Genomic DNA, 57671 nt, shown 5'->3' on the forward strand with positions numbered 1-57671 from the left:
CGGTCTCGGCCAGCTCGGCGAGGTCGCCGCACGCGGCGAGCTCCAGCATGTGCGCCTCGCCCTTCAGCGTGTGCAGGAGCCGGCGCAGGACCGGCAGGTTGCCGCTCTGGCCCTGCTCGTAGCCGAGCCAGAGGTCCGTCGCCTGGGCCACGCGGTCCGGCATGGCCCGGTGGAACGTGGCGACGAGGTCAGCCCGGCTCCTCATCCGCGTCCGCCTCTGCGATGGCCGGCTTCTCGCGCTTCGCACCGGCCGCCTTGACCCGGAAGGCCCTCGCCGTCGCCTTGAGCGCGTGCGACAGCTGGAGCAGCGACTCGGCCGAGCGCGTCGCGTCCGCGCTGCTCGTCAGCGTGTCGTTCACCGCGCCGACGATATCGACGATCGCGGTCTTCACCTGCGCCGTCCCCTCGCGCTGGTGGTCCACGGCGTCCGAGATCTTCGCGGCGGCCGCGGCCGTGTCGCGGGCCAGCTTGATGCCGTCCTCGGTCGCGAGCACGGACGCGTGGGAGGCCGCGTGCATGTCCGCCACGAGCTTGCGGATGTCGCGCACCGAGTCCATCACGTGCTCGGACAGGCGGCGCATCTCGGCGGCCACGAGCGAGAACCCGCGCCCCACCTCGCCGGCCTTCGTGCCCTCGAGCGCGGCGTTCAGCGCGAGCAGGTCCGACTTGTCGGCGATGCTCTGGATCAGCGACAGGATCTCGCCGATGCGGTCCGAGTGGGAGCTGACGAGGCGCGTCTGCTCCGCGGTGTGCTGGACGCTGACGAGGCTCCGCTGCGCCATCTCGTGCACGGTCGTCGCGTCCTTCGCGATGTGATCCGCGCTGCCGGTCAGGGCCTCCACGGTCCTCCGGATCTCCTCGAGCGCCGCGTTCTGCTGGTTGGCGGTCGTCTCCTGCTCGCGCACCGACGAGAACATCCCGGCGGCGGCCGAGGCGACCTCCGACGAGGTGTTGCCGATGCGCGTGGCGAGCTCCTGGAGGCTCGCCACCATGGCCCGGAACGCGGCGAACAGCTCCCCGTCGCCGGTGATCTTGCAGGTGAAATCGCCGCCCGCGACCCGCGCAGCCGTCTCCTGGAGCTCGCGCAGCTGGGTGTTCATCCGCTCGAACGCGCTGGCCATGTCGCCGAGCTCGTCGTCGGAGATCCTGAGCGACAGCCGCGCCGAGACGTCGCCGCGGGCGATGCGGTCCGCCGCCTCCTTGATGTGCGCCATCGAGCGCGTCATGCGCGCCGAGATGACCCACGCCAGGCCCAGGCCGAGCAGCATGATCCCCGCCGACTGGAGGGCGATGGTCCGGCGCGAGTCGGCGCGGCGCTGGGCGATCCGGTCGCTGCGCAGCCCCACGGCGAGCGTCCCGAGCTGGCGATCGCCGTTCCGCGAGCGGATCGGGGCCTCGCTGACGACGACGCTGGCGTCGCCCTCGCCCTGCGCGCCCTGCGCGCTCGCGGGCGCCTGCACCGTGCCGATCGCGGCGATGCGCTCTCCCTTGGCGTCGTAGACGGACACCCAGCTCACCAGGGGATCCGTCATCGCGGCCCGCAGGGTGTCCGGGAAGGTCTCCGGCGGCTGCTCGAGGTCCATGGCCACGCCGATGGGCTCCTTCAGCATCGTGGCGAGGATCCCGGCGCGCTCGCGCAGCTCGGCCTCGCTCGCCCGCGCCGTGCGGTCGGGGATCAGCCACAGATCGAGCGCCGACAGCACGATGGCCACCGACGCGACGAGGGCGGCGATCTTCCAGCGGATGGAGCGAAAGTTGAACATGGTGGCTGAGGGAGGATCGGTGAGGGACGCTGGAGGAGAGATCGTGCGTGGTGAACCGTGAGTCGTGAACCGTGAGAGAGACGCGCCGTGTCGGGCGGCCGACGTCGCGAGGGCGTCAGTCGACGATGCGGGCGAGCCGGAGGAACTGCGGGTCGAAGCGGAGGCCGATGGCGTTGGCGTGCTTCACGTTCAGCAGGAGCTCGGGCTTGGCGCCGGCCAGCCCCACGGCCACGGCGCAGCCGCGCTTCGTGTCGTCGCCGTCGCCGCATACGACGATGCGGACCACGGCGCCCTCGCGGGACGGGACGTCCGGGATGGCCGCGGCCAGCCCGCGCGCCACATAGACCACCTCGGCGCCGCCGGCGCGCAGCGCCTCCTGCAGCTGGGCCCTTCCGCTGTACGTCACGCGCAGGACGCTCGCCGGCCGGCTGGCCACGGTCGTCTTCGCGGCCAGCTTCGAGAGCACGGCCGCCATCGCGTTCGCGTCCTCCGCGCTCTCGCCCGACTCCCCGCCGACGACGGCGAGCACGGCCGGGCCCTTCCGGCTCGCGAACCCGCGCTCGTAGCCGATCGAGCGCAGGAGGATGGCGCCTCGCAGCTCGTACGGGACGGACGCGGCGGAGCGGCCCTCGGCGCTCGCGGTGGTGACGAGCAGGAGGGCCATCAGCATTCGAATCGAAGAGCTCGGAGACACCATGTTTCTCGGGTCAGCCTTGAACGACCTCGGACGGGTCCTCGATGGGCGCCGCATCAGGCGCCGGCGTCGGGGAGGCGGCGGGCGTCGATCACCCAGTGCAGCGCGCCGTCGATCTCGGCGAGCCCGACGACGTGGGGCATGGCCAGGAGCTCCGCGAGGAGCTCCGGCAGCGGCCACACGTGCTCCCGGTCGACCTCCACGAGCCTGGGGAACGCGCAGGCGATCGCCTGGGCGCCGCCGCCGGTCGACAGGCGCACGCTCCGCGTCGCCGGCTCGGGCGCCGCGCGCGCCGCGCGATGCGGGCCAGCGTTCCCCGGGTCGGCGCTGCCCCAGAGACAGGCGCCGCGCTCTGGCGCGGGGCCGCCCTCGGCGAGGAGCACCTGCTGCGCTGGAAACGCGCATCGCAGCCCGGCGTGCAGCATGGCGACCACGGCCCCCACGTCAGCGCTCCTTGCCGGCGAGCCGCCGGACGAGGGCCGGCAGGCGATCGAGGTGGCTCTTCGAGAGGACCGCGTCCGCCTGGACCTCCATTTGCAGCTGCTCGAGCTCCTTCTCGGAGTGCCCGGACATCAGGATGACGCTGAGGTGCCCGAGCCGCTGGTTCTTCCGGAACAGGGTGAGCAGCCGGTCCCCGCGGATGGTGGGCATGAAGACGTCGAGGACGACGATGCGCGCCTGGTGCCGCACGATGGCCTGCGTCGCCCCGATGGGGGAGGGGAGCGCGATCACCTGGAAGCCGGCCGCGCCCAGCACGCGGCACACCTCTTCTCGGGCGATCTCGCTGTCGTCGATGACGAGCACGGGCGGGTTCGCCGGCACGCTCGACGGCGAGGACGCGCTCACCGAGGTCCCCGCCTCATCGACCGGATCGCTCGGCAGCCTGGGCTTCGTCGGGGGCGACCGGGAGCTCGGCTCGCTCATCGACTCGACCCGGCGGCCGGATCGCCGCGCGGCGCGACGGACGGCTGCGGCGCGCCCTCGGAAGCGTCGAGCAGATGGACCACGTCCAGAAAGGTTACTACCCCCTCGCTCGTGTCGACCACAGCTTTCGGCACGAGCTCGCCGAACACCTTGACCGCGGCCACACACCGCGTCTTGCCCGCGGGCAACCCCAGGTAGCCGCGCTGTGTGCGGCAGACGACGATGCGGAGCGGCGCGGCCGCCGGCTTGGCGAGCGGGGCCGATACGATCACGATGATCCTCCCCCGGTCCTGGAGGATGCCCATCACCCGCGGATCGGTGCGCGGCAGCGGCAGGGGCGTGCGCCACGCGATCACCTCTTCGACCTGCTGCGCCCTCAGGGCGAAGGTCACCGCGCCGAGCTCGAAGAGCAGGAGGTCGAGGACGGCCCTCTCGCGCGGCCCTTTGTCCGGGGCGTCGTCGCGCAGGTCGAGCAGCTCGTGAACCTGATTGAGCGCTTCGGACAAGGTGTTCTCCGGTTCATCACGAGGGCGAGGCGGCGTCAGTGAGCGACCTCGACAGAGGCGCCGACGTGGGGGCGGCCGGCGGCGAGGATCAACCGGCGCGCGTCGTAGGTCGGAGGAGGAACATTGTTGAAGGTGAGGTTCTTGCCGAACACCGAGACCCAGACGTGCTCCAGCGGCGAGAAGGAGACCGCCGCGTCGAGGTTGAACGCCGAGCGCGCGTACAGCCTGTCTCTCGGCGGCAGGTCGTCCGTGTCGCGGGCGGGCGCGTCCCGGGTGCCGTGGCTGTTCATGCCAGTCCGGAAGGTCGCCGCGAGGCCCGCCGTGAACCGGCTGGCGCTGTAGCTCAGGTGAGCTTTGACGAGGTGGATGGGGTAGTTGGCCCAGGCCTCGGCGTCCCAGCTGGTCAGGATGTGGATGGGGCTCTGCGCGCCGAACGGCCTCGTCACGCTGTACCACACGTCCCCCGCGAACCCGCCGCCGAGCTCTCCGAGCACGCCGAGCTCGCCGCCGAGGGCGTGGACGTCGGTGGTGCTGTTCGCGAAGCTGCCCCACCAGCCTCCGCTGGAGGGGTGTCTCGGGTTATTGACCACGTGCTCCTTGAAGTCGTCCGGCCGCACGAGGTCCCACGACACCCAGCCCAGGGTGTCCCTGTAGCGCTCGTAGAAGACGGCGACGTCGAGGACGAGGCGCTCGTCGAGCAGGCCCACGAGGTAGTCGAGCTCCACGAGGTGGGAGGACTCCGGCTTCAGCGCGGGCAGCGGCGCCATCGGCTCGTCCTCGAAGGCGGCGTTGAACTGCTCGAGCCAGTTGAAGTAGGCGGCGTCCGGGAAGCGGAACCCCTTCTGGTAAGACAGCTTGACGTTCTGCGTGTCGCTGATCGCATAGGCGGCCGCGACCCGGTAGGAGGGGCTGACCACCGGCGCGACCTCGCGGGAGCCGTTCCTCAGGACCAGCTCGCCGAAGCGCGCGTGATCGAAGCGCAGGCCTGCGGAGACCGTGAGATCGCGGAAGGTGGCGGTGCTCTCGGCGAAGGCGGCGAGCTCGGTCCACGAGAAGCGCTCCGGCGACTCGTAGGCGGCGCCGTGGATCCGCCCCCATCGGGACCTGTGACCGTCGAAGCGCTTGTGGCTCGCCGAGGCGCCGAGGGCGAGCTGGGTGTTCCGGATCGCCGTGGTCTTGTAGACGAGCTTGACGTCGCTGTGCTCCTCGCCGAGGCCCCCGGTCGACACGACCCCTTCGCCGGAGCCCGGTCCGGAGACCTTCTCCACCTCGTGGATGACCCAGTCGGCCGGGACGAGGGTGGTCTCGAAGGTCGAGAAGGTCGGGATCAGCTCGACCCTGTGCTCCTCGGACAGGCGGACGTGGAGCTCCGGCGTGACAGCGAGGCTCCGCTGCCGCACATGGCCGGTGTTGCTGTCGGCCCACTGGGCGATGATCTGGTCGACGGTCCTCGTCCGGTTCGGGACGTTGCTCATGATCGATGTCTGCGCGTAGTCGAGCCGCAGATCGACGCTGACGAGGCTGCGCTCGGAGCCGTAGCGGAAGCGGCCGAAGCCCTTGTAGCTCGGCTCTCCGAGGGCGTTGACGCGCGTGTGGTGCAGGAAGGGAGACGTCGTGACGCCGGCGTAGGCGCCGCCGTAGACCTCCGCCGTGTCCGGCCGGGGGGCCGCGGGCTTCTCCCCCTCGTTGCCGGCGGTTCCGAAGTAGAGGAAGTAATCGGCGTTGTGCTTCTCGCTGAGCAGGCCGCCATAGCTGGCCTCCAGGGTGCGCGTGTCGCCGGAGGCATAGGACGCCTTGCCCCAGAGCCCCGGGCGGGTGATCCCCGTGGGCCTGAGGACGTTGACGAAGCCGCTGATCGCGCCGGAGCCGTGGACGATGGCGCCGGGGCCGAGGATCACCTCCACCTTCTCGATGTCCCCGGTGAGCGGCACGGCCAGCGTGCTCCCGATGGCGCCGAAATGGGCGCGCATGTTCGTGTTCACGCCGTCGTGCATCACGAGCGTCTTGGCGTTGTTGTCGATGAGCACCCCGCGCACGCCGATGAGGCGCGAGGTGCGCTCGTGCTCGCCGATCACGACGCCGGGCTGGTGGGCCTGCAGGAGGTCGTCGAGCGAGCGGACGCCATAGAGCTTCAGCGTGCGCGCGTCGTAGAGGCGCGCCTGCCCTGTCGACGACTTGCTCTCGGTCTCGAAGAAGCCGGCCGAGGAGACCTTCACGCTGAGCAGCTCCTCGAGATCGAGTGAGAGGAACCGCCCCTCACCGCCGGCATCGCCTCCGGCCGGCGCCCCGCGCGCGGGCTCCTGCGCCCGCGAGGCGCCGGTCACCCCCATCGGAGCGAGGAGCGAGCAGAGGAGCAGAGCCGACCTTCGCATAGAATCCCCCCATCGTTCGAACACCGGGCAAGAGCGCGCAGGGAGGGTCTCGGGCGAGCCTGCGTGCCGGTCGCCTGATGTCCTCTGAAGGTCGCCTGGACCGCCGGCGACCTGCTGCGCGCGGCGGTGCGTGGGTGTAGGGAGCGCGCGCTGCCCGGTATTTCCCCCACGACGGTTACCGTGGTTTGCGCGCTGTCTTGCTATGTTGTGCGAACGTCCAGGATGCTACACGAACGCGCGGATCCGTCAACGGCGTGTCAGCGCCCGGCGACCCAGTAATGAAAGGCGTGGAATCCGGAGCCACGCCGCAGGGTTATCGCGATCGGGGTCGGCCCGGAGAGGCGCGCGGCGGGGAGGGGGAGCGCGCGCTCGACCCAGGCTCCGGCCGGCACATCGACGGTCCCGGCCTCCTCGCCTGCCACGGAGACCGCGAGCTCGGCGCCGTCGTCCGAGGCGACCCGGAGCACGAGGCGCGCCTCGGTGGGGGGCGCGGCGAGGTGGGCGACGAAGCGGTCGGCGGTCCGGTGGTACCGGCCGCCGTCGGCGATCTCGGCGCGGGTGGGGTCGAGCTCTCCGGGCGCGTCGCTCTCGGGGGCGGCGAGCGAGAGCGCCACGTTGCGCTGGTCGGCGAGCGGCTCGAGCTCGTAGGCATGCGCCGACTCGGACTCGAGGTCCGAGACGTCGAGCTCGTCGAGGATCTTCTCGCCGGGCACGGACCGCACCGGCAGCGCCCCGGAGCCGAGGAGGTCCCAGCGCGCCTCGTAGGCGACCATCGTGGTGCCGCCGAGGATGGACTGATCCTCGACGGTGGCGTCGATGAGCTCGCGGCCGAGCACCGGCGCGCAGGCCATCCAGTGCGGGTAGACGATGAAGTGCGTCGGCCGGCGCTCCGGGGGCAGCGTCTCGTAGTGCTCGAACCTGGAGCCGGCGCCCGCCACCCAGTAGCGCGCCTCGCCCTCGGTCGTCAGGCCGACGACGTCGAAGGTGCTGCGGCCGCCGAGGTAGGCGAGCGCGCCGGTGTCGTTGACGCCGATCCTGGCGTCCGAGGGCAGGTGGAGCGCGGCCCAGCGGCCGAGCCAGACCTGCTGCCGATCGATGGCGCGCGCCGAGTTGGCGAGGTCGTCGATGGCCCACGGGAGCCGCGCGGCCAGGGCGCCGGCAAACGCGCCGGCGACGAGGGGCGTGACGTGGTGGAGCGAGGGCCGGAGGCGCTGGGCGGCGTCGCCGAGCTCGCGCGCGAGGCACGCGGCCATGACGATCCACGCCGGGGCGAAGGGCCAGACGTAGCGCACGCGATTCCAGAGGAAGCTCAGGTACGTGCAGGGCAGCAGCGCGCCGAGCGCGAGGACGGCCACGACCGCGGCGTGGACGGGCCGGCCCCGCCGGTGCGCCGCCACGGCGAGCGCGACGGCGCCGAGGGCGATGACGACGGCGGAGCCCTCGGGGAGGAAGACGGTGGTCCACCGGCCGCCGTCGATCACGTCGGTCACGAGCAGCCGGACGTTCTTGAGGACGGCGGCCCGGAGCGTCGGTCCGTCGTAGTTGGGGTTGCCGAGCAGCCACTTGACGGTGGTCGTCGACGAGGTCGAGTGGCCCGCGAACAGCTGGTTCAAGGCGGGGACGACGAGCGGGCCGAGGAGCGGCGCGAGGACGAGGAGGCGCCCGTCGAGGAGGCGGAGGGCGCGGCGGCCATGGGAGGGCGGCGGGAGGGGGGCGGCGGGAGGGGCGGGAGGGGGGCGGCGCGCCGCCGCGACGGCGAGCGCGAGCGCGGCGATCAGGGAGGCGAGGGCGCCTTCGGGGCGGAGCAGGGGCGCCGCGAAGCCGGCGAGCGCGAGGGCGCGGGCGGCGGAGCCGGGAGGCGGCACGGCGGGGCCGGAGGGCGGCGCGGGCTGTGCGCCGTCCGCGGCGGGCTCCGGCGGATCCGGCTCGCAGAGGGCGGCGGCCAGGCGGGCGGTGCGGGTGAGGATCCAGGCGAAGGCGACCGTCTCCATGCCGCTCCAGGCGAACCAGGCGAACGCCGCGAACCCGGCGCACATCGCGCCGGCGCCGGCGGCCGCCGCGGGGCCGGCCAGGGGGCGCGCGAGGCGCGCGGTCTCGACGGCGAGGGCGGCGTGGAACACGAGCCCGAGCGCCCAGATCGCATAGACGAGCGAGAGATCCCGCAGGCCGAGCGCGTGGAAGGGGGCGAGCAGCACGGGCCAGAGCAGGCTCGTGGCGCCGGTCGAGTACCCGTCGCCGGCGACGAAGCTGAAGAAGCCGCCCTCGGCGAGCCGCCGGGCGTACTGCATGTGGATGAACGCATCGTCGAGCGGCAGGGCCGGGCGCCCCGCCTGCTCGAGGACCGCCCGGATGCACACCGCGCCGAGCGCGCCGCTCGCCGCGAGCGCGGGCGCGTAGGGGAGGGCGCGCGCGGCGAGGGCGCGCAGCGGGGAGGGGGCTTGGGGCGCCGCCATGGGGCCCGACGAATACCACCGCGCCCCGCCCGGAGGGCCTCGATTTCCCGCGCGTGCGCGGCCGTCATTTGGTAGAGCGCCGGGGCTCCATGGTCTTCCAGCCGCGCCCGAACCACCCCTACGCCGACGCGCCCCGCTTCCCCGACGGGGACGACGTTTCCATCGACGAGCTGCTCCCGGGCACCGGCCCCGTCGAGATCGAGATCGGCCCCGGCCGCGGCGGCTTCCTGTTCGAGCGCGCGGCGGCGAGCCCCGAGGCGCGGCTGCTCGGGCTGGAGATCCGCCTGAAGTGGTCGGCGATCGTCGACGAGCGCCTGAGGAAGGTCGGGCTGGGCGGCCGCGTGCGGGCGCTGAACGCCGACGCGCGCGAGGCGCTCGCGCGGCTCCGGCCTGACGCGTCGATCGCGCGCTTTTACCTGCACTTTCCGGATCCGTGGTGGAAGAAGCGCCACGAGAAGCGCCTCGTGATGGGCCCGGCGTTGCTCGACAGCATCGCGCGCCTGCTGGTGGACGGCGGCGAGCTCTTCGTGCAGACCGACGTCGAGGAGCGCGCCGCGCTCTACGCCGAGCAGATCGGCGCGCACCCGGCGTTCGAGCCGGCGGGCGACGCGCCCGGCTCGCCGCACCTCGGCGAGAACCCGTACGGCGCGAGGAGCCCGCGCGAGCACCACGCCATCGCCGATGGGCTGCCGGTGGGCCGGCTGCTCTACCGGCGGCGGCCGCGCGAAGCTGGGGCCGGGGCGCCGCCGGGCGGCGGATAGGCCCTCTCGGACACCGTACTCTCCTGAGAATTTTTACTGGAGGGGACCGCTCGCATCCCGGTCTCTCTCGCCTGCTGGATACTGCGGTGGTGGGCCGTCCGTCACCCCATCGTGTGCGGCCATCTCTTTTTCGAAAGAAGCCTCCTGTCGCACTGGCGATCTCGATCTCCTCAAGCCGGAGCCCGCGGAGATCCTCAAGCTACACGGCGGGAGCATGCGAGGCAGGGTCGGAGACGACGCGCGCGGGGGGGAGGGAGAGCCCCGCGCGCGGTACCGACCACGCGAGGATGGGGTCTACAGAACGGATACGTGCGTCCCGTGTCGTCACCGGGGCCGACCTCGGTGCCGCCGCCTCCGCCCACGATGAACGCCTGGGTGCTCCGCCGCGCCTCGCCGACGCTCGTGGCCATCTACGTCTTCCTCCGGCCGCCCCTGGCCGCCGAGCCAGCAGCCGGCCGGCAGCGGCTCCATCAAGACATGAGCCTCCGAGCCCACAAGTCGCGCGCGACTCGCGCCCTCGTCGCAAGGCCCGAGCAGGCCGAGATTGCGGGCGATCGCGCCCGAGAGGTAAGGCGCTTGACAGCCGAAACCGGGTACGTGACGATGCGGTCGAGGTCAGCGACGACGCGTTAACGCACTCACGCCGGGGGGAACGGCAGCGCTCCCACGCAGGCGCTCAGGGGAGGTGAAGGGATGGGGACCGAGCAGCCGTCGCCCGGGCTCGTGCTCGTTGCCGACGACGTACTCGTGAACCTCGAGGTGCTCTCACGCACGCTTGAGTCGGCAGGGATCGAGGTCAGCATTGCGACCGACGGCCCCATGGTGCTCGAACGCCTGGAATACGAGACGCCCGACCTCATCCTGCTCGACGTCACCATGCCGGGCATGACGGGCTTCGACGTCTGCGAGCGGCTGAAATCGAGCCCGGCGACCGCCGATATCCCCGTCATCTTCACCACCGCGCACGTCGCGATGTCGGACAAGCTGCGCGGGTTTCGCCTCGGCGCGGTCGACTACGTGACCAAGCCGTTCGAGCGCGACGAGCTCCTCGCGCGCGTGAAGACGCAGCTGGCGCTCCGGCGCGCCCTGACGTCGCTGGCCAGGAAGAACGCCGAGCTCGAGAACGAGATCGAGGTGCGCGCCGCCGCACAGACGGAGTTCGTCCGCCTGGCCGACGAGCTCGAGCGGCGGGTGGAGGAGCGGACTGAGGCGCTCGCCCGGGCGGTCGCGGAGCTCGAGCGAGCCAAGGAGTCGCTCGAAGAGACGGTGGCGCGGCGCACCCGCGAGCTGCAGCGCGCGAACGAGCGGCTCGAGCGCGAGCTCACCGAGCGAGCGGCGCTCGAGGAGGCCCGCTCCGCGCTCCAGGCGCAGATCATCGCGGCGCAGGCGGCGCGGCTGGCCGAGCTGTCGACGCCCATCATCCCCATCAGCGACCAGGTCCTGGTCATGCCCCTCATCGGCATGGTCGACGAGGAGCGCGCGCAGGGCATGGTCGACGCGGCGACGATGGGGGTGAGCGCGCGCAGGGCGGCGGTCATGATCCTCGACATCACCGGCGTGTCGCGGGTCGACGCGCGCGTGGCCGAGGCGCTTGTGAGGGCGGCTCGAGCGGTGCGCTTGCTCGGCGCGCGGGTCGTGATCACCGGCATCCGCCCCGAGGTCGCGCGGGAGCTTGTGGCGCTCGGCGCCGAGATGACCGAGATGGTGACGCAGAGCACGCTCCAGGGCGGCATCGCCTACGCCATGAGCAAGACCCGCTCGCCGCCGCGCCGCGCGGCCAACTCCGCGGCGCGCGGGTGATGCGGCTCCGGTGGGCGTCTGAGACCGGTTGAACCATACTCCGCGTCGAGGAGCAGGTGCGTACATGGACTTCGACGTCGACTTCGCGATCGTGGGCTCCGGCTTCGGGGGCAGCGTCTCGGCGCTGCGCCTCGCCGAGAAGGGCTACAAGGTCACGGTGCTCGAGTGCGGCAAGCGGTGGCACAAGGAGGATTTTCCGAAAACCAACTGGAATGTCCGGAAGTTCCTCTGGGCGCCCAGGCTGCTGTGTCACGGAATCCAGCGGCTGACCCTGCTCCGCGACACGCTCATCCTCTCGGGCGCGGGCGTGGGCGGCGGCTCGCTCGTCTACGCCAACACCCTCCTCGTGCCACCGCCCGAGGCCTTCACCAGCCCGGGTTGGCCCGCCGGCACGAGCTGGCGCGACGAGCTGATGCCCTTCTACGAGACCGCGAAGCGCATGCTCGGTGTGACCGCGAACCCGAAGCTCTGGCCGGCGGACCATCAGCTCCGGCAGATCGCCGGCGAGATGGGCCGCGCGGACACGTTCCACGTCACCAACGTGGCCGTGCTCTTCGCGAAGGAGGGCGAGCAGGAGGGGCAGCGCGTGCCCGATCCGTTCTTCGGCGGCGAGGGGCCGGAGCGCGCCACGTGCGTCCACTGCGGCGGCTGCATGGTGGGCTGTCGCTTCGGCGCCAAGAACACGCTCGATCTCAACTACCTTTACCTGGCCGAGAAGAAGGGTTGCACCATCCAGCCCGAGACCATGGTCACCGCCATCGACGCGCTCCCGGGTGGCGGCTACGAGCTCACGCTGGAGCGCTCCACCGCGGTGTTCGGCAAGCGGCGACGCACGCTCCGGGCGCGCGGGGTGGTGCTCAGCGCCGGCGTGCTGGGCACGGTGAAGCTCCTGCTCGAGGCGAGGGCCGAGGGCCGTTTACCGCACCTCTCCGGGCAACTCGGCAACTACGTGCGCACCAACAGCGAGGTCATCCTCGCGGTGACCGCCAGGGACGACCGGGTCGACTACTCCCGCGGCATCGCGATCGCGAGCGGCATCTACCCGGACGCGCGCACGCACATCGAGCCGGTGCGCTACCCGGCCGGCTCCGACGTGATGGGCGCGCTGGGCACCGTGCTCACCGACGACGGGCCGGGGCTGCCGCGCTGGCTGCGCTGGCTCGGCCGGCGGCTGCTCCACCCCATCGATCTGATCTTCGGGCTCCTGCCGTTCAAGTTCGCGAGGCGCTCCACGATCCTCCTCGTGATGCAGACGGTGGACAACTACATGCAGCTCGTCTGGAAGCGCGGCGGCATGACCACGCACAGGCCGCCCGACCAGCCGAAGCCCCCGGCGTACATCCCCATCGCCAACGAGGTCGGCAGGCGGCTCGGCGTGCTGATGAACGGCACCCCGCGCAGCGCCATCAACGAGGCCGTGCTCAACGTCCCGACCACCGCGCACATCCTCGGCGGCTGCGCCATCGCCGACAGCCCGGAGCGCGGGGTGATCGACCAGCGCAACCAGGTGTTCGGCCACGAGGACCTGTATGTGGTCGACGGCTCGATGGTGCCCTCGAACCTGGGCGTGAACCCGTCGCTCACCATCACCGCCATGGCCGAACGGGCGATGAGCAAGATGCCTCTCCGGCGCGACAACCCCGCCTTCACCGGGGCGCCGACGGGGCTCGATGCGGCGGCGTCCACAGAGCACGTCCACCTCTGAGCAGGCCTGCCCACCTCTGAGCAGGCCTACCCACCCCTGAGCAGGCCTACGGCAGCTCCGCCAGGGAGCCCTTCTTGTTCCTCGGTGCGATCCAACCCATGGGCCGCATGGGACTCATGCATCAGGTGCATGGTGCATGTCATCGCCTCGAATAACGTGAACAGCGGCGGATGAAGAGAGCCGCCAAGGCGTCGAGCACGCCAAGAGGGTCAAAAAGCTCTCTTCTTGGCGCCCGTGGCGTCTTGGCGGCTCAAACGCTCCTCGCAGAAGCACCGCTATGCTCGATGTAAGGAACGCACCGCCAGCAAGGCTTCCGCTGAAGTGAGGTCGAGCCCGATACTGGATTACATCCTGCTACCTGAGGCGCAGGTTCTGCGACAGCAGCAGTGTTCGGTCGCATGACAAAGGACGTCGGCGTGTCATCCTGCCTCACCGGGGCAAAATTGCCTCACCGCGGCATTGTAAAATTCCAGCGGAACTTTTCAAGTAATGAGGAGGATGCTTCTGTGAGAGTTCGAGCCTGCATCACCGGGTTGCTCCTCGTCGCCGGCTGCACCGGCGAGCTCGGCGGAACGACGGATGGCGGCAGGGATTGGGGCCCGGTGGCGCTCCCGCCGCCCGTCAACATTCCTCCGGTCAACATCGATTGCACCCACGTCGGGAGCGGCAGGGACTACCAGGTCGGCCCCGGCAAGGAGTTCGAGGCGATCGGCGACGTGCCGCTCGAGTCGCTCGTCGCCGGCGACACGGTGCGCGTCTTCTGGCGCGCCGAAGGGTACCACGAGAAGATCATGCTCGGCGGCCAGGGGACCGCCGAGCAGCCGATCCGGCTCTGCGGCGTCTCGGGGCCGAACGGCGAGCTGCCGGTGATCGACGGCGAGGACGCCACCACCCGGCCCGAGCTCGATTTCCCCTTCGACGGCCACCAGGTGAGGGGGCTCATCGTCGTCGGGCACAAGCACGACGACCCGTACGATCTCGAGCCGAGCCACATCACGATCGAGGGGCTCGAGATCAAGAACGCTTCGACCCCCTTCCGCTTCACCGACAAGGCGGGGTCGACGGCGTCCTACGCGCGCAACGCGGCAGGCGTCTTCGTGGAGCGCGGCGACCACGTGACCGTCCGCGGCTGCGAGGTGCACGAGAACGCCAACGGCCTCTTCATCGGCACGGCCGGCGGGGACATCCTCACCACGAACGTGCTCATCGAGTCGAACTACATCCACGACAACGGCAGCCTCTCGGATTACAACGAGCACAACGTCTACAACGAGGCGTCGAACGTCATCTATCAGTTCAACCGCTTCGGCCCCACGCGCGGCGGCAACGGCAACAACATCAAGGAGCGCTCGGCCGGCGTCGTGATCCGGTACAACTGGATCGAGGACGGCGCCCACCTGATCGACCTCGTCGACGCGCAGGAGGCGACCGACTCGGTCGCGATGCCGTCGTTCCACGAGACCTTCATCTACGGCAACGTGCTCCTGCGCACCGGCTACGGCCCGTCGATGATCCACTATGGCGGGGACAGCGGGCAGACCGAGTACTACCGGAAGGGCACGCTCCGCTTCTTCGCCAACACCGTCTTCGTCAAGAACGAGACGTACCGGGATTACGAGCGCTCTGCGGTGTTCGAGGCCTCGACCAACGACGAGCGGATCGACGCGCGCAACAACGTGTTCGCCAGCAGCCACGAGCCGACGTCCCTCCGCGCGGTCACCTTCCTCGGGGACCGCGACGACGTGGCGTCCGGGGTCCTCCTCCTCGCCGGGAACTGGGTGAGGCAGGGGTGGACCGCGTTCGACCCCGTGCCGGGCCCGAGGCTGCTCGGGCGGGTGGACGGCCTGGACAGCTCGATCTTCGGCGTCGACCCGGCGTTCGCCTCGGCGGCATCCCACGATTTCATCCCGGCCACGGGCGCGCCGCTCATCGGCGCCGGCGCGGCGCTCGACGGCCTCCCCCCAGTCGACCACCAGTACTCGCTGCACCAGCAGGCCGAGCCGCGCAACGACGGCCCGACGCTCACCATCGGCGCGTTCGCGCAGTAGCCGGCCGAGCGCGCTCGAGCTCATCGCCCCGGCCGCGTCGCGCGCGACCGGGGCGCGCTCGGAGGCCGGCGGCGAAGAGCGCCCAGTCGCGCAGGCGGCTGGCCCGGGGGGAGAGCACGGGCGCAGGATCGGACGGGAAGGTCACCGCAATGTCACGGGTCGGGGAGAGGTGAGCCGCCCGCTCGCCGGCACCACGACAGCGTCGCCGGCGCCTTCACCGGGCGCGCGGCGTCCGCCGAGCGTGCAGGCTCAGATCCACTTCTGCGTGGCGGGATCCCAGCGCTTCCACGCCCCGCGGACGTCCCGGTAGATCTCGCTCTCCCCGCGGAGGGTGCGGAACCGCTCGCTCCCGACCTCCAGCGCGCCGCTGTTCTCCGCGTGATCGGTCAGCGCCTCGGCGGCGTCGATGCTCCGCATGTCGGCGACGAGCTCTTCCCCGTTCGCCTCGATCACCACATAGCCGTGGGCATAGCTGTTGGCGTGAGCGAGGTGGGGGTTCACCTTCGTCTCGGTCGACATGAGCAGACTGTCGATGCCGGCGGCGAGCAGCGTGGCCCCCGGGATCGTGCTCAGCACCGGATCGCCGGCCAGCTGGCTCAGCAGGATCTCGCGGAAGGACGCCGACGAGACCGCGCCGCCCACGAACTCGACGATCTTCTTCGAGGGATCGCCGCTGAGGCCCGCCGTCCCCGCGTAGAAGGCGTGGATGTCGCCGGTGATCGCCACGACGCCGCCCAGCTCGGCGAGCCGCTCGAGGAGCTCATTCCGCTTGCTGGGGAACCCGTCCCAGGTATCAGCGTTCATGATGAAGCGACGCTTGAACTGCTCGGGGACGTTGTAGGGGCCGAGATCGACTGCGAGCGGGAGGAGGCAGAGCGCGTTGCCCCAGACCTTCCAGGTCGCCCTCGAGCGTTCCATGGTGTCGAGGAACCAGGACTCCTGCGCGGCGCCCATCATGTCCTCGCTCGCGCCCTGCGTCTCCTTGTAGCGGATGGCAGCGTAGACATCGAAGGTGTCCTTGATCGTGAGGTAGCGAGCCCCGATCGAGCCGTGGGCGCTGAACTTGCCGAGATCCACGTACGCGATGCCCCGGTCGAAGAAGTTCGCATCCATGGGGCCGATGAGCGGGATCTGCATGTCCTCCGGCAGGCCCTCGTTCACGCCGGCGACGATCTGGTTGATGACGAGGACGCTGATCTTCCCCGTCACCTCGGCGGCGTCGTAACCGGCGGCCTCCGCGGCCCCCTTGAGGACCGAGGCGTAGATGCCCGCGGCGTACGTCTCGATGTTGTCCACGTACGGCATGGCGAGCTCGGGGACCTCCCCGAGCTCGGCCACGAGCTTTCCATGATCGAGCACCACCGTGCCGGGGAAGGCGCCCTCGGGGATGAGGTGATCCGGCCGGTAGCTGCGCAGGTCCGTCATCACCAGGTGGACGTGCTGGCCGAACACGAAGTCGCGGTAGATGCGGAAATTGTCCGGGAGCGAGGCGCCGGGGTCCTGCTCGACGTCGTCGCCGTAATCGACCGGCTGGTACTCGAACCAGGCCTGGCTGGCGGCCTTGCGGCGCTCCACGTCGGTCTCGTCCTTCCGGTCGTCGAAGTAGGTGGCCGTCGCGCCGAACGCGTCGTTCGAGAACTCGTGATCATCCCACGTGGCGATCATCGGGAAGCTCTCGTGGACCTCCTGGAGGCTCGCGTCGGAGCGATAGGTCCTGTAGAGCTCCCGGTAGTTGCTGAGCGACCTGGCCGCGTGAAAGGCGGTATCGCCCTCGCCGAGGGCGATGGCGCCGGCCGCGTCGGTGAAGACGACGCGGCGCCCGCCGGTGCTCTGGAAGCCGGGATCGCCGGTCGTCTCGTAGATGTAGTCGCCGAGGTGGACGAAGAAGTCGAGCTCCTCCCGGGCGAGCGCCAGGTAGGTATTGTAGAACCGTCCGATGTAATCCTGGCACGACACGTAGGCGAACCGGACCTTGACGTCGGCCCCCTCGGCCGGCGCGGTCTTGGTGCGCCCCACGCGAGACACGTAGCCCGTGTCGCCCTTCACGTAGACGAAACGGTAGTAGTAGACCGCGCCCGCCGACAGGCCGCGGACCTTCACCTTGACGCAGTGATCGTGCCTCGCGAGCGCCTTCACCTTCGCCTGCCCGGCGTCGAGCGCCACCCGCTGCGTGAAGCCGGCGTCGGTCGCGACCTCGACCTCGAGCTCCAGATCCTCCTCGCCGTCCTGCACGCGGGCCCAGAGGACGACGCTGCCGGGGCGCGGGTCGCCGGAGGCGATCGACTGGGGGAAGTACGCCGAGCCGTCGGTGAGCTCGCGCTCGGGCTCGGCGCCGAGCGGATTGACGATCTCGGGGTCGCCGCCGCAGGCCGGGACGACCAGCGCCCCCGCGGTGACGAGGGTCGCTCGAAGGAAATCTCTGCGGTTCAGCATCGGGCATTCAGGGAATCCTGGAACTTTCTCCGGTGTCAACCTCCTTGTGGAGCTCGCCGTGCGAACCGCCACGCGCGAGCGCGTGACGAGGACCTCGACGGGCAGGCGCCGATCCGAGCGCCGTTCGACGCGCGCGGGCAGGCGGTCGACGAGGGCATCCTCCGCGAGCTCTGCCTTCGCGATCGCGCGCCGCACGCGCGCGCGAGATGGGTGAGATGATGAAGCGAGCGCAGGTCTGTCAAGATCCTCGACGGCCGGCAAAACAGCTGTAAATGTGAACAAGCCAGCTGGTCTGAATCATAGTCAGCGTCGGAGGTCCGATGCTGGCGCAGCGCGTCTCAGCGGCCGGGCGTGGAACGCCCGCCCGGCCGGTGGCGCCCACAAGGGGGCAGATGTCGATTGACGTGGGTGAGCGTGGCGCGGTGTGCTCGCGCATCTCGTCCGAGAACATCATTGCCCCATAAAGGATCGATGAGCTACGCTGTGCGCTTAGTATGGTGCGTCGCCGGGACATCACCAGCGATCGTCAGTCCGAGGCGCGGCCTGGGCCCAGCATCCATGAGCGCCTGGGCATCGAGCAGCGCGCCCCGAGCTCCTCGCAGCGACCTGCGCCGCCGTCCGTGCCCGGGCGTTCCAGCCCGCCCAGCGAGCCGTCGCCTACTTCCCGGCCGCCTCCGTCGCGCAAGGTGCGGACGATCGACGTCCTGGTTCAAGGCGCGACCGTGGAGCTCTTTCACTTTTACGGAGTCGCCATCGCGCCGGCCGACACCGGAGATAGCCGCGAGGAAGCGCGCCTTCACGGCGATCCCGCGAGCATGGTCGAGTTCTCGGCGCGCGGCTTCTCCGGCGTGCTGGCCCTGTCCGCGCACCCTGGCGTGTTTCGCTCCATGACCGAGGTGCCGCCCATGGTCGACGGCGTCGGCGACTGGATGCGCGAGGTGGCCAATCAGCTCATGGGCAAGGTGAAGAGCCGCCTCGCCCGGTTCCAGATAGCGCTCCACGCCGAGCTGCCGCAGCTGCGCCACCCGAGCGACGTGGAGCGCCGGACCCGGAGCTGCAAGCAGCAGTTCTGCTACTCTTTCAGGACGTTGAAGGGCGAGGTGCTCGTCACGTTGAGCGGCGACTTCGACGAGAGCTCCCTTGTGTTCTCGAACGCGTCCCCGCTCCCCCTCGACGGCAAAATCATCCTCTTCTGAGCGGCGGGCGCCCGCTTCGGATACGGGCCCATCTCGGCGCTTTCGGTGCTCAGCGCACTGGAGTGCGCTTGCGCGCCGAAAACGCCGAGCTGGACCCGTCTCCTGTGCGGGCGACCGCCGCTCGGAGGCGCATGCACAGAAGGACGGCCGAGGTTGGCGAAGGAGCGTGGGGCGCAGCGAAGCGGATAAAGCAAGAGACGCCAGGACGTCAGAAGGACCAGAGATTTGTCGTCCTGGCGGCGGGACGGTCGACTCCTTCCCATTCGGACTCGACTCTAGAATACCGAACAGGTTGAATGGCTGCGAGAAAGAGAGATTTTGAACCACTGAGGCACGGAGGGCGCAGAGGAGAGAAATGAACGTGCCATCCCCCTGCCTCTCCTCTGTGTCCTCTGCGACTCCGTGGTTCATTCTCGGTCTTCTAGCGAATCGGTGCTCTAGGCGCCGTCGCCGCCGGTGCCCGCGGCGCCGCCACCGCCATCACCGCCGCCGGTGCTCGTGGCGCCGCCGCCGGTGCCCGTGGCGCCGCCGGTGCCGGTGGTGCTGCCGCTGCCCGTGGGGGGGGGCGGCGGGGGGGGTTGAAAGCAGCCGTTGAAGAAGACGACCTGGCCCGGGTCGCAGGGGTCCGAGTCCCAGCAACCCACAAGCATCGCCGCGGAAAGGGCGCCAAGGACAACGACCAAGGCCCCACGGCAGCTGGACAGCAACAGGCGAGACGACTGGATGTCCATCGTTCGTTCCTCTCTCGACAGGCTCACGGCGGCACCACCTTTCCGTCGCGGATGCGCGCGATCACCTTGACCGTGGGGTTGACGTCGCTGGCGGCCATGTACCCGATGCCGCCAGCCTCCTCACCCACGGCGCGGAGGACGGCGCTCGAATTCGGTACCTTGCGCGGCGGCCGCTCGCCGCCGCGGATCTTTCGATCGATCCAGTAGCGGGCGACGCCCTCGGGATCGAGGCCCAGCACCGCCATGTCGAAGCGCTGCCGCATCGAGGAGTCCTCGGGGAGGTTCACCGGCATCGCCGACCTGCCGTACCACTCCGTACGCGTCGTCTGGAAGAGCGGGCGGAGCGTGTCGCGCCCCGCCGCGCGCGCGGGGTTGGCCTGGTTGACAACGATGACGATCTCGTCCTCCTCCGCGAACGACGAAGCCGACGGGGTCATGCCGAGGAGGGCCAGGAGGAGCAGAAGGGATAAACGCTTCATGATGGCGTTGAACCTCTCTCAGAAGGCCAGGATGAGACGAGCGAGCGCGTTCGTGGTGTGGAAGTCCAGCACCGGGAACTCCGGCACCTTGTTCTCCTCACGCATGACGGTCATGATCGTGCGCAGCACCTGGGTCCGAAGTGTGACGTCCGGGGTGATGTAGAAGTTCAGACCGCCGCCGACCTGGAACATGGTGTCGTGCCCGGAGAACGGCGCGTGCACGGTGGCGCCGATGACGAACGGCTCCATGTCCAGGAAATCCAGCCGGTGCGCCGCCACGGCATACGCGGAGGTCTTCCAGGCGTTCGGCGCGAAGAACCCGAATCCCCCCTGGCGTTTCCCTTCGTCGAAGACCGCGCGGACGACCGCCGCCTCCGCGCGCAGGCGCGTCTTCCCGACGTCGAGCGAGACGTCTCCGGCGCCGACGTACTCCTGGAGCGACCACGTCGAGTGGATGGTCGGAGTGAACTCGCCGAGCTTTGTATCGGAGACCCAGTCGCGGGACCTGCTCGCGATGAACGACGCCCCGAGCTTCAACGTCAGCTTACCGGGGTCCTCGTAGCTGGCGTGCAGGCGGCCGCCGTACCCGCGGTTGTCGTCGAAGGCGAACGGCGCGTTCTCGGTGCGCCCGTTGCTCACGTACGCGTTGTACCCGAGCTCCCACGGGCCCGTGAACATGTTGCCGTAGACCATGACCCCGGTCTGCCGCGTGGGAAACAGGCGCGATGTGATGAAGTAAGGGACGGCGGCCGTGATGAGCACCGGGCTCCCATGGTCGACGTTGTAGATGCCGATCGGGGTGAAGAACTGGCCGACGCGCACCTTGAAGAGGTTGAAGCGCGTCCAGTCGACGTGCGCGCGCTCGATCGACACAAGCCCGCCATAGGTGGTCGGCGAGCCCATCGCGATCGCCGTCGAGTCGAAGGTCCCGTACGGCTGTGTGGTCGTCCGCGCCGCCAGGTCGGGCGGCAGCGGCCCCGTCACCGGGACCGGGGCGCCGCCGGGCGAGGTCGTGAACCGCAGCTCCCCGAGAAAGCGAAAGTGATCGCCCGGCTGCGCGTCGAGGTAGAGGTTCATGTTCCCGACGACGAAGTTCAGCGCGTTCGCCTGCGGGAGGGCGGCCGCGAGGCCCGAGTTCTCCGGGACCTACGTGCGCTGGACGCCGACGTCGATGAATCCGTAGAGCTGGAGGAGCTCCCTGTTGTCATCGTCCTCCGGCGAGACCTGCGCGTGCTCGAGCGTCGCGAGGCGCTTCTCGAGCTCCGCCGATCTCTTCTCCGCCGCGTCGAGCCGCGCGGCGAAGGAAGCCTCTCCGGTCGCGGCGGGCGCCGCGGCGGCCACCCCGGTTGCGGGCGCAGCGACGGCCGCTCCGGTTGCGGGCGCCGCGGCGGGCTCCGGGGCGACGCCGGCGGCAGGGCTCTGCGCGTGCGCGAGAGATGCCGTGGAGAGCACTCCTGCGATGGCAGCGCCCGATGCGCGCGCGAGGCACCCTGCTCGCGCTCGCCGCTGAGAACTCCGACCCATGTTCATTGCTCTCTCCCTGTTCGAAGAGCTTTCGTTGCTGTACAGGCCGACGCCGCGCGCGCTCTTGCAGATTCGCGACCTTCGCGCGTAGCATACGCACCCTCGATGCCACGTGATGGAGCAACTCGATCCGCCACGAACGGGCGCACCACAGCAAGTGAAACGTCGCAACAGGAAAGAGCCTGAATCAGCGAAACACACATGGTGCGCCAGGGCGCGCACATGACAGCCGCGTCCGCCTGCCTCTCTGGTCGTTTGCTCTCTTTATCTCTTCCGGGGCTCCAGGAGAGCGAGGCGCGGGATCCAGTCGTCCTCGTGGGGCGCCTTGCGGTAGAGCGTACGAGGGCGAGCGGTCGTCGTGCCGCGCGGGCCACTCCGGGGAGACGGAGGCATGCCGACATTGCATAAAGCTTCGATTCGTCTGAAGCTGTGGTCGCTCGCTGGCGTCCCTGTCGTGGGCGCCCTGCTGCTCGCGGCGATGATCGTCGGCGATGCGCGGCAGCAGGCGGTCAGGGCGGCGGCGATCGGCTCGATAGAGGACCTCGCGCAGCTCTCGTCGATCATGGCGCAGCCGCTGCACGCGCTCCAGAAGGAGCGGGCGTGGACCGCGCTGGTCGAGGGGCTCGAGGTCCGGCCGCCCGACGCGAGGGACGCCGAGGCCGCGCGGGGCGCAGCGCGGCCGTTCCAGCGCGCCGCGGCGCTCGCGCGCGCGAGCGGCCAGCTCACGGCCGTGCGGGCGGCGACCGACGAGAGCCTCGCCCACCTCGACGCGTTCCTGGCCGAGCGCGACCTCTCCCGGCTGCCGCCCCGGCTCGCCCGCGATCTCGCCGACGCGCGCGCCCACGTCGCCGAACTCGGCCCGTTCCGGAGCGGGGCCGACGCGAAGGCGGTGTCGCTCGACAGCGTGCTGAAGGTCTTCGGCGGCATCAACGTGAGCCTGATCCGGGCCAACGCGGGGCTCTCCGAGCTGAGCGACGAGGGCGAGCTGCTGCGCAGGATCCAGTCGCTCGTCGCCGTGCACGAGTTCGCCGAGCGCGCCAGCCGCCAGCACGCGCTGCTCGCCCACGCCTTCGCGTCCACGCAGTTCGAGCCGGGCGCCTTCAAGACGCTCGTGACGCTGATGACGGAGGAGCAGCTCTATCGCGAGGTGTTCATGGCCAACGCGTCGGACCCGGCGCGGGCGCTCTACGACTCAGCGCGCGCGGCGCGCCGAGGAGCTGCGCGCCGCCGCGATCGCGTCGACGGACGAGGACCTGGCGATCGACCACGACGCGTGGTTCGACGCGCAGCAAGGGCGCGTCGACCGGCTCGCCGCGATCGAGCACGAGGCGATCGCCGGCATGCGGCGCGCCGCCTCGGCCAGGGTCGCGGACACGCGGAGGACGGTGACCAACGGCGTCGCGGTCTCGGCGTTCGTGCTCATCGTGTCGGTCGCGCTCGCGTTCGTCCTCGTGCGGGGCCTGTCCCGGTCGCTCGAGGTCCTCGGCGAGGCCGCGGCCCACGTCCGGCAGACGCGCGACTACACGACGCGCGCCCGCAAGACCGCCGACGACGAGTTCGGCGCGCTCACGGACGCCTTCAACGAGATGCTGGCGGGCATCCAGGCGCGCGACGAGGCCCTGGAAGCCGCCGGCAGAACCTCGAGGCCACCGTCGCCCAGCGGACCTGCGAGCTCGAGAATCGCAACCGGGAGATGCGCCTCGTGCTCGACAACGTCGATCAGGCCCTCGTGACGATCCACCGCGACGGCACGATGGAGCCCGTGCACTCCGCCGCCTTCGAGCGCCTCTTCGGGGTGCCGGCGGTCGACGAGCACTTCGCCGATCGCATCGCCGGCCACGACCCCCGGGCCCGCGCGTTCCTCAGGATGGGGTGGGAGGCCGCCTGCGACGACTTCCTCCCGCTCGAGGTCGTCCTCGACCAGCTGCCGAAGATCCTGCACCGCGAGGGCCGCCACCTCACGCTCGGCTTCAAGCCGATCCTGACCTCGGAGGGCCAGTTCAGCGGCGCGCTGATGGTGATCACGGACGTCACGGCCACGATGGACTCGGTGCGGGAGTCCGAGCGACAGCGCGAGTACATCCAGGTGTTCGAGCGCGCGGTGAAGGACCGGCTCGGCCTGCTCGGGTTCGTCAGCGACACGAGCAAGCTCGTCGACGCGGTGAGCTCGCGGAGCATCGGCGAGGTGGATCACGTGATGCGCCTCGTGCACACGATCAAGGGCAACGCGGGGCTCTGGGACGTGATGAGCGTGGCGAAGGTGGCGCACGAGATCGAGAGCTTCGTCGTCGAGGAGCGCTCGCTGCCCCCCGACGAGCCGCTCGACGCGCTGAAGGACGCCTGGTCCGCGTTCGTCGCGCGGGTAGGCGGCCTGCTCGCCTCGACGGCGCAGGCCTCGCGCGTGGACGTCGACCACGAGGAGATCGAGGCCTTGCTCGCGATGGTGCGCCAGCGCCGCGACCCCGCCGATGTGGAGCGGGCCATCGGGGCCCTCCGCGACGAGCGGACGGAGACGCGGTTCAGCCGCATGAAGGACCAGGCCGAGACCCTGGCGCGGAAGCTCGGCAAGCCGAAGCCCGACGTGGACATCGACGACGGGGGCGTCCGGCTCCCCGCGCCGCGCTTCGCTGCCATGTGGCAGGCGCTGGGGCACATCGTCCGCAACGTGATGGACCACGGGATCGAGCGGCCGGAGGTGCGCGAGGCGGCCGGCAAGCCGCCGCGGGGTACGCTCACGCTCCGCTCGCGCGCGACAGCGGACGAGGTCGTCATCGAGGTCGGCGACGACGGCGCGGGCATCGACTTCGAGCGCGTGCGCGAGAAGGCGGCGGCCGTCGGGTTGCCGAGCGCCACGCGGCGGGACCTCGAGGCCGCGCTGTTCTCTCCCGGCTTCAGCACCGCCGAGCAGGTCACCGACGTCTCGGGCCGCGGCGTCGGCCTCGGCGTCGCGCTCCACGAGTGCCGGCGGCTCGCCGGCCGCGTGGAGACCGAGACGGAGCGCGGCAAGGGGACGACCTTCCGCTTCCGGTTCCCCCGGGAGCTCGGCGAGGCCGCCGCCTCGCCGCTGCCGGCGTCGAGCCGGCGCGGCGCGCTCCTCGCCGGCCCTCCGCGCGGCGGATCGAGCCCGGGACCTTTGACGAGCGCGGGCCACCCGGATCGGGTAACACCGTGACCCCATCGACCCTGCAGAGCGAGAGATCGAGGAGAGGCGAATGAACTCCGAGAGCTGGCACCGCATCTACGAGGAGCTTGCGACCTCGTGCGTCCACCTGTTTCGCGACAACGGCGTCGAGCTCCGGCCGCTGGAGAACGCGGAGTCGGAGGCGACGCCGGGCAACGCGGTGGTCTCCTTCATCGGCTTCACGGGGGATCACCTCCGCGGCAGCTTGACGATCGTCGCCCCGGTGGCGCTCATCACGCGCTGCCACCCGCTGCGAGAGCGGCGCGCGCTCGGCGAGGACATGGTGTGCGACTGGGCGAGCGAGCTCGCCAACCAGCTCCTCGGGCGGGTGAAGAACCGCCTGCGCCACCTCGGGCTGATCATCGTGCTCTCGACGCCGAGCGCCGCGATCGGCGAGCACCTGCGCGCCCGGGAGGAGCAGAACGAGGGCTTCCGGCGGCTCGTGTTCGACGCGGGACCCGACCGGCTCGCCGTGCTCTTCGACGCGATGGCCCCCGACACGGGGCTGGAGCTCGAGGAGGTCGACATGCCCGATCCGCAGCGCGAAGGTGAAGTTCTGCTGTTCTGAGCCGCGGGCCCCGCGCGCCGAAGGAGACACGACAGATGGCCAAGAAGATTCTTCTCGTCGAGGACTCGAACACGGTCCGCCAGCAGGTCGGCATCCTCCTGTCGGCGGCGGGCTACAGCACCGTGGAGGCGGACAACGGCCGGGACGCGGTCGCCGCGGTCACCGCCCACAAGGGCGATCTGGCGATGATCATCGCGGACGTGAACATGCCCGTGATGAACGGCATCGACATGCTCCAGAGTCTACGGGACAAGAACCTCGCGTCCGACATACCGGTCCTCATGCTCACCACCGAGGGGCAGCCCGAGCTCATCGAGAAGGCCCGGAAGGCCGGCGCCAAGGGCTGGATCATCAAGCCGTTCAAGCCGGACCTCTTGCTCGCCGCGGTGAGGAAGCTCGCCGGCGAGCCGTGATCGCTACTGGGCCGATCCGTACCTCCAGCACAACCTCATTGCGAGGAGCGGCGTCGCCGTGTTCAAGAGCATCTCGAGCCCTGGGACTCGCGGCGCGTCGCGCCCTGCTCGACGATGAGCGGACTCGAGATCTTCTGGAGTCGCGTCCGCGCCCACGCCGATGCGACCCCACCCGGGGTGGTGGTTCGCGAGCTCACGACGCTGGACTTTTATTCCCCGATCCGTATTCTGTCCGCACAGGCCACTCGTGTCCAGGGCGTCTTGGCGCGCGGGGGCGTGGAACGGTGAGCGATACGGCTTCTTCGGGTGGAAGAAGCGGGGTTGGGGGACCCTTCCCGCGATGATCGATCTGTCTGGTTATACCCTGTCCGAGAGGGTCTACGAGGGCGCCGAGAGCGTGCTGTACCGCGGCCGCCGGGACGATGACGGCACGCCGGTCGCGGTGAAGGTAACAAGGTCTGATTTCCCGACGGCCAGGGATCTGGCGCGGTTGCGGCGCGAGCTCGCCATCCTGCGGGACGCGGGCGAGGTGCCCGGCGTCGTCAAGGCGTATGCCCTCGAGAAGTGCGGCAGGGGCCTCGCGCTCGTCATGGAGGACCTCGGCCCCTCCTCGCTGCAGACCGTGCTGAGGACGCGCAGGCTCGACGTGGGGACAACGCTCCGCATCGCGATCGCGCTCTCGGGCACGCTCGACGCGCTCCACGGACTCCGGATCATTCACAAGGACATCAAGCCGCACAATATCCTGATCGACGAGGCGACGTACAGCCCGCGGCTCGTCGACTTCGGTATCGCGGCGCGCCTGTCGCGGGAGACGCCGAGGACGGCCCCGCCGGACGCCCTCGAAGGCACCCTCTCGTACATCGCCCCCGAGCAGACCGGCCGCATGAACCGGATCGTGGATCTGCGCGCCGATCTCTACTCGTTCGGCGTCACGCTGTACGAGATGGTGACAGGGGTCCTCCCGTTCGCGGGGCTCGACCCGACGGCGCTCATCCACAGCCACATGGCGCGCACACCGACCCCGCCGGACGAGCGGGCGCCGGAGGTGCCCGGCGCGCTCTCGCGGGTGATCATGAAGCTCCTGGCCAAGACGCCGGAGGAGCGATACCAGAGCGCCCGCGGGCTCAAATCGGACCTCGAGGAGTGCCTCCGGCGGTGGCAGGCGACAGGCCGGATCGAGCCGTTTCCGCTGGGGCAGCGCGACATGCCGCTCGATCTCCGCGTCCCGCAGCTGCTCTATGGCCGGGAGCACGAGGTGAAAGCGCTCCTGTCCGCGTTCAACCGGGCCCGCCACGGCGCGGCCGGGCTCGTGCTCGTCTCCGGCTACTCCGGCGTCGGCAAATCCGCGCTGGTGAACGAGATCCACAGGCCGATCGCCCGTCATGGCGGCTATTTCGCGAAGGGGAAGTTCGATCCAATCCACCGAGGTATCCCGCTCGCGCCCATCGCCCAGGCCTTCCGTGAGCTGATCCGGCAGATCCTGACCGAGTCGGCGGGCGCCGTCGAGGCGTGGAAGGGCAAGCTGCTCGGGGCGGTCGGCGCGAACGGGCAGCTGCTCGTGGAGCTCATCCCGGAGCTCGAGCTGCTCATCGGGCCTCAGCCGGAGGTGCCGGCGCTCGGGCCGAGCGAGGCCAGGAACCGCTTTGATCTGCTGGTGCAGCGCTTCGTGCAGGTCTTCGCCTCCCCGACGCGCCCGCTGGCGATCTTCCTCGATGATCTGCAGTGGGCCGATCCGGCGTCGCTCAGGCTCGTCGAGCGCCTCCTGACCGACGTCGAGTGCAAATACCTCCTGCTCGTCGGCGCTTACCGCGACAACGAGGTGGACGCCGCCCACCCGCTGCTCGCGGTGCTGGGCGAGCTCCGCGAGGCGGGCGTGGAGATCGCCGAGCTCGAGCTCCGGGCGCTCGACCTGCCCACGGTCACGCGGATCGTCGCCGATACGCTGAGCGCGCAGCCGCACGATGTCGCGCCGCTCGCGGCGCTCGTGTTCGAGAAGACCGAGGGCAACCCGTTCTTCCTGAGCCAGCTCCTCGGCGCGCTCCACGACGCGCGGGCGCTGTGGTTCGACGCATCGCTGGAGGCGTGGGCGTGGGACGTGGCGCGCGTCCGGGAGGCGATGGTCAGCGACAACGTGGTCGATCTGATGCTCGACATGCTGCACCGGCTCCCGGAGGCCACGCGGCGCGCGCTGGAGCTCGCCGCGTGCCTCGGCCACGCGTTCGAGCTGACCACGCTGGCGACCATCCATCAGAGAGCGCCCGTCGCGACGGCCGCCGACCTGTGGGATGCGCTGCGCGGCGGCCTGATCGTGCCGCTCGACAGCGACTATCGCTTCTTCGACGGCGGCGCCGGCGCCGAGCCCTCGGCGGTCCCTTGCGAGCTCAACGTATCGTATCGATTCCTGCACGACCGGGTGCGCCAGGCGGCCTACTCGCTGGTCGAGCCGGCGCGCAGGGAGGCGGTCCACCTGGAGATCGGCCGGCTCTTGTGGGCGCGGGCCGGTGAGACGCCGCCCGACGACCACCTGCTCGATGTCGTCCGCCACCTGAACCTCGGCGCGCGGGGCATGCGCGAGGAGGCCGAGCGGGTGGCCGTCGCCCGGCTCAACCTGCGGGCCGGCAGGGCGGCCAAGGCGAGGACGGCCTATGCCGCGGGCGCAGACTACTTCGGCGCGGGGCTCGAGCTCCTGGGAGACGCGGGCTGGGGGCGCCACGACGCGCTCTGCTTCGCGCTCAGCCGCGAGAACGCGGAGTGCGTGTACCTGAGCGGCGCGCCGGAGCGGGCCGAGGAGCTCTTCACAGCCCTCTTGCCTCGAGCGCGATCGAGCGCGGAGCAGGCGCAGATCCACAACCTGCGCGTGGTGCTCTACTCGACGCTGGGGAAGTACGTCGACGCGGTGCAGCTGGGCCGCGAGGGCCTCCGCCTCCTCGGCTTCACCCTGCCGGACAGCGAGGCGGAGCGACAGGCGTGCGTCGAGGCCGAGCTCTCGGCGGTGGACAAGAACCTCGCGGGCAGGCGCATCGAGGATCTGATCGACGCACCGGTGATGGACGACCCGGAGCGCAAGGCGCTGCTGCAGCTCCTGTGCGACCTGACCATGCCGGTCTTCTTCGCCAGGCCGGAGCTCTACCAGGCGATCGTCCTCAAGCAGGTCAACATCTCCCTGAAGCACGGGAGCTCGGACGTGTCCGCGTTCGCGTACCTCGTCTACGGGTTCATGCTCGCGACCATGCAGGGGCGGCCCGCGGACGGCCACGCGTTCGGCCGGCTCGCCCTCGCGCTGAATGACAAGCTCCGGAACGCCAGCCTGGCCGGCAAGGTGAACGCCGCGTTCTGCGGCTACTCCTACCTGTCCGAGCCCCTGCGCGACGCGATGCCCTATTATCTGAGGGCGCGCCAGGAGGCGCTGGAGTCAGGCGATTTCGTCTATCTCGGCATCGCCTGGTACGCGATGGTCAACGTGAAGCTCGGCGCGGGCTACCAGCTCGAGGAGCTGCGCGAGGAGGTGGATCGGGGCTTCCTCGTGGCCCGGCGGCTCAAGGACGCGACCGCGACGGCGGTGCTGCTCGTCGTGAGGCAGGCGATCGCGGCCCTGCAGGGCCGGACGCGGGCCCGCGACAGCTTGAGCGACGCCGACTTCGACGAGGACCAGTTCCTCGCGGGCCTGAACGCGAGCGAGCAGGGCGCGGCCGTCTTCTTGCACGCGATGTCCAAGCTGCAGCTTCGGTATCTCCACGGCGATCACGAGGGGGCCGCGGCGATGGTCGATGACGCCGAGGCGAAGAGCGTGGGCATGTTCGGCATGTACCACACGACCCGGCTGCCCTTTTATGCAGGCCTCTCGCTCCTCGCGCTGCCCGCCGCCGCGCCCGACGAGGCGGAGCGCCGCGCGCAGACCGTTGCCCGCCACAGGGAGCGGATCGCGGGCCTCGCGGCGAGCGCGCCCATGAACTTCCTGCACCAGCTCCTGCTCCTCCAGGCCGAGGAGGCGCGCATCGCCGGCGAGCAGCTCGAGGCCATGCGCCTTTACGACCGGTCGATCGAGCTGGCCCGGGAGAACGGGTTCCCGCATGACGAGGCGCTCGCGAACGAGCTGTGCGCGAAGATGCACCTCCGCGCGGGCAGGGCGAAGGTGGCGCGCGCGTACATGATCGACGCGTACCTCGGCTATCAGCACTGGGGAGCGACGGCCAAGGCGGACGCGCTCGCGCGGGACCACGCCGGGCTGCTGCCGTCGTCCGGCGACGGCGTGAAGGTCTCGTCGATCCCCTCCAGCGTCTCGGGCGCTGCGGCCGGGAGGACGATCCTGGGCCGGACGACCGTCGGCAACCTGCGCGACGCGGCGCTGATCGTCCGGGCCGCGCAGGGCATCGCCGGCGAGACGGAGCTCGAGCGGGTGATCGAGCGCCTTGTGACGCTCGTGCTCGAGAACGCGGGCGCGCAGCGGGGGGCGTTGCTCCTGGAGCGCGACGGGCGGCTCTTCGTCGAGGCGACCTTCGGCGTGGAGCCCGAGGCGCTCGTGCTCGGCCCGAGCGAGCCGCTCGACGCGCGCGCCGATGTGCCGCACGCGGTGGCGCTGTTCGTGGCCCGCATCCGCGAGCCGCTGGTCGTCGACGACGCCGGCGCCGATGCCCGGTTCTCCGGCGATCCCTGCGTCGTCGCGCGCGGCACGAGGTCGGTCCTCTGCCTGCCCATGCTCCACCAGACGCGCCTGAGCGGCATCCTTTACCTCGAGAACAACGCCACCTGCGGTGCGTTCAACTCGAGCCGCGTGGAGCTGCTCGGGCTCTTGTCGTCCCAGGCTGCCATCTCCATCGAGAACGCGCTGCTCCTCGCGAGCACACGGGCGGCGAACGACGAGGTCCAGCGCGTCAACGGGCGGCTCGAGGCCGACGTCGCCCAGCGCACCGAGGAGCTCCGGCGCTCCAACGCGGAGCTCGGCGCGGCCAACGAGCGCCTGCAGATCGAGCTCGTGCAGCGCGAGGAGGCGGAGCGGGAGCGGACCGCGCTGCAGCGGCAGATGCTGGACACGCAGCGGGCCATGGTGGCGGAGCTCTCCACGCCGCTCATCCCGATCACCGACCGGATCATGGTGATGCCGCTCATTGGCACGATGCACGCCGAGCGGGCGGCGCAGGTGCTCGAGGTCGCGCTCGATGGGGCCCAGCGCTACCAGGCGAAGGTCGTGATACTGGACATCACCGGGATGAAGCATATCGACACCCACATCGCGGGGACCCTCCTGGGGACCGCGAGGGCGCTGCGCCTGCTCGGCACCGAGGCCGTGCTCACCGGCATACGCGCCGAGGTGGCCCAGGCGATGGTGCGCCTGGACATCGAGATGAGCTCGATCGTCACCATGGGCACCCTCCAGAGCGGCATTGCCTATGCGCTCCGCCGCTGCGGGCCATCGCAATCACCTGGGCTCGGGGCGCAGCCGCCCTCCGCCGGGCGCGCCGCGCCCGGCGCGCGCGCTGGAGAGATCGCGAGCACGGCGGCGGCGCTCGGCCATGCGGGGCGCACGACGGCGCAGCGGCGCTCGTAACCCGCGCGGGGAGCGCTCCGCGAGATCACCCCTCCCGGGCGCAGGGCGATCCCGCGGATCGCCCCTCCCGGCCGCAGGGCGATCGCGCGGATCGCCCCCGCGCCCCCTGGATCTCGGCGAAATGGCCGCGGAGCCACCGCGGCCGGGTCGGGCGCCCTGTTCTGCCCGCGTGGAATGCCGCGTGCAATGACGCCTCGACCAGCGTGCGCACATCCAGGGCGCACCGCAACGCCGAGGAGGGCATCATGGCTCGAAGAATCGCGGTGGGGGGTCTGTCGCTGGCGCTGGGGTGGACCCTGATGATGGGGGGGTGTCTGGTCGCTGACGACGAGACCGCGTTGACCGAGGCCAGCGTCGAGGATTCGGATGCTGTCCTCGTCTCCAGCGTCTCCGAGGGGGACTACGTCATCCGCTCGGCCGCGACAAACAAATGCCTCGACGTGCCCTCGTCCAGCACCGCCGACGGCACGCGGATGCAGCAGTGGACCTGCAACGGGACCAACGCGCAAAAGTTCCACGTCTCCCCGACGACCGACGGCTACTGGAAGATCGTCAACGTCAACAGCAACAAGGCCCTCGACGTGCGCGACGTGAGCACCGCGCAGAACGCCGTCATCCAGCAATGGAGTTACAACGGCGGCGCCAATCAGCAGTGGAAGCTCGTCAATCGCGGGGGCACCCAGTTCAGCATCCACGCGCGCCACACCGACCAGGCCGTGGACCTCGCGTGGGGCAACGCCGCCGACGGGACGGACATCCTCCAGTACCCCTACGGGGGCACCGCCAACCAGCGCTGGGTCCTCGACAAGGTGAGCGGCGGTCCGTCCCCCGGCGCCCGCACGCTCAAGATCATCAACAACTGCTCGGCGCCGATCTGGGTCGCCCACTCCACCAACGTGCAGGGCGCGCAGAACTTCAAGCTCACCCGGGGCGCCGCGTACACCTACGACGTGCCCGAAGGCGGCATCAGCGCGACCCGCTTCTGGCCGAAGACAGGCTGTGACGAGGGCGGCCGCAACTGCACAACGGGCGACAGCGTCGCGCCTTGCCCGGCCGGCGGCTGCCAGCCGCCCTTCGAGTCGAAGTTCGAGGCCACCTTCGCGGCCAAGGGGAGCACGGCGCAGACCTGGTACAACCTCAGCCAGGTGGACGGCTACACGCTGCCCTTCAAGGTCGTCCCCAGGGGCGTCGGCGCCGAGCAGGGCAGCTGCATCACCTCGGACTGCTCCGGACTGTCGCTTGCGCAGTGCCCCGGCGACGAGGATCTCGGCAACGGCCACTTCCCCGCGTACGCGCACCAGGATCTCCGGGTGCGCGACAGGAACGGCGTCGTGGTCGGCTGCATGGCGCCCTGCAAGAAGTGGAACTATCCGGCGCCCTGGGGCCTGGGCCAGCCGGAGAGCGCCGATCCCGGGCTGCACCTCTGCTGCCCGACGCCCATCGATCCGGCCACGGGCCAGTGCACCGCCGAGAGAGCGTGCATGACCTCGGACGCGTGCCGGAACACCGCGGACCCGCGGAGCGTGGAGCACACGGACTACGTGATCCGGATGCACCAGATGTGCCCCACCGCCTACAGCTATGCTTACGACGACGCCGCCGGTCTCCACGCCTGCTCGTCGGAGACGAGCTTCGAGGTCACCTTCTGCCCGTGATCCGCGCCTCGCCGGAGCGGGGGTGAGCTCCCTCGCTCCGGCGGCTCGGGGCCGCCCGGGCCGGCTCCCCGGGCAGCAGCCGCGCGCGACGCGCGTCCGGCAGAGCCTACTTGCAGGCCGTCGGACCGAAGCAGACCGCGGGATCCTCGGCGAAGCGACGGAAGTTGTCCGCCTCGGGGTGGCCCGGGAACGGGACATAATAGTAGACGGGCTTGCTGTCGAAGTCGGCCCCGTCGTAGTAGGTCTGCCACGTCAGCACGTAGGCGACGCCGGCGCTCTTCGCCAGGTCGAGCAGGTGCTCGTTGTACCAGTCCTCGGTGAGCGCTCCCTGCCCCGCGTCGGGGAAGAGGCCCGTCACCTCGGTCGGGGAGAGCGCGACGGCGGACGCCGAGCTCAGGCCGTAGTTGGCCAGAAACTCCGTTTGCAGGCCCTGATCGAACAGGGTCTCGTACCACCGGCTCACGTGGTCCGCCGAATAGAGCGTGAGCGACTGGCCCGCCGCGAGCTTGCTGACCCGGTGCAGGAGGTGCAGCCGGTAGGTGCCCGTCTCGCTGAGCGCGTGCGGCTTGCCCTTGGCCTCGCCGATCGCCGCGACGGCGCTCGCCATCGCCTTCATGTCCTCGAGGTCGGCCGGGGACGCCGCCCGCTCGTACGGGTAATAGAGATCGATGCCGAGGACGTCGATGAGGTCGTCTCCCGGGTACGCCTCGAGGTAGTACTCCTCCAGCATCTCGGAGGGCGGCTGGCCGTCGTGGGCGACGATCGCCTGCTGGGGCGGGCTCTCGTACGTCGCGCCGAGCTCGGAGAGCTCCTCGAGGAGGCGCGCTCGGAGCATGTCGCGCGAGAGGCTCTCTGGATCTCTGACCTTCGCCTCGGCGGGCGTCACCGAGCTGTCGCTCAGCTTTCGCAGCTTGTCGGTCGAGTACGCGAAGATCACGTTCTCCATCCCCGGCTCACTCCGGATGGCCTCGGCGAACGTGCGGTACGCGGCGCGGTAGGCGTCGGGGCCGGTGACGGCCTGGTCGTCGCCGAGCAGGCCCTGGCAGTTCCAGTAGGGCTGACCCCACCAGAACCACCCGCCTGTGTGCTCGTGGAACGGCCTGAGGACGACCGGCTTGCCCTCGAGCCCGTGCTCGCGGAAGAACTGGGCCACGTACTTCGCGTGGGCCACGAGCCAGTCGCGCGCCGAGATCCCGGCGTGGGTCCCCTGCTCGATCGGCACGTCGTTGGCGATCTTGCAGATGCACTTCAGGTTCTCGGGGATGTCCGCGCTGGAGCTCAGGGCTCCCGAGTAATACGTCTCGGCGTAAAACGGGGTGCCGCCGCCCTGGGCGTGGATCGGGACGCTCTGGCCGTCGACCGTGATCGTGGCGAGCGGCGTCGCGATGTCGGTCGCGAAGTCGGAGCTCGCGATGTCGTAGTTGCACGGGGGCGTGTGCCAGTCGATGGCCACCATGCCGCCCGGCTGTTCCAGCGCGTGCACCGCGCCGGCCGCGGTGACGTCGCGTCGATTCCAGGCGACCGGGTCGAAGACCATCGCGTCGAGGGAGAGGCCGAGCAGCCCGGGGTTCTCGCCCACGGTGGCGCCGGCGTCCGACGCCCACGCCCGCTCGCCGCGGCTGGCCGGGCCCGCGATGGTCGAGAACCAGTCGTTTGTCGACACGAACTCCATCGCGCCCGGATCGTAGAGCCCCCACAGGATGCTGTTCTCGTATCCGAACCGGAACTTGCCGGCTCGGGACGAGGTCCAGAGGTCCTCGAGGAGCTTGCCCCGTGGCGTGTCCGGAAACTCCGGGTCGTCGCCGGGCGGGTCGTCGCTGGGCGGGTCGTCGCCGGGCGGGTCGTCGCCGGGCGGGTCGTCGCCGGGCGGGTTGTCGCCCGGCGGGTCGTCCCCCGGCGGGTCGTCCCCCGGCGGGGTGCCGTCGTTCGACGACCCGCAGGCGGCTGCCAAGCACAGAAGGAACGCGGCGCAGATGCGTGGACTGAACTGGTTAAGATTCATCGGTTCTTCCCTGCAAAGAGCACAAGTGGCAGGGCAAGAATAAACCGCTGAATCGGTTCAGTGTCAACGGCCACGTCCGGGGCTGGGCGAGCGCGGCATGGTGCTCAGCGCCGACATCACGGGGCCACCTCCACGGGCCTGTTCACGCCCCGAAGAGGACCGCGCCGCGCGAGCCGCCTTGTGGGTCGTCGCTGCGCTCGCCGCTCAGGCGCCGGAGAAGGGTGACGACTCCGCTCGAGCGGCCGTCAGCGATCCGGCGGGTGAGCGTGGGCGAGCGCGATCGATCGGCAGCCGATCAGACGCTGCCGCTCACCTTCGCCGTGCGGGTGTTCCCGTCGAGCGACGACTCGATCATGTACTGCGCTCCCTGGTAGGAGATGCTCCCGTCCTCGCCCAGGTTTCCGCCGCGCAGCACGTTGGCGGCGCTCTCGTAGAGAAGAAAGGAGGCGTGGCCGGTGGGCAGCGCGCTGGACAGCATCCAGGTGCCCTCCGCGCCGCTCGCGTCGATCACGAGGTGCTGCTGAGCGCCGGACGCGTCAATCAGCACGCCGAGCGTCGAGCCGCTCCGGTCGCGCGACGTGGCGCGGAAGTTGAGCGGAGCAGCGGTGGCGAGCAACTGGGTGGAGGCGACTGGCTTCTGGGGTATGGACATGGCGGTGTTGAACAGCTCCGTTGATGGCCGTTGCGTGCGGCCCAGGTGATGTATTTCTCCGGGATGGTCCTGCGGCCGAGCGCCCGTGGAGCAGGCGCTCACGGGAGCGCGCCGGCGATCGAGCTCTTCGGCTGCCACACGAGCCCGTTGTACTTCCGGGGAGAGCCCGAGCGGTCGAGCCGCTGGAACGTCTCACCCGTCCTGAGGTGCCGCTGCCTGTCGCGATCGAAGGGGCCACGCTGGCCGCTCGCCGGCTCGTACGTGACATCGCTCCTCCCGTGCACCTCGAACCGCCAGCAGAGCCGTTGCTCCACGCCGTCCACCACCCGTGACAACCCCTCTTTCATGGTCTGTACCTCTCTGCGCTCAGCACGCGAGCTCGCGGCGCGGAAGCGGCGGGCGCGGCGGGACCGGCGAGCGCGGCCTTCCCGTCCGACCCTCGAACAGCGCGAGCGCCTCCCCGAAGTCGGCCTCGACCTCCGCCACCATCCACGCCTCGTCGTGCTCCGAGAGCGGCGGCGCGTCCCCGGCGGAGCGGAGCGCGAACAGCGCGCTCAGGAGAAAGCGAGCCCACGAGCGCACGTCGTCAGCGGCATCGGGGAGCGCTCCCTGGGTCTCGATCAGCTCGGCGAAGCCGTCGCAGCGGCGGGCCAGGCTCCACCTCGCGCTCTTCGAGAGGCCAGCGAAGGGGCCGGCGAGGCAGAGCGCCAGCGCGCGCAGGTCGGCCGGCATCCGCTCCGCGCGCGATGGCGCGTCCGGAGCGAGGCTGTCACCCAGCGCCGCGCTGCTCGGCGCGGTGGTGATGCTGGGTGTGGACGCGTGGCTCATCTCGACGTTCTCCGAAGGTGGAAGGCACAAAACGCACGTGTGCCCCACGGCTGTGCAAAAGTTGCCTCGAACGTCGCATGACGGCCGTGCCTGCCGGGTCTGGTCGATGGGCCAGACGGCATCGCCGACAACTTCACTGCGTGTGCGCAAATGTATAGCAGAAAGAAGCGCCGGCGCACCACGCTTATCGGTGAAGCGCGCGCCGATTTCGCCGGTGTGACGCTTTTTCTCGTGTTCGTTCTCGTGTTCGCGCCGATTTCGCGCGGTGTTCGCGCCTTCCCGCCAATTTTGCAGCGTTTCGCGCGGTATTTGCGCCTTCGCGCGGTGTTCGCGCCTTCGCGCCGTGCTCCTCGGGCGTCACGAGAAACGTCTCTTCCACGCAGGGGCGCTCATCCCTCGACACCCGCGGTCCCGGTGTCCAGCCGGGCGACCTGGCGCTCCTCCGGCATCTGGAGAGTGTGGAGTGAGCGATCAGGACAGCAACGAGCTCCACGGTTCGCTTGTACATCGATTGCGGGCCGGCACGCGGTCAGCGGATGGTCATGCGCCGACAAGTCCGGAGCCGCGTTTCTCGCGCACGAGCGTCCGCCTGCCGCTCGATCCGTCCGTGCGGCGAGCCCGCAACAAGCGAGTTCATCGAACGGAAACAAATCTATGCTGCCCGGTGCAGCGTCGCTCCTGCCCGCCATTGACGTTGCTGACGTCGCTGACGTCGCCGGCGTCGCGTGTGTCGCCTCCTCGGAGCGGCCAGCGCGCGAGGGCCGCTGTTTCACGGGAGTTCACGACGATTCGACGGTTGGCCGCCATCGGCGGCGGTTCGTCCTTGACGCACTTGCGCGCTGAGTGCAGTATGGCCCAGCAAGCTGGTTCGAGCGTGCGTCGAAGCATCTATCGCGCTCGGGCTTCTGGTGCTCTCGGCGTCGTCACACGGCGAGCACGCGGCGCGCGCCGCGAGGCCAGGGTGGCCTGCTCGTGACGTGAGCCGCGCGATCACCTCGAGGTGCACGGATGCAGATCCGCGTAGGTTACGAGCTGGTCTACGAATTCCCACAACCCACGCCGGTGATCCTGACGCTCAGTATCCACTACTCGCGCGTGTCGGATCTGGTGCGGCCCGATCATATGATCACCAATCCGCCGATCCCGGTCCGGTCCTACCGGGACGCGTTCGGCAACTGGTGCAGCCGGATCGTCGCGCCGGCGGGGCAGCTGAGGGTCTCCGCCGACGCGGTGGTGAACGACACGGGCGCGCCGGACCGCATCGTGACATCGGCCGCGCAGCACCCGGTCGATGCGCTGCCGGAGGAGACGCTGGTGTTCCTGCTGGGCAGCCGGTACTGCGAGACGGATCGCCTGTCAGAGGCGGCATGGGGCCTGTTCGGCCAGTCGGCCACCGGCTGGGGCCGCGTGCAGGCCATCTGCGATTTCGTTCACCGGCACATCGCCTTCGGGTACGAGTTCGCGAGCCCCACAAAGACGGCGTGGGAGGTGTTCAACGATCGAAAGGGCGTCTGTCGAGATTTCGCGCACCTCGCGATCGCGCTCTGCCGTTGCATGAACATTCCGGCCCGGTATTGCACGGGCTACCTGGGCGACATCGGCGTGCCTCCGCCCCACGGGCCGATGGACTTCTCCGGCTGGTTCGAGGCCTATCTCGGCGGCGAGTGGCATACGTTCGACGCGCGCAACAACGTGCCTCGCATCGGGCGCGTGCTGATCGCCCGCGGGCGCGACGCCGCCGACGTGGCGATCACCACGACCTTCGGCGAGAATACATTGAAGAGCTTCCGCGTATGGACGGATGAGATCGTCGGCTCGCTCGCCTGATCCTGCCGGGTATGTACAGCATGGACGACAGGGAGGTACGGCGGCGGAGTGAAGGCGTCCGGACCACGCGGATGTGATGAAGCATCGCCGGTGAGGCCGACGGCGCGTATGCCGGTTCGGGGGCAGCGTGGTAGTCTGCGCTGCCATGGACAATGCACTGACGGACGGCATCGACGGGGAAGACTGGGGACGACTGCACGTCACGCGTGCCTGCTGCGGCGCAGGCGTTTGCAGGAACTTCGCGCCTGAGCTCCTGGGCGAGGTCGAGCCCGCGCACTGGGGAGCCATGGACGGCGACGTGAAGCGCCGCGGCCCCGCCGTGCTGGAGGGCACCTACGACGAGGGGTCGTTCACGGGCATCCTGCGCCAGCCGCGGAGCCAGGCCGATCTCGAGGCGGCGCGCACGGCGGTGGCCGCCTGCCCGGTCCACGCCCTGCGCCTCAAGCCGCCCGCCGCGCGCCTTCGCCCCGGCGCGCTCGGCGCCCCCTTCAGCACCTGGCCGCGCCGCGTCGAGGAGGACGTCTGGGCCCTCGGTCATCCCTCGACCGGAAACGTCGGCGCCACGACCTACTTCATCGAGCGCCCCGGCGGCAACGTGCTCGTCGACCTGCCCAAGCCGAACGAGGCCATCTTCCGTTTCCTCGAGGAGCACGGCGGCGTGCGGTGGATCTTCCTCACCCACCGTGACCACACCGCGCATCACGCCGAGTTCGCGGCCCGCTTCCCCGGCTGTCGCCGCATCCTCGGCTTCGCGGACGTGAGCGCGAGCGGCGGCGAGTACAGCGCGATCACCACCGACGTGGAGATCCAGCTCCCCGATCGCCCCGAGCCCATGACCCTCGAGGGCGCGCCGCTCACCGACGCCGAGCTCGCCGGCGCCGAGCTCGCCGTGCTCTCCCAGCCCGGCCACACCGCGGGATCGATGTGCCTGCTCTACCGCGGCCGCTTCCTGTTCACCGGCGACCACCTCGCTTATTCGCGCCGCCTCGGCCAGATCGTGGCGTTCCGGCTCCAGTGCTGGGACGACTGGGAGCGCCAGAGCGGCTCCGTGCGCCGCCTGGTCGCCCTGGCGGAGGCGGGCCACCTCGGCTTCGCGTGGCTCCTGCCCGGCCATGGCGAGTGGCACCGCTTCGAGGGCGACGGCGGCGCTCCCGCGACGGCGGCCGAGCTGCGGCGCACGCTCGCCTGGATGGAGCGGCAGGCGCCTGGCAACTTGCCGCTCGCCCGGTTCATCCCGTGGGTGCAGAGCCGCACGCGGCCCCGCACCCGCCTCGCCCGCGCGATGCGCGCGATCAGCGGCGAGGGCCCGGGGAGCGAGGCGTGGGTGCTGCCGCGCGCCGTCCGCCCGTACCTGCCCGATTACCGGCCGGAGAAGGTGGCCCCAGCGCTGGTCCGCGCTTCCGTGGTCGCGACGAGCGCGCTCGGCGCAGCAGCGTCCGCCGTCTGGCTCGCCGCGCGTGCGGCGGGGGCGGTCCTGAAGAGGTGGGCGTGAAGCGGGCCCGGGAGCGCGAGCTCCCCGTTCAGCCGCTCGCGCTCCCCTGAGCGTCCTGGCGCAGCAGATACCGTGTGTCGGGGTTCTCCCGGCGCCAGATCACGTTATCCATGAAGTAGTGGTGAATGTTCACGAACACGTAGGCGGCCGCGAAGTACGGCGTCGGGCCCAGGCCGGCCAGCGTCTCATCGTCGCTCGCGCCCAGCACCAGCGCGCCGTCGAGGAGCGCGGGCGCGCCGCGGAACACGACCCATCCGAGGCCGACGGCGGACGCGGCCAGGAGGCCGAGGCGCAGGCCGGTCGGCCTCCCGAACAGCGGCGGACCCTCGGCGTCGCGCGCCTCGTTCCGCTTCAGGAGCCAGACGAAGTACAGATACTGGATGGAGTGCAGCGCCGGGATCACGTACATCATGAGCCGGTCGAGGCTCGAGTACACGGTCCAGAGCCACACCGTGATGAGGAACCCCGAGAGCGGCCCGAGCGGCGGTAGCCGCCTCTCCGCTCGCCACCTTCGCGCGAGCACCCAGAGCAGCGCGAGCACGCTCAGCGCGAACGCCGCGCGGGTGACGAGCTCGAGGGCCGGCGGGTGCGCGAGCGACGTGTAGATCACGCCTTTCTCCTCGAGCTCCCTGCCCGGATCGGCCGGGCTCGCCCACGCATAGGCCCAGGCCGCGAAGCAGTGCGCGAGGACCACCTTGCGCTCCAGCGGGTTGAACCGGAACCCGCGCCGCGCCGACAGCACCGTCAGGACGCCGAACCCCTGCTTCACATAGTGCCATCCCACCAGGAGAAACATGAGCTGGATCATGAAGCCCATCGTCCGCGCGGAGCCGGTCGCGAGCGCGCAGGTCGCCCACGCGAGCAGCGCGAGCGGGACGAGGAGCCCGGCGACGATGTAGCGGGCCCGCTGCGCCGGGGCGAGCGCGCCGCCGAACGCGCGGCGCCGCGCGTCCTTGTAGAACAGGAGGTACGTGACCGCGAAGTGAGGATCGTTGATCACGGTCGCGGCGTGGAACGTCAAGAAGCCGAGCGCGAGCTCCGACGCGTCGAGCCCGACGGCCCTGCGGAGCAGCCACGCGAGCGGAAAGAGCGCGAGCGTCGCGCCCCCCACGAGCAGGAACTCGATGAGGCGGGCCCGAAAGCCCTCTCGGCGCGGCGCCGCGACCGGGACTGGCAGCGTCGCGCTCGCGCTGGTCATGCGCCGAGGCTACCACACAGGGGCGCATCCCATCCTTCATCCAAGCTCGTACGAGCGCTCCCCCGGCGCGTACGCGGGGGCCGGGCCCCGCGCTGCCGCTGCCCGCGCTCGCCCGCGGGGGATGGCGCCGCGCTCTGGAGGGGGACTGCCGTCATCGGCGCTTCAGCGCATACGCGATGCCGCCTTGCAAGGTCCCCTCCGTGACCAGGCCCCGCAGGTCGATGTCGAGCCCGATCAGCGTCCGCGCGATCGCGGGCCGGATGCCGGTGAGCACGACGTCGGCGCCGAGCAACCCGGCCGCGCGCGCGGCCTGCACCAGCATCTCGGCGACCGACACGTCGACCGCCTTGACGCCGGTGATATCGATGATCGCGATGCGGGCCGAGTGCCTCGCGACGCCCTGGAGCAGCGTCTCGATGATCCGGCTCGCCCGCGCGCTGTCGAAGAAGCCGATGAGCGGCATGACGAGGACGCCCTCGGCGATCGGCAGGAGCGGCGTGACGAGCTCCCGTATCGTGTCCTGCTGCGCCGCGATGAGCTCGTCCCACGCCGAGGTCTTCGCGCGCGGCGCCGTCCGCGCCCCGCGCGAAGACCTCGGCGCGGACGGCGAAGAGCCGCTCGCCCTCCCCGCGGCCGCGCGCCCGCAGCTCGGCCTCGACGACCTCGCCGTCTCGCGCCGCCTTCAGCTGCTCGGCGCGCGCGGCGAGCCCGGCGAGGTCGTCCGGATGAATCCGGGCCGCGAGCGCCTCGATGCCGCGCGTCGCGAGCTCCTCGTCGGTGCAACCGAGCGCGCGGGCGAGGGCGGCGTTGTGCGCGGTGAGCCGCATCTCGGTCATGTCGACGACGCACAGGATCGCCAGCGCCGCGTCGACGAGCCGCGAGAGCGGGCGCACGATCTGCCACCGGGCGAACCCGAGGAGCAGGATGGCGGTCATCGCGCCGACGAGCCCCGCGTATTCGAGGATATCGCGGCGCGCCGCGGCGAACGCGGCGTTCTCGGGGGCGAGGGAGAAGACGAGGACGAGCGTCCCGAGGCGCCGCCCGTCGTCGCGCACGACCGGGCGGGCGACGCGTAGCTCGTGCTCGAGGACCTGGTTCTCGGCGCCGCGCGTGGTGAAGACCGACAGGCCCTCTGGGAGCCTTCCGACCCTGGCGACGGGCTCGGCGGCGTCGCTGCCCCACGCGACGGCGCCGGTCAGCGCGCGGTTCGACCGGAGCTGCTCGAGGTCGCCCTGCGCCGTGTCGTGATCGCCGAAATCGAGCGGCGCGGTCAGGGCCCCCGAGAGCAGATCCGCCATCATCGAGGCGGCGCACGAAGAAAGCGGCATGGCCGGACGCCGTCGGAAGCTCCCCGGGGGAGCGCGGACAGGCGCGCGGAGATGCCTTTCAGCCCGAGACGGTACGTAGCTCATTTCAAGGTTGCAACAGGATTCTCTTTGCCTACGCCGGCCGTCGGTGTCGACTCGGGGTGCCTGTTTGTCTACCCATTGTCCACGGGCGCGCGCTGGCCGGTGCCTTCTCTGGCTCTACGGTCGATTCGTAGAGAGGGCGGATCTGTCAAGGGACATGAAGACAATGAACGACGAGAGCTGATGTGAAACGTAGAGGCGTGTGCAGCCAGGGCCGCGGCGGGCGCCCCTCGCGCCGCACAGGCGTCCTGCGCCTCGTGCCGGGCGCTCCCTCAGCCCGCCCTCTCCGCCTGTAGAGCGGGCAGCCACATGCGCACCGTCGTGCCTTGGCCGATCGCGCTCTCGATACGGATGCTGCCCTGGTGCTCCTCGATGAACCGGTGCGTCAGCGCCAGCCCGAGCCCGGTCCCTTGTCCGGGCGGCTTCGTCGTGAAGAACGGCTCGAAGATGCGGCCCAGGTCCTCGGCGCGGATGCCGCAGCCGGTGTCGCGCACGTCGATCTCCACACCGTGGATTTCCCCGCGCGGGAGCGGGCGAGCCCCGACGACGACGGCGCCGCCTCGACGGCTGGCGTCGAGGGCGTTGCCGATCACGTTGAGCAGGGCCGACTCGAGCTGCGATGTGTTGGCGAGCACCGCGGGCAGCGCCGGCGCGGTGCCGTTCGCCTGGAGCTCTACTCTGCGCTCGCGCGCCCGCGGCGTGGAGAGGTCGACCGCGCGGCGGAGCGCCTCGCGCACGTCGCACGGTTGCCGGCCGATCGGCTTGCCGCGCGCGTACTCGAGCAGCGCCGTCACGAGCTCCGAGCAGCGGTTCGCCTGCCGCTCGATGGTGCAGAGCGCCTTCAGGATCGCGGCCTCGTCGGGCAGGCCGTGCCCCTTCCGGTGCCGCCTGAGCAGGAGCTGCGCGTTCATCAGGACGACCGAGACGGGGTTGTTCATCTCGTGCGACAGCCCCGCGACCAGCGTGCCTATCGCCGCCATCTTGCCCGCCTGGAGGAGCTCCTCCTGCGCCTCCGAGAGCCGCTCGAGCGCGGCCGCGAGCTCGCGGTTCTTCGCGGCGAGCTCCAGATAGGCGCGGTGCAGCCGCTCGGCCGCGCGCACCCGCGCCCTGAGCTCCAGCGGGTCGAACGGCTTGCTCATGTACTCGTCGGCGCCGACCTCGAGCCCGCCCACGGCCTCCGCGCGGCTCGCCCTCGCCGTGAGCAGGAGGACCGGGATGTCGCGGAGCTCGGGATCCCTCTTGAGCCGCCGGACGAGCTCGAAGCCGTCCATCTCGGGCATCATCACGTCCGACACGATGACATCGGGCCTCGTCGTCCTTATCGACTCGAGCGCTTCCCGGCCGTTCGTCGCCAGCACGACCTCGTGCTCGGCCGACAGGATGCCTTCCAGGTAAGACGCCATGTCCGGGTTGTCCTCCGCGACGAGCACGCGCGACGCCTGCGCCTTCGCGAGGCCGCCTTCGCGGATCGCCCCCGCGACCCGCGGCGCGGGCGCGGGCGCGGCGAGGTTGTCCGCGGAGCGGGGCGCCCCCGCCGGCCTCGGCGGCTCCGCCGCGCGAGGCGCCCGCGACGCCATCACGCCGTCCGCCGCCCGCGGGAGGCGCACGAAGAAGCGGGAGCCGACCCCGGGCTCGCTCTCCACGCCGAGCGTGCCCCCCATGAGCTCGGTGAGCTCCCTGGCCAGCGACAGGCCGATCCCCGTCCCCTCGTGCTTGCGCGTCGCCGACGCGTCGATCTGCTGGAACCGCTGAAAGAGCAGGTGTCTCTGGTCCGGCGGGATGCCAGGACCGGTGTCCTCGACCGACAGCTCGAACTCGCCGTCCGCCGCCCGCAGGCCGACCGCGACCCTGCCGCCCGGCGGGGTGAACTTCAGCGCATTGCCCAGCAGGTTGAGCGCGATCTTCTCGAACTTGCGCCGGTCGAGGGGGACCGTCTGCAGCGCCGGATCCACCCCGAGCGACAGCCGCACTCCGCCGCGCTCCGCCGCGGGGCGCGCCTCGTCCACCATGTCCGCGACGAGGTCTTTCACGTCGACCGCCTCCCAGTCGACCTGCATCTTGCAGGCCTCGATCTTCTGGTAATCGAGGACGTCGTCGACAAGCCGGCGGAGCCGCCGCCCGCTGCGCTGGATGCGCTCCAGATCCGCCCGCACCCGCGGCGACAGCGGCTCGTCCTGGCTGGACAGGAGCGAATCGAGCGGACCGAGGATGAGCGAGAGCGGCGTCCGGAGCTCGTGGCTCATCACCGTGAGGAACTCCCCCTTGGCGCGGGCGGCGGCGTCGGCGGCCTCCTTGGCCTTCTGGAGCTCTGTCTCCATCCGCTTGCGCTCGGTGATGTCGGCGTAGATCCCGAGGAGCCCGGTCACCTCGCCGCGCTCGTCGCGGATGGGCACCTTGCTGGTGAGCAGGACCCGCCGCTCGCCGTCCGGGCGGCGCAGCGGCTCCTCGATGTCGAGGGACGGCGTGCCGCGCTCCATGACCTCCCGGTCGACGCGCACGAAGGACTCCGCGTCATGCGCTCCCCAGACATCGAAGTCGGTCTTGCCGACGAGGTTCTCCAGGACCTTCGTGTTCGTGTCGTTGAGGAAGTTCTGATTTCCTCCAAGAAACCTGCCCTGGCGATCTTTCCAGAAGATGGCGTGGGGGACGTTGGCGATGACGTACTTGAGCACCGCCTGCTGCTGCTCGAGGGTCTCCCGCGCGGCGCTGCCGGCAGCGCCGGTCGGCGCCTCGTCCCCCTCGCCCGCCGGCGCCGCCCTGGACGTCCGTGCCTGTCTGGCGCGAGCTCGACTGGCCTGGAGGAGCTTGCTGATCTTGGCAGAGAGGCGGTAGCGACGTCGCATCGTTCTATTGTCGCGGGAGCATAGGACGAGCGCGAGCGACCTCAAAGCTTGACCGCGCAGGAACCCAGGCGCCGAGCACGAGCGGTTGGTTGGGGAGATCGAGCGAGCGAGCGCGCCGGCTCTGCCGCTCCATATCCTCCCTCATGTGCCCTGGATGAATCCTTTCGTCGCTCTCGTCGAGACCCGGCGGAAGCGCGCCGGCTGCGGTCTTGTCGAAGACACCCGTCATGGCCGGCGGTGCCGGCCAGAGCGCGTGTCCTCTACCATCCACCCGCCTTGAGCCGGCGCAGGTTCACGCGGCGGCTCCGCCGTGGTATCAGTCTTTGGCTTGCGTCGCCCGAGCTCGTCGCTGGGGGCAGGAGAGAAGGGTCCAGTCTCGGATCCACCGGGGCGCGGAAAAAGCAAGCGCCTTCGCTCCTCTCCTGCACAGGGCTCGTTCAGCCGCCCGCGGGAGCGGAGCCGCGGCGCGTCACGACGGCGCGGAGCGCGCAAAAGCCGAGGGAAAGCGCTTTCACGGCCCGATCCGGGGATCCGGCGTGATCGGCGTTCCGTGACCGAACCATTACCGCGGGGCCGAGACGACGGATGTTACAGAGGGGCTGCTTGTCATTTGGAGGCAGCTCAGCATGATTAAGGAACCGCAGGCCCTCCGCAGCGCGGGCCTCCAGCCGATCGGTATCTGGCGCAGCGGACCGTGGCTCCCCGCGTTCACGTCGACCGATCTGAGGGAGGCCATCTCCTGCGTGCGCGAGCCGGTGCACGTGGTGCGGGAGATGCCGGAGGGGCGCGTCGGCGTGTCGCGCGGCGGCGCGCTCATCGGCGAAGATCAGGTCAACGGGGTCCCCACGTTTCCGCTCCTCGGCACGCTCCCGGCGCTCTACCCGGAGTGGCTCGGGGACCGCTCCTTCCTCGAGGTCCATCGCCTGCGCTTCCCCTACGTGGCCGGCGCGATGGCGAACGGTATCCACACCACGCGGCTCACGATCGCGATGGCCAGGGCAGGGATGATGGGGTTCTTCGGCGCCGCCGGCCTCGGGCTGCACCGGATCGAACAGGCCGTCGATGAAATCATCGCTGCGCTCGGGACGGAAGGTCCCACCTGGGGGTGCAACCTCATCCATGCTCCGAACCAGCCGCGGCTGGAGAGCGACACGGTGGAGCTCTACCTGAGAAAGGGAGTCCGCCGGGCCGAGGCCGCGGCCTACATGGGCCTGAACCCGATGGTCGTGCGCTTCGCCTACAGCGGCATAAGGCGCCTGCCAGACGGCCGGATCGACCGGCAGAACCACCTGTTCGCGAAGATCTCGCGCCCGGAGGTCGCAGCGCGCTTCCTGTCGCCCGCGCCGGCCGAGATCCTCGATACGTGCGTTCGGAATGGATGGCTCACCCGGGAGGAGGCGGAGCTCGCGCGCAGCCTCCCGGTCGCCGAGGACATCACCGTGGAGGCCGACTCGGGGGGGCACACCGACAACCGGCCCCTTGTCGCGCTGTTCCCGGTGATCCTCGGTGTCCGCGACGAGCTCGCGGCGAAGCACGGGTATCAGCGCCCGATCCGCGTCGGCGCCGCCGGCGGCCTCTCCACGCCGTCCACGATCGCCGCCGCGTTCGCGCTCGGGGCCGCGTACGTGCTCACGGGCTCGGTCAACCAGGCATGCATCGAGTCGGGCCTGTCCGACGAGGGCAAGAAGATGCTCGCCCAGGCCGACCTCCCGGATGTGGTCATGACGCCGGCCGCCGACATGTTCGAGCTCGGCGTGCAGGTCCAGGTGCTCAAGCGCGGCACGATGTTCGGGGTCCGCGCGCAGCGGCTCTACGACCTGTACGTCGCCCACGACTCCATCGCGTCGCTGCCCGCCGACGTGCGCGCGCGCATCGAGCGAGAGCAGTTCCAGATGTCGTGCGACGAGGTGTGGGCGGGCTGCGAGCGGTTCTTCGCGGAGCGCGACCCGGCCGAGCTCGAGCGCGCCGCCCGCGAGCCGAAGCACAAGATGGCGCTGATCTTCCGCTGGTATCTCGGCATGTCCAGCAAGTGGGCGATCGCCGGGGACCCGAAGCGCCGCGCCGATTTCCAGATCTGGTGTGGCCCGGCCATGGGCGCCTTCAACCGCTGGGTCAAGGGGTCGTTCCTCGAGGACCCAGCGCGCCGCACCGTGGTCCAGGTCGCGCGCAACCTGCTCGAGGGCGCGGCCGTCGTCACGCGCGCGCAGCAGCTCCGGACATACGGCGTCCCCGTGCCGAGCGCCGCCTTCCACTTCACTCCTCGCCCGCTCGACTGAGCGCCTGATCACCTGCTGAGGTCCGTCATGCACCCTTCGTCCTCGCGTATTCCGCCCATCGCTGTCGTCGGCGTGAGCGCCATCTTCCCGGGCTCGCTCGACGCTCACGGCTTCTGGCGCGACATCCTCGCTGGAACCGACCTCATCACGGACGTCCCGAGCACCCACTGGCTGATCGAGGACTACTACGATCCCGATCCGTCCGCCCCGGACAAGACGTACGCGAAGCGCGGCGCCTTCCTGAGGGACGTGCCGTTCGATCCGCTCGAGTGGGGCGTCCCGCCCTCGATCGTGCCGGCCACGGACACGACGCAGCTGCTCGCGCTGATCGTGGCCAAGCGGGTGCTGGAGGACGCGGCGCAGGGGCAGTTCGAGTCGATGAGCCGCGAGCGGATGAGCGTGATCCTCGGCGTCACCTCGGCGCAGGAGCTCCTCGCCTCGATGGTGAGCCGGATCCAGCGGCCGGTCTGGGCGAGGGCGCTCCGGGACCTCGGGTATCCGGAGGACGAGGTGAAGCGCGCCTGCGACAGGATCGCGGGCAGCTACGTGCCCTGGCAGGAGTCCAGCTTTCCGGGCCTGCTCGGCAACGTCGTGGCCGGGCGCATCGCGAACCGGCTCGACCTCGGCGGGACGAACTGCGTGACCGACGCGGCGTGCGCGTCGTCGCTGTCGGCGATGTCGATGGCGATCAACGAGCTCGCGCTCGGCCAGTCCGATCTCGTGATCGCGGGCGGCTGCGACACGATGAACGACGCCTTCATGTACATGTGCTTCAGCAAGACGCCGGCCCTGTCGAAGTCGGGCGACTGCCGCCCGTTCTCGGACAAGTCCGACGGCACGCTGCTCGGCGAGGGCATCGGGATGGTGGCGCTCAAGCGGCTCGACGACGCCGAGCGCGACGGCGACCGGGTGTACGCGGTGATCCGCGGGATCGGCTCGTCCTCGGACGGGCGGAGCAAGAGCGTGTACGCGCCGGTGCCGGAAGGGCAGGCCAAGGCGCTGCGCCGGACCTACGCCGCCGCCGGGTACGGCGCCGAGACCGTGGAGCTCGTGGAGGCCCACGGCACCGGGACGAAGGCCGGCGACGCGGCCGAGTTCGAGGGCCTGCGCGCGATGTTCGACGAGTCGGGGCGCGCCGATCGGCAGTGGTGCGCGCTCGGCAGCGTGAAGTCGCAGATCGGCCACACAAAGGCGGCCGCCGGCGCGGCGGGCCTGTTCAAGGCGATCATGGCGCTGCACCACAAGGTGCTGCCGCCGACCATCAAGGTCGACAAGCCGAACCCCAAGCTCGAGATCGAAAAGACTCCTTTCTATCTCAACACCGAGGCGCGGCCGTGGATCCGCGCGGGCGATCACCCGCGGCGGGCGTCGGTGAGCTCGTTCGGCTTCGGCGGCTCGAACTTCCACGTGGCGCTGGAGGAGTACACGGGCCCGGCGCCGCGGGCGTGGCGGGTGCGGTCGGCGCCGGCGGAGCTCGTCCTCTTGTCGGCGGACACGCCGGCGGCGCTCGCGGACCGCGTCCGGGCGCTGGCGAAGGCGGCGGAGACGCCCGAGAGCCTGCGCTTCCTGGCGCGGGAGTCGGCGCTCTCGTTCGACGCGTCGCGGCCCGCGCGGCTCGGGCTGTGCGCGACGGACGAGGCGGATCTCCGGAAGAAGCTGGAGCAGGTCGCGGCGCACCTCGGGGCGAAGCCCGAGCAGGCGCTCGCCGCGCCGCTCGTGCACTACGCGAGCGGGGAGGCGCCGGGGCAGGTGGCGTTCCTGTTCCCGGGGCAGGGGAGCCAGTACCTCGCGATGGGCGCCGACGTGCTGATGACGTTCGACGCGGCCCGCGAGGCCTGGGACGCGGCGGCGGGCGTGTCGATCGCGGACGCGCCGCTGCACGAGGTGGTGTTCCCGCGGCCTGTGTTCTCGGACGAGGACCGCGCGGCGCAGGAGGCGCGGCTCCGCGAGACGCGGTGGGCGCAGCCCGCGATCGGCGCGACGAGCCTCGCGCACCTCGCGCTGCTCGGGGCGCTCGGGGTGCGGGCGGACGCGCTCGCGGGCCACAGCTTCGGCGAGATCTCGGCGCTGCACGCGGCCGGCGCGCTGTCCGCGGCGGACCTCCTGCGCGTCGCCCGGCGGCGCGGCGAGCTGATGGGCGCGGCGTCGTCCGAGCGGGGCGCGATGATCGCGGTGCCGCGGGCGATCGACGAGGTGCGGGCGATCGACCTCGGCGACGTGGTTGTCGCGAACCACAACGGCCCGAAGCAGGTGGTCCTGTCGGGCTCGGTCGCGGCGATCGAGGCGGCGGAGAAGCGGCTCTCGGGCATGGGGATCCAGGCGCGGCGCCTCGACGTGGCCGCGGCGTTCCACTCGCCGCTCGTGGCGGAGGCGAGCGCGCCGTTCCGCGAGTTCCTGGCGGGCATCGCGGTGCAGGCGCCGGGGGCGCCCGTGTACAGCAACGCGGAGGTCGAGCCCTACCCGGGCGACGGCGACGCGGTGCGCGATCGGCTGGCGCGGCAGCTCGCCGAGCCGGTGCGGTTCGTGGAGGAGATCGAGCGGATGTACGCGGCCGGGGTGCGCACGTTCGTGGAGGTCGGGCCGGGCTCGGTGCTCACGAACCTCGTCGGCGACATACTGAGCGGGCGGCCGCACCGCGCGGTGGCGCTCGACCGCAAGGGCAAGCACGGCGTGACGAGCCTGTTCGAGGCGGTGGCGCGGCTCGCGGTGGCCGGGGTGCCGCTGGACGCGCGGGTCCTCTGGGACGGGTTCGCGGCGCCGGTGGACCCGCGGGCGCTGCCGAAGCCGAAGCTGGCGCTGCCGATCAACGGCAGCAACTACGGCAAGCCGTACCCGCCGCAGGGCGGGGCGAAGGAGCTGCCGAAGGCGAGCGCGGGGCGGCCGGCGCAAGAGACGGCGCGGGCGGCAGCGAGCGCGTCGGCGCCGGCGGGGAGCGCGTCGGGGCCGGTGGTGCGCGCGTCGGTGCCCGCAGTGAGCGCGCCGGTGCCGGTGGTGCGCGCGTCGGGGCCGGTGGTGAGCACGTCGGCCGCGGTGGTGCGCGCGCCGGAGCCCGCAGTGCGCGCGTCGGTCGCGGTGGTGCGCGCGCCAGAGCCCGCAGTGAGCGCGTCGGCCGCGGTGGTGCGCGTGTCGGTGCCGGCAGGGAGCGCGTCGGCGCCCGCAGTGAGCGCGTCGGCGCCGGCAGTGAGCGCGCCGGGACCGAGGATCGTGAGCACGTCGGCGCCGGCAGTGAGCGCGTCGGCGCCGGCCGTGAGCGCATCGCGGCCGGCCGTGAGCGCGTCGGTGCCCGTGGCGAGCGCGTCGTGGCTCGCCGCTTACCAGGAGGCGCAGCGCGCCACGGCAGAAGCCCACAGCGTGTACCAGCGCACGATGGCCGAGACCCACATCGCCTTCCTGCAGGCGGCCGAGGCCTCCTTCGCAGGGCTCGCCGCGCTCGCGACCGGCGCTTCGTACCCGGTCGCTGCCACGGCGGCGCCCGAGGCGTGGCCTGCGCCCGCGCTCCTCGCGCCGGTGCATCGAGGGCCGGTCTCGGAGGCGGCGCTGGGGCCCGCAGCGGCGCAGGCCCTGCACAACGGCGGGGGCAGAGGCAGCGCGATCCACGACGGCCTGAACGGCACCGGCGGGCAGCATCACGCGGCGCTGACCGCGGCGCCGGCCGTGGCAGCGAAGGCGGCGGTCGCGACGCCCGCGGCGCCGGCCGTGGCAGCGAAGGCGGCGGTCGCGACGCCGGCGGCGCCGGCCGTGGCAGCGAAGGCGGCAGTCGCGACGCCCGCGCCCGCGGCGCCGGCCGTGGCAGCGAAGGCGGCGGTCGCGACGCCTGCTGCGCCCGCCGCGGCGACGCAGGCGGCCGTTGCCGCCGCGCCGGGCGTCGATATCGAGCGGATGGTCCTCGAGGTGGTCGCCGACAAGACGGGATACCCCGTCTCCATGCTCGGGCTGCAGATGGAGCTGGAGAGCGATCTCGGGATCGACAGCATCAAGCGGGTGGAGATCCTGTCCTCGGTCCGGGACCGGACGCCCGGGCTGTCGGAGGTCGACGCCTCGGCGCTGGCGCAGCTGCGCACGCTCGGGCAGGTCGTCGACCACCTCCGCGCTTCGATGCCCGCCGCCGCACCGGCGGCCGGCGCCAGGCCGGCTGTGGCTGCTCCCGCCGCCGCAACGGCGCCCGCAGCCGCAGCGCCGGCTGGCGCTGCGGCGCCCGCGGCGTCCGACGTCGAGCGGATCGTGATGGCGGTGGTCGCCGAGACGACGGGCTACCCGGCCGAGATGCTCGGGCTGCAGATGGAGCTGGAGAGCGATCTCGGGATCGACAGCATCAAGCGGGTGGAGATCCTGTCGGCGGTGCGGGATCGCACGCCGGGGCTGTCGGAGGTCGACGCCTCGGCGCTGGCGCAGCTGCGCACGCTCGGCCAGGTGGTCGACCACCTCCGCGCCTCGCTGCCCGCCGGGACGACAGCGACCGGCGCCAGGCCGGATGCCGGCGCTCCCGTCTCGGCAACGGCATCCGCCGGCGCTGCGGCGCCCGCAGCGGCCGAGGTCGAGCGGATCGTGATGGCGGTGGTCGCCGAGACGACGGGCTACCCGGCCGAGATGCTCGGGCTGCAGATGGAGCTGGAGAGCGATCTCGGGATCGACAGCATCAAGCGGGTGGAGATCCTGTCGGCGGTGCGGGATCGCACGCCCGGGCTGTCGGAGGTCGACGCCTCGGCGCTGGCGCAGCTGCGCACGCTCGGCCAGGTGGTCGACCACCTCCGCGCCTCGCTGCCCGCACCCGCGCCGGCGGCCGCCGCCAGGCCGGCTGTCGCCGCCCCCGCCGCGGCGCCTGCGGCCACGCCGGCCGTCGCTCCCGCCGCTGCGGCGCCCGCGGCGTCCGACGTCGAGCGGATCGTGATGGCGGTCGTCGCCGAGACGACAGGCTACCCGGCCGAGATGCTCGGGCTGCAGATGGAGCTGGAGAGCGATCTCGGGATCGACAGCATCAAGCGGGTGGAGATCCTGTCGGCGGTGCGGGATCGCACGCCGGGGCTGTCGGAGGTCGACGCCTCGGCGCTGGCGCAGCTGCGCACGCTCGGCCAGGTGGTCGACCACCTCCGTGCCTCGCTGCCCGCAGCCGCGCCGGCCGGAGCTTCCGCCGCGGCGCCCGCAGCCGCGCCGGCCGGAGCTTCCGCCGCGGCGCCCGCAGCGGCCGAGGTCGAGCGGATCGTGATGGCGGTGGTCGCCGAGACGACGGGCTACCCGGCCGAGATGCTCGGGCTGCAGATGGAGCTGGAGAGCGATCTCGGGATCGACAGCATCAAGCGGGTGGAGATCCTGTCGGCGGTGCGGGATCGCACGCCGGGGCTGTCGGAGGTCGACGCCTCGGCGCTGGCGCAGCTGCGCACGCTCGGCCAGGTGGTCGACCACCTCCGCGCGAGCCTCGGCTCCGCCGCCGGCGACGCCCCGGCGACGCCCGCCGAGGCGCCGCCCGTCGCGCAGCTCGGCCGGTGGACGCTCGTCGAGGCGCCGGCGCCCGCCGCCGGCCTGGCGATGCCCGGCCTCTTCGACGCCGGCACCGTCGTGGTGACCGGCCACGACACGCTCGGCCCCGCGCTCGTCGCCGCCCTCGCGGCCCGCGGGATCGCCGCCGAGCACGCCGCCGCCGTGCCCCGCGGCGCCCGCGGCGCCGTGTTCCTCGGCGGCCTCCGCGACCTCGCCACGGCCGACGAGGCGCTCGCCGTCCACCGCGAGGCGTTCCTCGCGGCCCAGGCGATCGCGGCGAAGCCGGCCCTGTTCGTCACGGTCCAGGACACCGGCGGCGACTTCGGCGTCGCCGGCTCGGACCGCGCCTGGGTGGGCGGACTGCCAGGCCTCGTGAAGACCGCGGCGATGGAGTGGCCCGAGGCGTCCTGCCGCGCGATCGACATCGAGCGCGACGGCCGGCCCGCCGCCGAGCTCGCCGACGCCATCGTCGCGGAGCTCCTGTCCGGCGGCGTCGAGCTCGAGATCGGCCTGCGCGCGGACGGCCGGCGCACCACGCCGCGCAGCGTCCGGCAGGACGCGCAGCCCGGGCCGCTCCCGCTCGGGCCGTCCGACGTGGTCGTGGCGAGCGGCGGCGCCCGCGGCGTCACCGCGGCGACGCTGATCGCGCTCGCCAGGGCCAGCCGCGCGAGGTTCGCGCTGCTCGGCCGCACCGCGCTCGAGGACGACCCGGTCGCGTGCCGCGGCGCCGACGGCGAGGCCGCGCTCAAGGCGGCGCTCGTCAAGGCCGCGTCCTCCGCGGGCCAGAAGGCGACGCCGGCGGAGATCGGCCGCCAGGTCGCGAAGATCCTCGCCAACCGCGAGGTCCGCGCGACGCTCGACGCGATCCGCGCGGCCGGCGGCGAGGCCCTCTACGTCCCCGCCGACGTGAACGACGCGCGCGCCGTGGCCGCGGCGCTCGACCAGGTGCGCCGCGCCCTCGGCCCGGTCACCGCGATCGTCCACGGCGCGGGCGTGCTCGCCGACAAGCTCGTCGCCGAGAAGACGGTCGAGCAGTTCGACCGCGTGTTCAGCACGAAGGTCGACGGCCTCCGGGCCCTGCTCGGCGCGACCTCGGGCGACCCGCTCAAGGCGATCGTCCTCTTCAGCTCGATCGCGGCGCGCACCGGCAACAAGGGGCAGTGCGACTACGCGATGGCGAACGAGGTCCTGAACAAGGTCGCCGCCGCCGAGGCCGCCCGCCGCCCGGGCTGCCGCGTGAAGTCGCTCGGCTGGGGGCCCTGGCAGGGCGGCATGGTGAACGCGGCGCTCGAGGCGCACTTCGCGCAGCTCGGCGTGCCGCTCATCCCGCTCGCCGCCGGCGCGAAGATGCTGCTCGACGAGCTCTGCGACGCCTCGGGCGACCGCGGCGCGAGCGGGCCGGGCTCCGCTTCGCCCGGCGCGGTCGAGCTCGTGCTCGGCGCCGAGCCGGCGACGCTCGCGGCCCCCGAGCATGGCCGGAGGGTCGCGCTGGCCGTCCGCGCCGACCGCGCGACGCACCCCTACCTCGGCGATCACGCCATCAACGGCGTGCCCGTCGTGCCGGTGGTGATCGCCCTCGAGTGGTTCGCCCGCGCCGCGCGCGCGTGCCGGCCGGATCTCGTCGTGACCGAGCTCCGCGACGTGCGGGTGCTGCGCGGGATCAAGCTCGCGGCGTACGAGTCGGGCGGCGAGGTGTTCCGCGTCGACTGCCGCGAGGTGAGCAACGGCCAAGGCGCGGTGCTCGCGGCCGAGCTGCGCGGGCCCCAGGGGGCGCTGCATTACGCGGCGACCATCGAGATGGGGCAGGCCGAGGGGCGTGTGGCCCCGAAGGGCCCGGCCCTGCCGGAGCTCGGCCCGTGGCCCTCCGGCGGCGACCTGTACGACGGCCGCACGCTCTTCCACGGCCGCGACTTCCAGGTGATCCGGCAGCTCGACGGCGTGAGCCGCGACGGGATCGTGGGGACGGTCGTGGGCCTGCGCGAGGCCGGCTGGGTGTCCCAGCCGTGGAAGACCGACCCGGCGGCGCTCGACGGCGGGCTGCAGCTCGCGACGCTGTGGACGCAGCACGTGCTCGGCGGCGCCGCGCTCCCGATGTCCGTGGGCGCGCTGCACACCTTCGCCGAGGGGCCGTCCGACGGCCCGCTGCGCGCGGTGGTGCGCGGGCAGATCGTGGCCCGCGACCGCACCAAGGCGGATATCGCGTTCGTCGACAACGAGGGCACGCTCGTCGCCGAGCTGCGCGACGTGCAGTACGTCCTCCGCCCCGACACGGCGCGCGGCCAGGCGTGATCGAGGCAACCGTGTTCGAGCCCATCGCCATCGTCGGCCGCGGGTGCGTCCTGCCGGGCGCGCTCCACCCCGCGGCCCTCTGGGACAACGTGCTCGTCGGCAGGGACCTCGTGTCCGGCGCCCCCGACGGCCGCTGGCGCCTGTCGCGCGAGCGCGCGCTCGCCGGCGGCGCGCGCGACGTGCGCGACGTGAAGGACCGCGCGTGGAGCGACCGCGGCGGCTACGTCACCGGGTTCGACGAGCACTTCCGCCGCGTGCTGGCCGGGGACCCGTTCCCGCGGCGCAGCGGTCCGCCCGAGTCCCTGCTCGCGCTCGACCCGCTCTTCCAGTGGGTGCTCTACGCGGGCCGCGAGGCGCTGCGCGAGGCCGGCCACGAGGGCCGGTCCGACCGCGCGGGCGCGGTGGTCGGGAACCTCTCGTTCCCCTCGTCGGCGATGTCGGCGTGGTGCGAGTCGACGTGGCTCGGCGATGTCGCCGGCGTCGCGCGGCCCGATCCGCGCAACCGGTTCATGTCTGGGCTGCCTGCCCACCTGCTCGCCGACGCGCTCGGCCTGGGGGCCGGGGCGTTCGCGCTCGACGCCGCGTGCGCGTCGTCGCTCTACGCGATCGCGCTCGCCTGCGAGCGCCTGCAGGACCGCGAGGCCGACCGGATGCTCGCCGGCGCGGTGTGCCGGTCGGACGATCTCTTCATCCACATCGGGTTCTGCGCGCTATCGGCCATGAGCCGCACCGGGCGCAGCCGCCCGTTCTCGTCGGAGGCCGACGGCCTGGTCCCGGCGGAGGGCGCGGCGTTCGTGGTCCTCGAGCGCCTGGCCGACGCGGAGGCCGCGCGCAGGCCCATCCTGGGCGTGATCCGCGGGATCGGCCTGTCGAACGACGGCCGCGGCCGCGGCCTGCTCGCGCCGGCGGTCGAGGGGCAGCTGCGCGCGATGCGGGCCGCGTACGCCATGGCCGACCTCGATCCCGGCGAGGTCTCGCTCCTCGAGTGCCACGCGACGGGCACCCCCCTCGGCGACGCGACCGAGATCGCGACCCTCACCGAGGTGTTCGGCCCCCGCGAGGTCCCGCTCGGCTCGCTCAAGTCGAACCTCGGTCACCTCGTCACGACCGCCGGCGCGGCCGGGCTCCTCAAGCTGCTCGGCGCCATGGCGGCGGGGGTCCGCCCGCCCACGTTGCACGCCGATCCGCTGAGCGACGCGGTGGCCGCGAGCCCGTTCCGGGTGCTGCAGCGGGCCGAGCCGTGGGAGGGCCGGCGGCTCGCGGGCCTGTCGGCGTTCGGGTTCGGCGGGAACAACGCCCACCTCCTCGTGGAGGCGTACGAGCCCGCCTCGCCGAAGGGGCGCGCCGCCCACGCCACGCACGCCGCGTCGCACCCGGCCGCGTCGCGCCCCGCCCCGGCCGGGCCCCCCGCCCCGGCGGGTCACCTGGCCGTTGTGGCGATGGGCCTGTGCGTCGGTGAGCTCCGCGGCGTCCGGGCGTTCGCCGAGCCGCTCCTCTCGGGCGGCGGCGCGGATCCTCGCCGCGCGACCGTCGCGCTGCCCGCGGATCGCCTCCGGTTCCCGCCGCGCGATCTGCAGCAGGCGCTCGCCCAGCAGACGCTGCTGCTCGAGGCGGCGATCGAGGCGACCGAGGGGCTCGCGCTGCCGCGCGACCGCACCGCCGTGCTCATCGGCATGGGCGCCGACACCGAGGTGTGCCGGTACATGACGCGCTGGCGGGTCGCCGAGACGGCGCCGGCGCGGCTCGGTCCGTCGGTCGACGTCGGCGCGCTGCGGGATTCGATCATCCCTGCCCTCCAGGCGGCGGGGGTCGTCGGGAACATGCCGAACATCCCGGCGAACCGGCTGAACAGCCAGCTCGACGTCGGCGGACCGTCGTTCACGATCGCGGCCGAGGAGCTCTCCGGGCCCTGGGCGCTGCGCGTCGCGTCCCGCGCCCTGCGCGCCGGCACCGTGGACGCCGCGATCGTCGGCGCCGTGGACCTCTCGTGCGAGCCCGCCCACGTGGCCGCGCTCGAGGCGCTCGGCGTTCACCTGCCTCCCGGCGACGCCGCGGTCGTGCTCGTGCTCGAGCGCCTCGACGACGCCGTTCGACAGCGGCACCCGGTCCTGGCCGTGGTCGTGGACGAGCCGGCCGACCCCGGGCTCGTGCTGTCGGCCACGGATCTCGCGCCGCGGTTCGGTCATGCGCACGCCGCCTCCGGCCTGCTGCATGTCGCCGCCGCGGTGCTCGCCTGCCGTCATGCCCGGAAGCCCGACGGAACGCCGTGGACCGACGACGTCCGCGTCGCCGAGGTCCGCTGCGCCGGCCTCGGCGGGGGCTCGCTCTCGGTCCGCATCGGGGCCGGCGGTCCGGCCGCGCCGCTCCCGCCGCCACGATCGGCGGAGGGCCCGGTGCTCACGCTCCCCGCCCACCCGCCGGCGATCGTCGTACCCGGCGCGGCCTCCTGCTCATCCCCTGGAGACTCCATGGAACCTGCGCCGCCTCTGCCGTCCGCTCTCGACGACCTGCCGCCGCTGTACCCCGGGCCCACGGGCTTCTCTGCCGCCGACGCGCCGCCTCCGCCGTCCTGGGACGAGCCGCGGCCGGTCGGGCCGGAGCTCGTCGGGGCCCCTGCCGCCGACCT

The 57671-nt window shown here is 71.6% G+C and carries 36 protein-coding genes and 2 pseudogenes (2 of these 38 running past the window's edge); 17 read left to right on the plus strand and 21 right to left on the minus strand.

All coding sequences use genetic code 11. The annotated features are described in order from the left end of the window. The 8 genes from WMF17_RS04855 to WMF17_RS04890 all read right to left on the minus strand — a co-directional run. Positions 1-205 carry the beginning of a hybrid sensor histidine kinase/response regulator gene (locus tag WMF17_RS04855; protein WP_437648399.1) on the minus strand. It extends 1958 nt beyond the left edge of the window, so the window shows 205 of its 2163 coding nt (coding positions 1-205); it begins with the start codon at positions 203-205; the stop codon falls past the left edge of the window. Next, a complete protein-coding gene (locus tag WMF17_RS04860; protein ID WP_437648401.1) occupies positions 189-1763 on the minus strand; it encodes a methyl-accepting chemotaxis protein in 1575 nt (524 codons plus the stop codon). Before WMF17_RS04860 ends, WMF17_RS04855 begins: the two co-directional genes overlap by 17 nt. Before the next feature lie 115 nt (positions 1764-1878). Further along, positions 1879-2433: a YfiR family protein gene (locus tag WMF17_RS04865; protein ID WP_437600768.1), complete on the minus strand. Its 555-nt coding sequence runs from the start codon at positions 2431-2433 to the stop codon at positions 1879-1881. Between the two features lie 80 nt (positions 2434-2513). Continuing rightward, complete coding sequence (locus WMF17_RS04870; protein WP_437648403.1) at positions 2514-2900, minus strand: hypothetical protein; 387 nt, start codon at positions 2898-2900, stop codon at positions 2514-2516. Between the two features lies 1 nt (position 2901). Next, on the minus strand, positions 2902-3381 hold the full coding sequence (locus WMF17_RS04875; protein WP_437648405.1) for a response regulator: 480 nt from the start codon (positions 3379-3381) through the stop codon (positions 2902-2904). Then, on the minus strand, positions 3378-3887 hold the full coding sequence (locus WMF17_RS04880) for a chemotaxis protein CheW (RefSeq protein WP_437600771.1): 510 nt from the start codon (positions 3885-3887) through the stop codon (positions 3378-3380). The genes WMF17_RS04875 and WMF17_RS04880 overlap by 4 nt, the downstream gene beginning before the upstream one ends. Positions 3888-3922: 35 nt before the next feature. Then, on the minus strand, positions 3923-6259 hold the full coding sequence (locus WMF17_RS04885; protein ID WP_437648407.1) for a TonB-dependent receptor plug domain-containing protein: 2337 nt from the start codon (positions 6257-6259) through the stop codon (positions 3923-3925). A gap of 257 nt (positions 6260-6516) precedes the next feature. Further along, positions 6517-8712, minus strand: a complete 2196-nt coding sequence (locus WMF17_RS04890; RefSeq protein WP_437648409.1) for a hypothetical protein — start codon at positions 8710-8712, stop codon at positions 6517-6519. A gap of 89 nt (positions 8713-8801) precedes the next feature. Here WMF17_RS04890 and trmB point away from each other — a divergent pair, with 89 nt between their 5' ends. From trmB to WMF17_RS04910, 4 genes are all read left to right on the plus strand, one after another. Further along, positions 8802-9473 carry a tRNA (guanine(46)-N(7))-methyltransferase TrmB gene (gene trmB / locus WMF17_RS04895; protein ID WP_437600774.1) on the plus strand — a complete coding sequence of 224 codons (672 nt, stop codon included), beginning with the start codon at positions 8802-8804 and terminating at the stop codon, positions 9471-9473. Between the two features lie 693 nt (positions 9474-10166). Further along, a complete protein-coding gene (locus WMF17_RS04900) occupies positions 10167-11273 on the plus strand; it encodes a response regulator (protein ID WP_437648411.1) in 1107 nt (368 codons plus the stop codon). 64 nt (positions 11274-11337) lie between these two features. Continuing rightward, on the plus strand, positions 11338-12978 hold the full coding sequence (locus tag WMF17_RS04905) for a GMC oxidoreductase (protein WP_437648413.1): 1641 nt from the start codon (positions 11338-11340) through the stop codon (positions 12976-12978). Between the two features lie 506 nt (positions 12979-13484). Beyond that, entirely contained in the window at positions 13485-15026 is a 1542-nt protein-coding gene (locus tag WMF17_RS04910) for a right-handed parallel beta-helix repeat-containing protein (RefSeq protein WP_437648415.1), read from the plus strand. A gap of 249 nt (positions 15027-15275) precedes the next feature. Here the strand turns inward: WMF17_RS04910 and WMF17_RS04915 are convergent, their stop codons facing one another. Further along, positions 15276-17459: an alkaline phosphatase D family protein gene (locus WMF17_RS04915; protein WP_437600778.1), complete on the minus strand. Its 2184-nt coding sequence runs from the start codon at positions 17457-17459 to the stop codon at positions 15276-15278. A 494-nt stretch (positions 17460-17953) separates the two neighbouring features. Here WMF17_RS04915 and WMF17_RS04920 point away from each other — a divergent pair, with 494 nt between their 5' ends. Continuing rightward, positions 17954-18655: a chemotaxis protein CheX gene (locus WMF17_RS04920; protein WP_437600779.1), complete on the plus strand. Its 702-nt coding sequence runs from the start codon at positions 17954-17956 to the stop codon at positions 18653-18655. 437 nt (positions 18656-19092) lie between these two features. On the opposite strand, the gene WMF17_RS04925 is transcribed toward WMF17_RS04920, so the two are convergent. The 4 genes from WMF17_RS04925 to WMF17_RS04940 form a co-directional block, all read right to left on the minus strand. Beyond that, positions 19093-19305, minus strand: a complete 213-nt coding sequence (locus WMF17_RS04925) for a hypothetical protein (protein ID WP_437648416.1) — start codon at positions 19303-19305, stop codon at positions 19093-19095. Between the two features lie 104 nt (positions 19306-19409). Further along, positions 19410-19865, minus strand: a complete 456-nt coding sequence (locus WMF17_RS04930) for a hypothetical protein (RefSeq protein ID WP_437600781.1) — start codon at positions 19863-19865, stop codon at positions 19410-19412. Between the two features lie 18 nt (positions 19866-19883). Beyond that, a complete protein-coding gene (locus WMF17_RS04935) occupies positions 19884-20942 on the minus strand; it encodes a hypothetical protein (RefSeq protein WP_437600782.1) in 1059 nt (352 codons plus the stop codon). 69 nt (positions 20943-21011) lie between these two features. Continuing rightward, complete coding sequence (locus WMF17_RS04940; protein WP_437648418.1) at positions 21012-21317, minus strand: hypothetical protein; 306 nt, start codon at positions 21315-21317, stop codon at positions 21012-21014. A gap of 634 nt (positions 21318-21951) precedes the next feature. Between WMF17_RS04940 and WMF17_RS04945 the strand changes: the two are divergent. The 7 genes and pseudogenes from WMF17_RS04945 to WMF17_RS04975 all read left to right on the plus strand — a co-directional run. Then, a pseudogene (locus WMF17_RS04945) lies at positions 21952-22572 on the plus strand (nitrate- and nitrite sensing domain-containing protein); the annotation flags it as partial. A 157-nt stretch (positions 22573-22729) separates the two neighbouring features. Next, the gene (locus tag WMF17_RS04950) at positions 22730-23122 is read left to right on the plus strand and encodes a HAMP domain-containing protein (protein WP_437651287.1); all 393 of its coding nucleotides are present in this window, start codon (positions 22730-22732) and stop codon (positions 23120-23122) included. Between the two features lie 464 nt (positions 23123-23586). Continuing rightward, the gene (locus WMF17_RS04955) at positions 23587-24561 is read left to right on the plus strand and encodes an ATP-binding protein (RefSeq protein WP_437651289.1); all 975 of its coding nucleotides are present in this window, start codon (positions 23587-23589) and stop codon (positions 24559-24561) included. Positions 24562-24601: 40 nt separating this feature from the next. Beyond that, positions 24602-25138: a chemotaxis protein CheX gene (locus WMF17_RS04960; protein ID WP_437648420.1), complete on the plus strand. Its 537-nt coding sequence runs from the start codon at positions 24602-24604 to the stop codon at positions 25136-25138. 35 nt (positions 25139-25173) lie between these two features. Next, positions 25174-25551, plus strand: coding sequence for a response regulator (locus WMF17_RS04965; protein WP_437600785.1), 378 nt, complete (start codon positions 25174-25176; stop codon positions 25549-25551). 340 nt (positions 25552-25891) lie between these two features. After that, on the plus strand, positions 25892-31099 hold the full coding sequence (locus WMF17_RS04970; RefSeq protein WP_437648422.1) for an AAA family ATPase: 5208 nt from the start codon (positions 25892-25894) through the stop codon (positions 31097-31099). A gap of 245 nt (positions 31100-31344) precedes the next feature. Continuing rightward, positions 31345-32754, plus strand: coding sequence for an RICIN domain-containing protein (locus WMF17_RS04975; protein ID WP_437648424.1), 1410 nt, complete (start codon positions 31345-31347; stop codon positions 32752-32754). A gap of 106 nt (positions 32755-32860) precedes the next feature. On the opposite strand, the gene WMF17_RS04980 is transcribed toward WMF17_RS04975, so the two are convergent. The 4 genes from WMF17_RS04980 to WMF17_RS04995 all read right to left on the minus strand — a co-directional run bounded on the left by WMF17_RS04980 (position 32861) and on the right by WMF17_RS04995 (position 36236). Next, positions 32861-34756, minus strand: coding sequence for a glycosyl hydrolase (locus tag WMF17_RS04980; RefSeq protein ID WP_437648426.1), 1896 nt, complete (start codon positions 34754-34756; stop codon positions 32861-32863). Positions 34757-35051: 295 nt separating this feature from the next. After that, positions 35052-35408, minus strand: a complete 357-nt coding sequence (locus WMF17_RS04985) for a hypothetical protein (protein WP_437600789.1) — start codon at positions 35406-35408, stop codon at positions 35052-35054. A gap of 98 nt (positions 35409-35506) precedes the next feature. Further along, positions 35507-35755, minus strand: coding sequence for a hypothetical protein (locus WMF17_RS04990; RefSeq protein WP_437600790.1), 249 nt, complete (start codon positions 35753-35755; stop codon positions 35507-35509). A 19-nt stretch (positions 35756-35774) separates the two neighbouring features. Continuing rightward, a complete protein-coding gene (locus tag WMF17_RS04995) occupies positions 35775-36236 on the minus strand; it encodes a hypothetical protein (RefSeq protein WP_437600791.1) in 462 nt (153 codons plus the stop codon). A gap of 1008 nt (positions 36237-37244) precedes the next feature. Between WMF17_RS04995 and WMF17_RS05000 the strand changes: the two genes are divergently transcribed. After that, on the plus strand, positions 37245-38063 hold the full coding sequence (locus tag WMF17_RS05000) for a transglutaminase domain-containing protein (protein ID WP_437600793.1): 819 nt from the start codon (positions 37245-37247) through the stop codon (positions 38061-38063). 145 nt (positions 38064-38208) lie between these two features. Continuing rightward, positions 38209-39555, plus strand: a complete 1347-nt coding sequence (locus WMF17_RS05005) for an MBL fold metallo-hydrolase (protein ID WP_437648428.1) — start codon at positions 38209-38211, stop codon at positions 39553-39555. A gap of 28 nt (positions 39556-39583) precedes the next feature. On the opposite strand, the gene WMF17_RS05010 is transcribed toward WMF17_RS05005, so the two are convergent. The 4 genes and pseudogenes from WMF17_RS05010 to WMF17_RS05025 form a co-directional block, all read right to left on the minus strand. Next, positions 39584-40753 (minus strand): hypothetical protein, encoded by a 1170-nt coding sequence (locus WMF17_RS05010; RefSeq protein WP_437648430.1) that lies wholly within the window; start codon positions 40751-40753, stop codon positions 39584-39586. 151 nt (positions 40754-40904) lie between these two features. Then, complete coding sequence (locus tag WMF17_RS05015; protein WP_437600796.1) at positions 40905-41216, minus strand: STAS domain-containing protein; 312 nt, start codon at positions 41214-41216, stop codon at positions 40905-40907. 145 nt (positions 41217-41361) lie between these two features. Next, positions 41362-42165, minus strand: a pseudogene (locus WMF17_RS05020) (hypothetical protein); the annotation flags it as partial. Between the two features lie 269 nt (positions 42166-42434). Further along, on the minus strand, positions 42435-45005 hold the full coding sequence (locus WMF17_RS05025) for an ATP-binding protein (protein ID WP_437648431.1): 2571 nt from the start codon (positions 45003-45005) through the stop codon (positions 42435-42437). 626 nt (positions 45006-45631) lie between these two features. On the opposite strand from WMF17_RS05025, the gene WMF17_RS05030 reads away from it, so the two are divergent. The 3 genes in view from WMF17_RS05030 to WMF17_RS05040 are tightly spaced (at most 27 nt apart) and all read left to right on the plus strand, a layout consistent with a single transcriptional unit that may run on beyond the window. Next, the gene (locus WMF17_RS05030) at positions 45632-47281 is read left to right on the plus strand and encodes a PfaD family polyunsaturated fatty acid/polyketide biosynthesis protein (RefSeq protein WP_437600798.1); all 1650 of its coding nucleotides are present in this window, start codon (positions 45632-45634) and stop codon (positions 47279-47281) included. A 27-nt stretch (positions 47282-47308) separates the two neighbouring features. Beyond that, positions 47309-55045 (plus strand): SDR family NAD(P)-dependent oxidoreductase, encoded by a 7737-nt coding sequence (locus tag WMF17_RS05035; protein ID WP_437648433.1) that lies wholly within the window; start codon positions 47309-47311, stop codon positions 55043-55045. Positions 55046-55056: 11 nt separating this feature from the next. After that, positions 55057-57671: the 5' portion of a beta-ketoacyl synthase N-terminal-like domain-containing protein gene (locus WMF17_RS05040; RefSeq protein WP_437648435.1), read on the plus strand. It continues 5278 nt past the right edge of the window; 2615 of the gene's 7893 nt are visible here — the first part of the coding sequence; the start codon lies at positions 55057-55059; the stop codon falls past the right edge of the window.

It is taken from the genome of Sorangium sp. So ce362 (assembly GCF_051519845.1).
Lineage (GTDB): Bacteria > Myxococcota_A > Polyangia > Polyangiales > Polyangiaceae > Sorangium.

Excerpts from the sequence above, each read along its gene's own strand:
- WMF17_RS04860 (WP_437648401.1), bottom strand. The coding sequence starts at position 1,763 with ATGTTCAACTTTCGCTCCATCCGCTGGAAGATCGCCGCCCTCGTCGCG.
- WMF17_RS04865 (WP_437600768.1), bottom strand. The coding sequence starts at position 2,433 with ATGCTGATGGCCCTCCTGCTCGTCACCACCGCGAGCGCCGAGGGCCGC.
- WMF17_RS04875 (WP_437648405.1), bottom strand. The coding sequence starts at position 3,381 with ATGAGCGAGCCGAGCTCCCGGTCGCCCCCGACGAAGCCCAGGCTGCCG.
- WMF17_RS04885 (WP_437648407.1), bottom strand. The coding sequence starts at position 6,259 with ATGCGAAGGTCGGCTCTGCTCCTCTGCTCGCTCCTCGCTCCGATGGGG.
- WMF17_RS04890 (WP_437648409.1), bottom strand. The coding sequence starts at position 8,712 with ATGGCGGCGCCCCAAGCCCCCTCCCCGCTGCGCGCCCTCGCCGCGCGC.
- trmB (WP_437600774.1), top strand. The coding sequence starts at position 8,802 with ATGGTCTTCCAGCCGCGCCCGAACCACCCCTACGCCGACGCGCCCCGC.
- WMF17_RS04900 (WP_437648411.1), top strand. The coding sequence starts at position 10,167 with ATGGGGACCGAGCAGCCGTCGCCCGGGCTCGTGCTCGTTGCCGACGAC.
- WMF17_RS04905 (WP_437648413.1), top strand. The coding sequence starts at position 11,338 with ATGGACTTCGACGTCGACTTCGCGATCGTGGGCTCCGGCTTCGGGGGC.
- WMF17_RS04915 (WP_437600778.1), bottom strand. The coding sequence starts at position 17,459 with ATGCTGAACCGCAGAGATTTCCTTCGAGCGACCCTCGTCACCGCGGGG.
- WMF17_RS04920 (WP_437600779.1), top strand. The coding sequence starts at position 17,954 with ATGGTGCGTCGCCGGGACATCACCAGCGATCGTCAGTCCGAGGCGCGG.
- WMF17_RS04925 (WP_437648416.1), bottom strand. The coding sequence starts at position 19,305 with ATGCTTGTGGGTTGCTGGGACTCGGACCCCTGCGACCCGGGCCAGGTC.
- WMF17_RS04930 (WP_437600781.1), bottom strand. The coding sequence starts at position 19,865 with ATGAAGCGTTTATCCCTTCTGCTCCTCCTGGCCCTCCTCGGCATGACC.
- WMF17_RS04935 (WP_437600782.1), bottom strand. The coding sequence starts at position 20,942 with ATGAACCTCTACCTCGACGCGCAGCCGGGCGATCACTTTCGCTTTCTC.
- WMF17_RS04950 (WP_437651287.1), top strand. The coding sequence starts at position 22,730 with ATGCGGCGCGCCGCCTCGGCCAGGGTCGCGGACACGCGGAGGACGGTG.
- WMF17_RS04955 (WP_437651289.1), top strand. The coding sequence starts at position 23,587 with ATGCGCCTCGTGCACACGATCAAGGGCAACGCGGGGCTCTGGGACGTG.
- WMF17_RS04960 (WP_437648420.1), top strand. The coding sequence starts at position 24,602 with ATGAACTCCGAGAGCTGGCACCGCATCTACGAGGAGCTTGCGACCTCG.
- WMF17_RS04965 (WP_437600785.1), top strand. The coding sequence starts at position 25,174 with ATGGCCAAGAAGATTCTTCTCGTCGAGGACTCGAACACGGTCCGCCAG.
- WMF17_RS04970 (WP_437648422.1), top strand. The coding sequence starts at position 25,892 with ATGATCGATCTGTCTGGTTATACCCTGTCCGAGAGGGTCTACGAGGGC.
- WMF17_RS04975 (WP_437648424.1), top strand. The coding sequence starts at position 31,345 with ATGGCTCGAAGAATCGCGGTGGGGGGTCTGTCGCTGGCGCTGGGGTGG.
- WMF17_RS04980 (WP_437648426.1), bottom strand. The coding sequence starts at position 34,756 with ATGAATCTTAACCAGTTCAGTCCACGCATCTGCGCCGCGTTCCTTCTG.
- WMF17_RS04985 (WP_437600789.1), bottom strand. The coding sequence starts at position 35,408 with ATGTCCATACCCCAGAAGCCAGTCGCCTCCACCCAGTTGCTCGCCACC.
- WMF17_RS04990 (WP_437600790.1), bottom strand. The coding sequence starts at position 35,755 with ATGAAAGAGGGGTTGTCACGGGTGGTGGACGGCGTGGAGCAACGGCTC.
- WMF17_RS04995 (WP_437600791.1), bottom strand. The coding sequence starts at position 36,236 with ATGAGCCACGCGTCCACACCCAGCATCACCACCGCGCCGAGCAGCGCG.
- WMF17_RS05000 (WP_437600793.1), top strand. The coding sequence starts at position 37,245 with ATGCAGATCCGCGTAGGTTACGAGCTGGTCTACGAATTCCCACAACCC.
- WMF17_RS05005 (WP_437648428.1), top strand. The coding sequence starts at position 38,209 with ATGGACAATGCACTGACGGACGGCATCGACGGGGAAGACTGGGGACGA.
- WMF17_RS05010 (WP_437648430.1), bottom strand. The coding sequence starts at position 40,753 with ATGACCAGCGCGAGCGCGACGCTGCCAGTCCCGGTCGCGGCGCCGCGC.
- WMF17_RS05015 (WP_437600796.1), bottom strand. The coding sequence starts at position 41,216 with ATGCCGCTCATCGGCTTCTTCGACAGCGCGCGGGCGAGCCGGATCATC.
- WMF17_RS05025 (WP_437648431.1), bottom strand. The coding sequence starts at position 45,005 with ATGCGACGTCGCTACCGCCTCTCTGCCAAGATCAGCAAGCTCCTCCAG.
- WMF17_RS05030 (WP_437600798.1), top strand. The coding sequence starts at position 45,632 with ATGATTAAGGAACCGCAGGCCCTCCGCAGCGCGGGCCTCCAGCCGATC.
- WMF17_RS05035 (WP_437648433.1), top strand. The coding sequence starts at position 47,309 with ATGCACCCTTCGTCCTCGCGTATTCCGCCCATCGCTGTCGTCGGCGTG.